This is a genomic window from Klebsiella planticola ATCC 33531 (genome assembly GCF_000735435.1).
GTDB lineage: Bacteria > Pseudomonadota > Gammaproteobacteria > Enterobacterales > Enterobacteriaceae > Klebsiella > Klebsiella planticola.
This window is the reverse complement of the sequence record NZ_JMPP01000024.1, coordinates 173,014-230,684: the sequence shown is the minus strand read 5'-3', so window position 1 is coordinate 230,684 and position 57,671 is coordinate 173,014. Positions and strand designations below refer to the sequence as shown.

General features: G+C 55.3%; 47 protein-coding genes and 1 pseudogene (2 of these 48 only partly in view). 21 read left to right on the top strand and 27 right to left on the bottom strand.

Annotated features, from left to right (window positions below):
• Positions 1-584, bottom strand: the 5' portion of a protein-coding gene (locus GRPL_RS13640; protein WP_032686721.1) for a Yip1 family protein. Its footprint begins 4 nt before the window's first position; 584 of the gene's 588 nt are visible here — the first part of the coding sequence; the start codon lies at positions 582-584; its stop codon lies off the left edge, out of view.
• A 390-nt stretch (positions 585-974) separates the two neighbouring features.
• Here GRPL_RS13640 and GRPL_RS13645 point away from each other — a divergent pair, with 390 nt between their 5' ends.
• On the top strand, positions 975-1,544 hold the full coding sequence (locus tag GRPL_RS13645; protein ID WP_032686719.1) for a DedA family protein: 570 nt from the start codon (positions 975-977) through the stop codon (positions 1,542-1,544).
• A gap of 65 nt (positions 1,545-1,609) precedes the next feature.
• Here the strand turns inward: GRPL_RS13645 and mdtQ are convergent, their stop codons facing one another.
• The gene (gene mdtQ / locus GRPL_RS0125655; RefSeq protein ID WP_032695430.1) at positions 1,610-3,049 is read right to left on the bottom strand and encodes a multidrug resistance outer membrane protein MdtQ; all 1,440 of its coding nucleotides are present in this window, start codon (positions 3,047-3,049) and stop codon (positions 1,610-1,612) included.
• 123 nt (positions 3,050-3,172) lie between these two features.
• On the opposite strand from mdtQ, the gene GRPL_RS13650 reads away from it, so the two are divergent.
• A complete protein-coding gene (locus GRPL_RS13650; RefSeq protein WP_032699122.1) occupies positions 3,173-3,907 on the top strand; it encodes a class I SAM-dependent methyltransferase in 735 nt (244 codons plus the stop codon).
• Between the two features lie 123 nt (positions 3,908-4,030).
• On the opposite strand, the gene GRPL_RS13655 is transcribed toward GRPL_RS13650, so the two are convergent.
• From GRPL_RS13655 to GRPL_RS13675, 5 genes and pseudogenes are all read right to left on the bottom strand, one after another.
• A complete protein-coding gene (locus tag GRPL_RS13655; RefSeq protein ID WP_032699120.1) occupies positions 4,031-5,425 on the bottom strand; it encodes a glycoside hydrolase family 1 protein in 1,395 nt (464 codons plus the stop codon).
• A 15-nt stretch (positions 5,426-5,440) separates the two neighbouring features.
• A pseudogene (bglF, locus tag GRPL_RS13660) lies at positions 5,441-7,412 on the bottom strand (PTS beta-glucoside transporter subunit IIABC).
• Between the two features lie 32 nt (positions 7,413-7,444).
• On the bottom strand, positions 7,445-8,278 hold the full coding sequence (gene bglG / locus GRPL_RS13665; RefSeq protein WP_004864750.1) for a transcriptional antiterminator BglG: 834 nt from the start codon (positions 8,276-8,278) through the stop codon (positions 7,445-7,447).
• 164 nt (positions 8,279-8,442) lie between these two features.
• Positions 8,443-10,122 carry a glycoside hydrolase family 43 protein gene (locus GRPL_RS13670; protein ID WP_032699117.1) on the bottom strand — a complete coding sequence of 560 codons (1,680 nt, stop codon included), beginning with the start codon at positions 10,120-10,122 and terminating at the stop codon, positions 8,443-8,445.
• Positions 10,123-10,141: 19 nt separating this feature from the next.
• Entirely contained in the window at positions 10,142-11,470 is a 1,329-nt protein-coding gene (locus tag GRPL_RS13675) for a glycoside-pentoside-hexuronide (GPH):cation symporter (protein WP_228134576.1), read from the bottom strand.
• Between the two features lie 210 nt (positions 11,471-11,680).
• Here GRPL_RS13675 and GRPL_RS13680 point away from each other — a divergent pair, with 210 nt between their 5' ends.
• The gene (locus tag GRPL_RS13680; protein WP_046852040.1) at positions 11,681-12,541 is read left to right on the top strand and encodes a helix-turn-helix transcriptional regulator; all 861 of its coding nucleotides are present in this window, start codon (positions 11,681-11,683) and stop codon (positions 12,539-12,541) included.
• Between the two features lie 42 nt (positions 12,542-12,583).
• Here GRPL_RS13680 and GRPL_RS13685 read toward each other — a convergent pair whose 3' ends face one another.
• Positions 12,584-13,948: a carbohydrate porin gene (locus GRPL_RS13685; RefSeq protein ID WP_032686711.1), complete on the bottom strand. Its 1,365-nt coding sequence runs from the start codon at positions 13,946-13,948 to the stop codon at positions 12,584-12,586.
• Positions 13,949-14,301: 353 nt separating this feature from the next.
• The gene (gene dusC, locus GRPL_RS13690; RefSeq protein WP_032686710.1) at positions 14,302-15,234 is read right to left on the bottom strand and encodes a tRNA dihydrouridine(16) synthase DusC; all 933 of its coding nucleotides are present in this window, start codon (positions 15,232-15,234) and stop codon (positions 14,302-14,304) included.
• Positions 15,235-15,604: 370 nt separating this feature from the next.
• On the opposite strand from dusC, the gene GRPL_RS13695 reads away from it, so the two are divergent.
• From GRPL_RS13695 to sanA, 4 genes are all read left to right on the top strand, one after another.
• Positions 15,605-16,012, top strand: coding sequence for a CidA/LrgA family protein (locus tag GRPL_RS13695; protein WP_004864758.1), 408 nt, complete (start codon positions 15,605-15,607; stop codon positions 16,010-16,012).
• Complete coding sequence (locus GRPL_RS13700) at positions 16,002-16,697, top strand: CidB/LrgB family autolysis modulator (protein ID WP_004864760.1); 696 nt, start codon at positions 16,002-16,004, stop codon at positions 16,695-16,697. Before GRPL_RS13695 ends, GRPL_RS13700 begins: the two co-directional genes overlap by 11 nt.
• A gap of 127 nt (positions 16,698-16,824) precedes the next feature.
• Positions 16,825-17,709, top strand: a complete 885-nt coding sequence (gene cdd / locus GRPL_RS13705; protein ID WP_032686709.1) for a cytidine deaminase — start codon at positions 16,825-16,827, stop codon at positions 17,707-17,709.
• Between the two features lie 126 nt (positions 17,710-17,835).
• Positions 17,836-18,549 (top strand): outer membrane permeability protein SanA, encoded by a 714-nt coding sequence (sanA, locus tag GRPL_RS13710; RefSeq protein WP_004864763.1) that lies wholly within the window; start codon positions 17,836-17,838, stop codon positions 18,547-18,549.
• A gap of 251 nt (positions 18,550-18,800) precedes the next feature.
• On the opposite strand, the gene mglC is transcribed toward sanA, so the two are convergent.
• The 6 genes from mglC to folE form a co-directional block, all read right to left on the bottom strand.
• A complete protein-coding gene (mglC, locus tag GRPL_RS13715; RefSeq protein ID WP_004864765.1) occupies positions 18,801-19,811 on the bottom strand; it encodes a galactose/methyl galactoside ABC transporter permease MglC in 1,011 nt (336 codons plus the stop codon).
• A gap of 15 nt (positions 19,812-19,826) precedes the next feature.
• Positions 19,827-21,347, bottom strand: coding sequence for a galactose/methyl galactoside ABC transporter ATP-binding protein MglA (gene mglA / locus GRPL_RS13720; protein ID WP_004864767.1), 1,521 nt, complete (start codon positions 21,345-21,347; stop codon positions 19,827-19,829).
• A 177-nt stretch (positions 21,348-21,524) separates the two neighbouring features.
• Entirely contained in the window at positions 21,525-22,523 is a 999-nt protein-coding gene (gene mglB, locus GRPL_RS13725; RefSeq protein ID WP_004864769.1) for a galactose/glucose ABC transporter substrate-binding protein MglB, read from the bottom strand.
• A 293-nt stretch (positions 22,524-22,816) separates the two neighbouring features.
• A complete protein-coding gene (galS, locus tag GRPL_RS13730; protein ID WP_032686708.1) occupies positions 22,817-23,839 on the bottom strand; it encodes an HTH-type transcriptional regulator GalS in 1,023 nt (340 codons plus the stop codon).
• 155 nt (positions 23,840-23,994) lie between these two features.
• Positions 23,995-25,152, bottom strand: a complete 1,158-nt coding sequence (yeiB, locus tag GRPL_RS13735; RefSeq protein ID WP_032686707.1) for a DUF418 domain-containing protein YeiB — start codon at positions 25,150-25,152, stop codon at positions 23,995-23,997.
• Between the two features lie 18 nt (positions 25,153-25,170).
• A complete protein-coding gene (folE, locus tag GRPL_RS13740; protein WP_004864775.1) occupies positions 25,171-25,839 on the bottom strand; it encodes a GTP cyclohydrolase I FolE in 669 nt (222 codons plus the stop codon).
• 360 nt (positions 25,840-26,199) lie between these two features.
• Between folE and fghA the strand changes: the two genes are divergently transcribed.
• Positions 26,200-27,036, top strand: a complete 837-nt coding sequence (gene fghA / locus GRPL_RS13745; protein ID WP_032699115.1) for an S-formylglutathione hydrolase — start codon at positions 26,200-26,202, stop codon at positions 27,034-27,036.
• Between the two features lie 76 nt (positions 27,037-27,112).
• Here the strand turns inward: fghA and GRPL_RS13750 are convergent, their stop codons facing one another.
• From GRPL_RS13750 to yieE, 4 genes are all read right to left on the bottom strand, one after another.
• Positions 27,113-28,636 carry an EAL domain-containing protein gene (locus GRPL_RS13750; RefSeq protein WP_032699113.1) on the bottom strand — a complete coding sequence of 508 codons (1,524 nt, stop codon included), beginning with the start codon at positions 28,634-28,636 and terminating at the stop codon, positions 27,113-27,115.
• 425 nt (positions 28,637-29,061) lie between these two features.
• Positions 29,062-31,035: a catecholate siderophore receptor CirA gene (gene cirA / locus GRPL_RS13755; RefSeq protein ID WP_032699112.1), complete on the bottom strand. Its 1,974-nt coding sequence runs from the start codon at positions 31,033-31,035 to the stop codon at positions 29,062-29,064.
• 304 nt (positions 31,036-31,339) lie between these two features.
• Entirely contained in the window at positions 31,340-32,809 is a 1,470-nt protein-coding gene (locus GRPL_RS13760; RefSeq protein WP_032686702.1) for an amino acid permease, read from the bottom strand.
• A gap of 191 nt (positions 32,810-33,000) precedes the next feature.
• Complete coding sequence (yieE, locus tag GRPL_RS13765) at positions 33,001-33,867, bottom strand: DNA-binding transcriptional regulator YeiE (RefSeq protein ID WP_032686701.1); 867 nt, start codon at positions 33,865-33,867, stop codon at positions 33,001-33,003.
• A 343-nt stretch (positions 33,868-34,210) separates the two neighbouring features.
• Between yieE and GRPL_RS13770 the strand changes: the two genes are divergently transcribed.
• Complete coding sequence (locus GRPL_RS13770) at positions 34,211-35,260, top strand: YeiH family protein (RefSeq protein ID WP_032695440.1); 1,050 nt, start codon at positions 34,211-34,213, stop codon at positions 35,258-35,260.
• A gap of 93 nt (positions 35,261-35,353) precedes the next feature.
• Complete coding sequence (gene nfo / locus GRPL_RS13775) at positions 35,354-36,211, top strand: deoxyribonuclease IV (protein ID WP_004864792.1); 858 nt, start codon at positions 35,354-35,356, stop codon at positions 36,209-36,211.
• A 107-nt stretch (positions 36,212-36,318) separates the two neighbouring features.
• Here the strand turns inward: nfo and fruA are convergent, their stop codons facing one another.
• The 3 genes from fruA to fruB are packed head-to-tail and all read right to left on the bottom strand — an operon-like array spanning position 36,319 to position 40,096.
• The gene (gene fruA / locus GRPL_RS13780; protein ID WP_032699110.1) at positions 36,319-38,010 is read right to left on the bottom strand and encodes a PTS fructose transporter subunit IIBC; all 1,692 of its coding nucleotides are present in this window, start codon (positions 38,008-38,010) and stop codon (positions 36,319-36,321) included.
• Positions 38,011-38,026: 16 nt separating this feature from the next.
• Positions 38,027-38,965 carry a 1-phosphofructokinase gene (gene fruK / locus GRPL_RS13785; protein WP_004864796.1) on the bottom strand — a complete coding sequence of 313 codons (939 nt, stop codon included), beginning with the start codon at positions 38,963-38,965 and terminating at the stop codon, positions 38,027-38,029.
• Positions 38,966-40,096, bottom strand: a complete 1,131-nt coding sequence (gene fruB, locus GRPL_RS13790; RefSeq protein ID WP_015583837.1) for a fused PTS fructose transporter subunit IIA/HPr protein — start codon at positions 40,094-40,096, stop codon at positions 38,966-38,968.
• Between the two features lie 331 nt (positions 40,097-40,427).
• Between fruB and setB the strand changes: the two genes are divergently transcribed.
• Positions 40,428-41,609, top strand: coding sequence for a sugar efflux transporter SetB (gene setB / locus GRPL_RS13795; RefSeq protein WP_032686698.1), 1,182 nt, complete (start codon positions 40,428-40,430; stop codon positions 41,607-41,609).
• Here setB and GRPL_RS13800 read toward each other — a convergent pair.
• Entirely contained in the window at positions 41,606-41,860 is a 255-nt protein-coding gene (locus GRPL_RS13800) for a YkgJ family cysteine cluster protein (protein ID WP_032699108.1), read from the bottom strand. The genes setB and GRPL_RS13800 overlap by 4 nt on opposite strands.
• Positions 41,861-42,009: 149 nt before the next feature.
• Between GRPL_RS13800 and yeiP the strand changes: the two genes are divergently transcribed.
• Positions 42,010-42,582 (top strand): elongation factor P-like protein YeiP, encoded by a 573-nt coding sequence (yeiP, locus tag GRPL_RS13805; protein WP_004864815.1) that lies wholly within the window; start codon positions 42,010-42,012, stop codon positions 42,580-42,582.
• Between the two features lie 120 nt (positions 42,583-42,702).
• Here yeiP and uxuA read toward each other — a convergent pair whose 3' ends face one another.
• On the bottom strand, positions 42,703-43,893 hold the full coding sequence (gene uxuA, locus GRPL_RS13810; RefSeq protein ID WP_032686695.1) for a mannonate dehydratase: 1,191 nt from the start codon (positions 43,891-43,893) through the stop codon (positions 42,703-42,705).
• 206 nt (positions 43,894-44,099) lie between these two features.
• Here uxuA and GRPL_RS13815 point away from each other — a divergent pair, with 206 nt between their 5' ends.
• The 9 genes from GRPL_RS13815 to yejF all read left to right on the top strand — a co-directional run bounded on the left by GRPL_RS13815 (position 44,100) and on the right by yejF (position 55,731).
• The gene (locus GRPL_RS13815) at positions 44,100-45,566 is read left to right on the top strand and encodes a mannitol dehydrogenase family protein (RefSeq protein ID WP_032695445.1); all 1,467 of its coding nucleotides are present in this window, start codon (positions 44,100-44,102) and stop codon (positions 45,564-45,566) included.
• A gap of 121 nt (positions 45,567-45,687) precedes the next feature.
• Complete coding sequence (locus tag GRPL_RS13820; RefSeq protein WP_032699106.1) at positions 45,688-46,665, top strand: CobW family GTP-binding protein; 978 nt, start codon at positions 45,688-45,690, stop codon at positions 46,663-46,665.
• A 42-nt stretch (positions 46,666-46,707) separates the two neighbouring features.
• On the top strand, positions 46,708-47,415 hold the full coding sequence (locus GRPL_RS13825; protein ID WP_032699104.1) for a phosphatase PAP2 family protein: 708 nt from the start codon (positions 46,708-46,710) through the stop codon (positions 47,413-47,415).
• Positions 47,416-47,840: 425 nt separating this feature from the next.
• Positions 47,841-48,413 (top strand): bifunctional murein DD-endopeptidase/murein LD-carboxypeptidase, encoded by a 573-nt coding sequence (gene mepS / locus GRPL_RS13830; RefSeq protein WP_032686691.1) that lies wholly within the window; start codon positions 47,841-47,843, stop codon positions 48,411-48,413.
• A 181-nt stretch (positions 48,414-48,594) separates the two neighbouring features.
• The gene (locus GRPL_RS13835; RefSeq protein WP_032699103.1) at positions 48,595-50,169 is read left to right on the top strand and encodes a cyclic di-GMP phosphodiesterase; all 1,575 of its coding nucleotides are present in this window, start codon (positions 48,595-48,597) and stop codon (positions 50,167-50,169) included.
• Positions 50,170-50,199: 30 nt separating this feature from the next.
• Positions 50,200-52,011 (top strand): extracellular solute-binding protein, encoded by a 1,812-nt coding sequence (locus tag GRPL_RS13840; RefSeq protein ID WP_032699101.1) that lies wholly within the window; start codon positions 50,200-50,202, stop codon positions 52,009-52,011.
• Between the two features lie 9 nt (positions 52,012-52,020).
• Positions 52,021-53,115, top strand: coding sequence for a microcin C ABC transporter permease YejB (locus GRPL_RS13845; RefSeq protein WP_032686688.1), 1,095 nt, complete (start codon positions 52,021-52,023; stop codon positions 53,113-53,115).
• Complete coding sequence (locus tag GRPL_RS13850; RefSeq protein WP_032695449.1) at positions 53,115-54,140, top strand: microcin C ABC transporter permease; 1,026 nt, start codon at positions 53,115-53,117, stop codon at positions 54,138-54,140. Before GRPL_RS13845 ends, GRPL_RS13850 begins: the two co-directional genes overlap by 1 nt.
• A 1-nt stretch (position 54,141) precedes the next feature.
• Positions 54,142-55,731, top strand: a complete 1,590-nt coding sequence (yejF, locus tag GRPL_RS13855) for a microcin C ABC transporter ATP-binding protein YejF (RefSeq protein ID WP_032699100.1) — start codon at positions 54,142-54,144, stop codon at positions 55,729-55,731.
• A gap of 3 nt (positions 55,732-55,734) precedes the next feature.
• On the opposite strand, the gene GRPL_RS13860 is transcribed toward yejF, so the two are convergent.
• The 3 genes from GRPL_RS13860 to rsuA all read right to left on the bottom strand — a co-directional run.
• Positions 55,735-56,079, bottom strand: coding sequence for a YejG family protein (locus GRPL_RS13860; RefSeq protein WP_004864837.1), 345 nt, complete (start codon positions 56,077-56,079; stop codon positions 55,735-55,737).
• A 333-nt stretch (positions 56,080-56,412) separates the two neighbouring features.
• Positions 56,413-57,609, bottom strand: a complete 1,197-nt coding sequence (locus tag GRPL_RS13865) for a Bcr/CflA family multidrug efflux MFS transporter (RefSeq protein WP_032686684.1) — start codon at positions 57,607-57,609, stop codon at positions 56,413-56,415.
• Positions 57,606-57,671: the end of a 16S rRNA pseudouridine(516) synthase RsuA gene (gene rsuA / locus GRPL_RS13870; RefSeq protein ID WP_004864842.1), read on the bottom strand. 654 nt of this gene lie beyond the right edge of the window; only the last 66 of its 720 coding nucleotides appear in the window; its start codon lies beyond the right edge, outside the window — the gene reads right to left on this strand; its stop codon occupies positions 57,606-57,608. Before rsuA ends, GRPL_RS13865 begins: the two co-directional genes overlap by 4 nt.

Genomic DNA, 57,671 nt, shown 5'->3' with positions numbered 1-57,671 from the left:
AACAGTCGGTAGCCGTATCCCCAGAGAATAACGGTTATCGCCAGCAGGACTTCAAGCACCAGCACCCCAATGGCCAGGGTAGAACTGGCAAAGCTGAGCCCCTCCTCTTTATTAATGCTCAGGAAGGTCGGGATGCCGAGATACAGCAGGTAGCCGGTGTAACACAGCGCGATCGTCCCCACCAGCGCACACAGCCAGACCAGCGGATAAAGCGCTACCAGCCCGCTGAGAAACAGCGGCGTGGCGACATACCCGGCAAACACCATGCAGCGTTTAAGCGATGGCCGCTGCGGATAGTTTCTGGCCATCCACCAGATAATCCTCCCCATCACCGCGACCCCGCCCAGCATCACGGCATAGAACACCACCGCCAGCGCCAGACCGGTCATCAGCGAAAGTTTTACCACGGTGCCATCGCCAAAGTTCCAGCCAAGCTGCGTGGTGCCGATAAAGGCGCAGATAACCGGAACCGCTGCCATGACCAGCACATGGTGCGTATAGTGGTGCGAAATCGTCTCGTTTTCGCTCTTGATAACGCTCATCTCTTGATTCGGATGAGAGAATAATCCCCAGACATGGTTCATAGCATCCCCCTTGTCACGGCCTCGTACAGCACTGATCCAAGTATAATTCACCCTGAGCGATTAGTTTATGTACAGCAATAAAAATGCGCTATTCGCGCAGGCAGTTTGCAGGCGACAGTGCGGAGAAAGCGCAGCGTAGGCGTAGTACGTGGAGATTTGATGCGGCTGGCTCCCCTTTCGGGCCGCCATCGCTCGTTGTGAGCCCTGCCCTGCTGCAAAATGACGAGCAAAACCGACCTGATGAGAGAGACGCTTAACCTCGTTTTAAGCCCCAGGGTGTATGATTAACCCATTGATGATTGATCCCGTTGATTCTTCACGCTGCACAACCGGCACGATTGGTCGCCAGACATGCGCGGAAGCATAAGGGGTAAGGGAGTTTATTTTTGTATGGATATCAATAACCTGATTTCCCATTATGGCTACGCTGCGCTGGTCATTGGCAGCATGGCGGAAGGTGAAACCATCACCCTGCTGGGCGGCGTGGCCGCGCATCAGGGTTTATTAAAATTTCCCCTGGTCGTTATCTCCGTTGCCCTGGGCGGGATGATTGGCGATCAGCTGCTGTATCTGCTGGGCCGACGTTTTGGCGGCAAGCTGCTAAAGCGCTTTTCCCACCATCAGGCGCGGATACGCAAAGCGCAGCGCATGATTCAGCGCCGCCCCTATCTGTTTGTGATTGGGACCCGTTTTATGTACGGTTTCCGGGTCATCGGGCCGTTATTGATCGGCGCCAGCCGCCTGCCGCCCAAAGTGTTCCTGCCGCTGAATGTTCTCGGCGCGCTGGTGTGGGCGCTGATATTCACCACGCTGGGCTATCTGGGTGGGGAGGCCATTGGACCGTGGCTGCATCATCTTGATGCACATCTGAAACACTGGATTTGGCTGATTCTGGTGGTCGCGCTGGTGGTGGCCGCGCACTGGTGGTTCAGACGCCGCGAGGCGAAAAAGAAAGAGTAGCGGCAGCGGACAAAGCGCACCGGGGTATCCCCGATGCGCGGGTGAAGCCGGTCTGCGCCGGCAGTTTATTTTGTGGTCTGGTGGTAGCCGCCGCCCAACGCTGAGGTCAGCTGAATGCTGGCATCCAGCCACTGGCCGCGCAGGCGCAGCGCGGTAATACGCTCCTGCAGCGCAGGCAGTCTGGCCATACTGACACGTGACCCGGGAAGAATCCCGGCGCTCATGCGGGCCTCCGCCAGATTCACCGTCCGCTGCGCATCTTTTTCAACCTGCTGCTGCTGCTGGTTCTTCTCCATCAGAGTCTCAACCTGGCTGGCGGTCTTCGCCACCTGGTTCACCGCGTCAACAACCGCTTTGTTATATTTTGCCACCGACAGATTATTCTGCGCGCTGGCAATATCGAGGTTGGCATTCAGTCTGCCGCTATCAAAGACAGGCAGCGTCAAGCCAGCGGACAGCCCCATCTGCTGGGCGGAATGGCGGAACAGATCGCTGAGGTGCAGCGCATCCTGCTGCAGGAAGGCCATCAGGTTGATGTCCGGATAGAACGCCGCTTTCGCCGCATCAACCTCACTCAGCGAGGCCTCGATATACCAGTGGGCCACCTGCAGATCCGGGCGGCGCGCCAGCAGCTCATACCCCAACTCCGTCGGCATCTGCGCGCTCACCTGCGGCAGATTAACCGGATGCAGATTCAGCGCCTGACTCTGGCTGTTGGTCAGCGCCATCAGACGCGCTTCGATCTCTTTCATGTTGCCCGCAACGTCCGCCAGCTGCTGGTCGGTTTTACTGACATTGATATCGTTTTCAGCCCCTTCGGCCGAGTTGGTGATCCCGCGCTGATACAGCGCCTGGTCTACGCTGACAATATTATTCTGTTCGCTTTTCACCTGCTGGAGCACGGTTTTCACCGCGGCTTCGGTCTGCCACTGCCAGTAGAGTCGCGCCACGCTGCTGGCCAGCAGCTCGCGGGTTTGCGCCTCTTCCGCCACCTGCGCTTTGAGTTCACCGATGCGGGCTTTCACCAGCGCCCGGTTTTTCCCCCACAGATCGAGATCCCAGCCCGCCGTCAGGCCAAAGGTGCCGTTGGTGTACCAGGGCCCGGTATTGCCGTCGGTATCCGTTGCAAACGGCCCCATCAGCCCCTCCGCCGACATTTTCTGCCGTTCAACATTGGCAGAGAAATCCATCTCCGGCCCAAGACTGGCTTGCGACATACGTGCCTGGGCTTCCGCCAGCTTGATACGCTGATTGGCAATCTGCATATCCGGGGCATTCGCCAGGGCGCGCTGGATCAGATTATTCAGCTGCGGGTCGTGGTAATCCTGCCACCAGTTGCTTTGCGGCCAGCCGTTTTTAACCGCTGCGGGCAGATCCATTGACACATGAGAGGCAGGTGTCTGCTGCTGCGGCGGAGCGCCAATATCATGGGACGGCGCGCAGCCAGCCAGAGCGATGACCAGGGGGAACCCAGCCAATACGCTTTTTCTCAGAGTAAGATTCATTAGACAGGTCAGGTAACTAAACAAGGTTGGTTATACTAAGTTAAATGAAATTAAGCCGTTTAGTAAAGTGTGTGACTAAACACCTGGATAATTAAAAATAATCAAATAATTCATGGAGTGATAATGAGCCAGAATATCTACGATGATCCTGATTTTTTTGCAGGATATGCCACTCTCGACCGGTCGGTAAAAGGGCTTGACGGCGCGCCGGAGTGGCCGGCCATTCAACGTATGCTGCCACCTTTACGCGGCCTGCGCGTCGTCGATCTCGGCTGCGGCTACGGCTGGTTTTGCCGCTGGGCGCGTGAACAAGGTGCCGCGCAGGTGACCGGCGTTGATCTTTCCAGCCGGATGCTCGACCGCGCGCGCGAAATGGGCCGGGGAGACCATATTGACTACCGCTGTGAAGATTTGCAGAGGCTGACCCTGCCGGCCGACTCATGCGAGCTGGTCTACAGTTCGCTGGCTCTGCACTATCTCCCCGATGTCGCCCCGCTGTTCGCCGTGATTTACCAGGCGCTGACCCCCGGCGGCACGCTGCTCTTTTCCGCTGAACACCCTGTCTACACCGCCCCGCTACGCCAGGGCTGGCAGAAAGATGACGCCGGGCAGAAAATCTGGCCGGTGAGTCACTATCAGCAAGAGGGAGAGCGAATCAGCAACTGGTTTGCCGACGGGGTGAAAAAACAGCACCGGAAGCTGGCCAGCTGGATAAACCTGCTGATTGCCGCCGGTTTTGTGATTGAGCATCTCGATGAATGGGGGCCAACGGCGGAGCAAATCGCCGCCCAGCCGGGGCTGGATGAGGAAAAAGAGCGGCCGATGATCTTTCTGCTGCGCGCCCGCAAGCCGGCATAATAAGCACAAGGCCCGGAGAATATCCGCGCCTTGTGCGGGGTGAGGAGGCGATTTTAGCGACGGTGCTCGCCTCTCTGTCGGAGGGCGCTAACGCCTTGCCTGGCCACCAAAGCCGTCAGGCAATCACTCTTTTAAGCTGCCGCCATGGCTGGCAATCACCTCTTTGTACCAGTAGAAGCTTTTCTTCTTGCTGCGCGCCAGGGTTCCGTTGCCGTTATCATCGCGATCGACGTAGATAAAGCCGTAACGTTTGGACATCTCCGCTTTCGAAGCGCTGACAAGGTCGATGGGCCCCCAGCTGGTAAAGCCCAGCAGCTCCACGCCGTCTTCAATGGCTTCTCGCGCCTGCACCAGATGGTCGTTCAGGTAGCTGATACGGTAGTCATCGTTAATGCTGCCGTCAGTTTCAACGGTATCTTTCGCCCCCAGCCCGTTTTCAACGATAAACAGCGGCTTCTGATAGCGATCCCACAGCACGTTAAGCAGCGTCCGCAGACCCAGCGGATCGATCTGCCAGCCCCACTCGGAGCTTGCCAGATGCGGGTTCGGCACCATGCTGAGAATATTGCCACGCGCCTTTTTGTTCAGCTCCTCGTCGGCGGTGACACAGCCGGTCATGTAATAGCTGAAGGAGATAAAATCGACGGTCTCTTTCAGCGCCGCGCGGTCGGCATCGGTGATGGTAATATTCATTCCCTGGTCGCGGAAGTAGCGCAGCATGTAGCCTGGATACTCGCCCCGGCACTGCACGTCGCCAAAGAACTGCCAGCTGCGATTCTGTTGCAGGGTTTCAAAGATGTCTTCCGGTTTACAGCTGAGCGGGTACATTAAACCACCCAGCAGCATATTGCCGATTTTGCCCTCGGGCACTATCTCATGACAGGCTTTTACCGCCAGGGCGCTCGCCACCAGCTGATGGTGAATGGCCTGATAGACCGCCTCTTTACTGCTCCCTTCCGGCAGGCCGACGCCGGTCATCGGGGCATGCAAGGACATATTGATTTCGTTAAAAGTCAGCCACAGCTTGACCTTGTCTTTATAGCGGGCAAACACCGTTCTGGCGTAGCGTTCGAAGAAACCAATCACCTCGCGGCTACCCCAGCCGCCGTAGTTTTTCACCAGCGCCCACGGCATTTCATAGTGCGATAGCGTCACCAGCGGCGTGATATTGTGCTGAGCCATTTCAGCAAACAGCCGGTCGTAAAAGGCCAGCCCGGCCTCATTTGGCTCGGCATTGTCGCCGTCGGGGAAAATCCGCGTCCAGGCAATCGACACCCGCAGGCAGTTGAAGCCCATCTCCGCAAACAGACGGATATCTTGCGGGTAGCGATGGTAAAAATCGATCGCGATATCTTTGATACCGCTATCGCCCGGCACGCGTTCAACGACGTCGCCAAAGACGCCATGCGGCTGTACATCTGAGGTTGATAATCCTTTGCCATCTTCCAGATACGCGCCTTCCACCTGGTTTGCCGCGGTTGCGCCGCCCCATAAAAACGTCTGCGGGAATCTCTTCATCTTTCTCTCCTCTGATTAATGGCTGACGGACAACAGCGGCTGGCCGGCATCAACCACGCTGGTGGATTCGATGTCTACGGAACGATAATCGTCGCTGTTGCTGATAATAATCGGGGTCGCCAGGTCATAACCGGCGTCCAGAATGGCCTGGCGATCAAATTCGAGCAGCAAATCACCGGCTTTGACCTTATCGCCTTCTTTAACATGGGCGGTAAACGGCGCGCCATCGAGTTTCACGGTGTCAATACCGACATGGATTAACAGCTCAATGCCGCTATCGCTGAGCAGGCCAATCGCGTGCCTGGTCTGAAATAATGACGCCACCTCTCCGGAGAACGGCGCAATCACTTTGCCGACGGCGGGAATGATCGCCACGCCTTTTCCCAGCAGACCGCTGGCGAAGGTGCTATCGGGGACCTGATCCAGCGCCAGTACGGTACCGGACATCGGGGCAAGAATATCGTTTTCCGATACCGGGGCAAGCGGAACGTCCGCTGCTTCCGTCCGGCTCACCGGCAGTCCGGCGATAAAGGTCAGCGCGCAGGAGATAACCAGTGCAGCCACGATACCAATCGCTCCGCCCCATACGGTGTCGTCGATCCCGTGCGGCGGAATCATCTGCGCGAGGGTGAAAATATTGGCAAAGCCAAAGGAGTAGACGTGGCTGTCGCTCAGCCCAACGATGGCTCCACCGATGGCACCGGCCACACAGCCAAAGATAAACGGGCGACGCAGCGGCAGAGTCAGGCCATAAATCGCCGGTTCGGTGATGCCAAAGATCCCGGCGGATACCGCAGAGCCGGCCAGCACTTTTTGCCGCGCATCGCGGGTGCGCAGGAATATTCCCAGCGCCGCCCCGACCTGCCCCATCACCGCCGGCAGCAGCATCGGCAGCATCGAGTCCTGTCCCAGCACCGTCAGATTATTAATCATCAAGGGGATCAACCCCCAGTGCAGGCCAAAAATAACGCATACCTGCCACAGCGCCCCCATCGCCGCGCCCGCCAGCCACGGCGCGACCGTGTAGATAATCTGGTAGCCGTGGGCCAGCAGTTGACTTAGCCAGGTGGCCACCGGACCGATAGCGAGGAAGGTCAGCGGAACCACTACGGCGATGCAAAACAGCGGCGTAAAGAAGTTTTTCATTGCTGAAGGGAGCAGCGCATTGCTTTTGCGCTCCAGCCAGCAGCTCACCCACGATGCGAGGATAATCGGGATCACCGAGGAGCTGTAGTTGATAAAGGTCACCGGAATGCCGAGAAAGTACGCCGCCTCCGAGCCGGGCTGCTGGGCCGCATCAAAAGCCTGAATCATCATCGGATGGGTCAACGCCCCGCCGATCACCATGGTAATAAACGGATTACCGCCGAATTTTTTCCCGGCGGTATAGCCCAGAAACAGCGGGAAGAAAAAGAACAGCGCGTCGCTGGCGGCAAACCAGATTTTATAGGTCCCCTGCTGCGGAGCCAGCCAGCCGCAAACCACCGCCAGCGCCAGCAGCCCTTTCAGGATCCCCGAGGCCGCCAGTACGCCGATAAACGGCGTGAAAATGCCGGAAACCACATCAATCACCTGGCCAAGCACCGAGGTTTTGTCCCCGGAACTGGCCACCGGTTCGCTGTCGTCCGTCAGACCCGCTTCATTGCGTACCGCCTGCCAGACATCGTGGACGTGGTTACCGATCACCACCTGAAACTGGCCGCCGCTTTCCACCACCATGATGACGCCAGGGTTTGTCTTCAGTCCTTCCGCGTCCGCCTTCTTGTTCTCTTTGAGCTTAAAGCGCAGCCGTGTGGCGCAGTGAACCAGACTCACGATATTCTCTTTGCCACCAACCCGGCTAAGAATATCCTGCGCGAGTGCTTTATATTCCATGCTGTTTTCCTTACTTCCGCTGCCCGCAGGCAACCGTGACTGAGTATAAAAATAAAAAAAACCCGAGAACCACGCCGGATATGGCGTCGCGCTCAGGTTTTGCCTGCGTTATGCAGTAACAATCCAGTTTTCAGATAAAGGGAGTTAACGCCCTTCTTTTCTCACCCGCTCGATATGGATGGCGAGAAACATAATTTCTTCCGTCGTCAGCGACCGCTGATAGCTTTTCTGTAGATGAATCGCGACGGTTTCTGCACATTTCCACGCTTTGGCGTAGTTATCTTTCACCGCACTGTGCAAGGTGACATCATCATCTGCGACCACCGTGCGCGTCAGCATCCGCTGGGCGAAAAACTTCAGGTGAGTGACAAAGCGCTGGTAGCTCAGCGACTCTTCGTCATAGTTCAACTGCAGTTGATACTTCACCAGCTGCAGGATTTCCTGCATTACCCGGGTGACATGCATCACTTCCGGCATTTCGCTGTTGAGCTGCGCGGTGACCAGGTGCAGCGCAATAAACCCGGCCTCATCTTCGGCGAGCTCAACGCCGAGCCGCCTGGCGATAATCGCCCGCGCCTCCTGCCCGAGCTCAAATTCCTTCGGATAAAGCCGCTTAATTTCCCACAGCAGTACGTTGCGGATCGTCACCCCATTCTTTTGCCGTTCAATGGCAAAATGGCAGTGATCGGTCAGGGTGATATACAGGCTCTCCTGCAACTTACCTAACCGCCCGCGCGCCAGTTCAATAATCCGATCGCAGGTGGTCATCACTTCTAACGGTATCTGACTGAGTAATTCACCTAAACGGCCAACCAGTTCATCGCTCTGTAGCGCGAAGATCTTTTCAATTTTACTTTCGTCCAGTGAGTCGCCGACGCGTTTCTGAAAGGCTAGCCCTCGCCCCATCACCACCTGTTCGCGTCGCTGCTCATCTAAAACAACCACCACATTATTATTAAGAACTTTGGCGATTTGCATATGAACCCCAGAAACAAAAAAACCTGACCCCCGACAAATGCCGGGAAATCAGGTTTTGCCTGCCGAAGCAGTAGCAATCCAACACCCGCACTGTAGCAATTTCTTCCGCCGTCTCAACCCGCGAAGCAGAAAAACGTGATACGGATCGCGACTAATCCACTTATCTACTCCGGTTGTGGTAACGAGCGCTGCTCAAAGGCGCGGTATTCCAGCGAATAAAACGACGCCTGTCGCCGATGGTAGGCGGAATCCACGCAGCCAATACCGACAAACGCGCCGGTAAATTCGCCATAGCGGCTGTATTCATCAGAAAACAAGGCGGTGCTGTAGGTCTGGCCTATGGCGTGGAAGGTCTGATTGTCTGGCGACCAGAAAAACCGCGTCGACTTTCCGTCAATCGCCAGCCGCAGATAAACCGGGCCATCCACGCCGGACACCGTTGCCAGATGATCTTCCCGCTTCAGACCGTTATCGACATGAATAATATAAAAACGTGAGCAGCGCTGCCGATCGTCAAAGGTTTTCTGCAGGAACAGATAGTTCATGTTGTCGTAGTACAGCACCAGTCCGGCGCTGTGCTGGAACACCTCGGGTTGAAAATCCATGCATGCCGTCAGCGTGGCGTACACCGAGGTCAGTTTCCGCGCCAGCAGACTGACGCGGTTCTCAGAACACAGCGACTCCTGACCGCGTAGCGACAGATACCCTTCTTCGGGCGCATAGCGCGTGAAGTCCGCAGCCGGAATGCGCGGCGCGTACCACTCCAGCGACAATCCCTGCGCAGAAAAATCAACCCGCTCAACCCGTTCAGCCTGCTCATCAACCGCGGTCGATGGCCCTATTTCGACATATTCCTGCGCCAGGTTGCCGCCCGCACTCAGGCGCAGCCACCCCTCCGGAGTCCAGCGCATTTTTTGAAGTGCGGTCTCTCGTCCCAGCGTACAAGCCAGTTCCGGAAGCAGCGGTCGGGCGCACAGGTGGGCTACGATGACATTCCCATGATCATCTTCGACATAGCTGGCGTGACCGGATTTTTGCAGCGCCGATGCCGGATTAAAACACTCCCGCCGCAGATAGTCTTTATCAAACGCCGATGCGGAGGTTTTCTCGATATGCACCGGCTTTTGCAAATCCTCCGCTCGCGCCGAGGTTAGCAGCGGGCTTTGCGGATCTTTTTCATAAGGGCCCAGAATATGCCGCGCCCGTCCGAGGGTTACGCAGTGGCCGTAGCCAGTGCCGCCCTCGGCGCACATGATGTAATAATAGCCATTGCGCCGGGTGATATGCGCCCCTTCCGCCATGCCATACACCCCTTGCCAGATCCGCTGCGGATAGCCAACCGGCGCTTTCGCCAGCGGATCGTACTCCACGATCGAGATCGCCCCGCTATAGTCATCCCGGGTCTCCCAATCGACGGCGACGATCCATTTTCTACCGTCATCGTCGTGGAAAACAGAGGCGTCATAGCCCACGGAGTGGATATAGACCGGCTCGCTCCATGGACCGCTAATCTCCGCGGCGGTGACCAGATAGTTATCGACATCAAAATAGCGGCCATTCATGGCGTTCATGATGCCGTAAACCACGTAAAAGAGCTGGTCGGCTTCACACCAGGTGAGACACGGCGCCCAGATACCTTTGGCGGAGCGCAGCTTGCGCAGATCCAACGTTTGCGGATCGTTGAGCACATGGGTACGTAACGTCCAGTTCTCTAAATCGGTGGAATGATAGACCGGAATACCAGGAAACCATTCGAATGACGAAACGGCAATATAATAGTCAGCGCCCCGCCGACAGATTGCCGGATCAGGATTAAAACCACCTAATACTGGATTTTTAATCATTAACCACGTCCTTTTTAAATTATAACGTACTGGTTTTTTCCACCATCGCCAGCGAGCGATCGGATAAAGAATAACGGCGCATAATGAGCACCAACGCCAGCACCAGAACCGCCGGTAATATGGTAAAAATTAATTTAATTGTCAGAATTGCCGCCTGCGGTTGCTGCGCCGCGCCACCGATATAACCACTCCATGACAATAGCCAGCCCATCAGCGCACCGCCGATTGCAATACCTAATTTGATGGCAAAAAGATTGGTTGAAAAAACGATACCACTCATTTTCTTACCGGTATCTCTTTCAATCGCATCAACGACATCCGAAAGCATCGCCCACTGCAATGGCGTGGCCGCCAGTTGAATAAAATTAATCGCAAAAATAAAAGCAAAAATAATAATTAGCGACGACTGGGAAAAGAAATAGAGCAGCGCCAGTAATATCGCCTCGAACAACATCGCCAGCTTAAATCCCCGAACCTTATCCATACCACGAAAAATATAGACCGATAAAATGGTCCCGGCCAACCCGGAAACAATTGATATGGTGATCATCATGCTGCTCAGGTCGCTGCGTCGCAAAACGTAATTACAGAAGTAAATAATGATCCCCATTTTAAAGATAACCGCGACCAGATTGACGACGTTAAGCGTAAAGAGGATGCGCCAGTCCCGGTTTTTCAATAATATACGCAGATCCTGCAACAGACTCCCGCGATTGGCATCGATTGTCGCGATCGAGGTCTCTTTGGTCAGGAAGAAACAGAGGTAAAACAAAATAATACCCAGGCTGCTAATCAGCACCATGGCATAAAAATAGCCATTCTGGATATTTCCTTTCCCCAGCCATGCCACCGCGGGAAGCGCGGCCACTGAGACTAATAGCCCACCTGCGGAGCTCATGGCGAAGCGCCAGGATTGCAACGATACCCGTTCGACGGAGCTCTGGCTGATATTGTTAATCATCGCGCAATAGGGAACATTAATGGCGCTATATAACAGCGATAGCAGGGTATAAGAACAATAGGCGTAAATCAGCTTGCCGGTATAGGAAAAATCAGGCGTGTAAAAGGTCAGCATGCACATTACGCCAAACGGAATCGCAAACCACAGCAAATAAGGACGAAACTGGCCATATTTAGTGCGCGTGCGGTCAGTCACCGCGCCGATCCCCACATCAAAAAAAGCATCAATTACCCGAACGGCTAAAAACATCGTCCCCATATGCGCCGGTGACAAACCAAATATATCCGTATAAAAATAGGCCATAAATAACATGATGGATGACCATACCAAATTACAGGCGGTGTCTCCAAGTCCATAGCCCATTTTCTGATACCAGTTTAATGGCATTATTCTGTTCATTGATGATAGCCCCATACAAAGAAAGGTTGTTGCTGCTGACAAGGCCATTGTAGTCCCGTCTCCTCCCTCAATATGTATAAATAGAGGATAGCTATATAATAAAAGTGAACCTGCCCTGTGATGGCTATCGCATTTACATTAAGAACGCTTTTTGTTTTATTTGCCGATCGGCATATAGTATAAAAAAGGAGGCGTTTTATGCATGATGACCCGGTAACATATGAAAATATCATTACGCTGACCCAAGAACTCTACTACCTGCAGCAATATCAGCTCCCCGAGTATTCTGGCGATGATGTAAAGACACATTTTCACTTTATGTATGAATTAATGTGGTTCGATCGTTCCTGTGGTTATTTTGGCATCAACGATCGGCAGATCCCGATAAAAAACGGCACGCTGATTTTCGTACCGGCGCTGATCCCCCATGCGATGTACCTGACTCCCGAGTACAATCACAACCGCTATCTGTTCCAGTTTGAATTTGATTTTCTCAATCCGCTGGCGGTGAGCCATTTTTCCCGACAAAAGGATCGCATCCGGGTTCTGTATCCGGATCCCGCGACCGGCGGGCAGTTGACGGCACTGTTTGACTGGGCCGTGAGTCTGGGAAAGAAAGCGGATAACCAGGCGGTATTTTTGAAAAGCATCGCTCTGCTGATGGAGTTCGTGTTCTCCCTGGACCACGATGATGAGACGTTCCCCCATGCTCCCGGCAGTGACTTTGTGAGCAGAGTGCGGCAATTAGTGTATGAGATTGAAGAGCATAAAGCCTGGGAGACCACCACGCTGGAGGCGGCGCAGCGGTGCCAGGTATCGAAGTCCTACTTTTCGCGCATGTTTAAGCAGCTGTTTAACATGACGTTCAAAGAGTATATTTTTCTGCGTAAGCTCAAGGTGGCGGTACAACTGCTGACCTCCAGCCAGCTAAAAATCGTTGATGTAGCCCAAACCGCGGGCTTTACCGATAGCGCCTATTTCTGTTTACGCTTCCGCCAGCACCTCGGCTGCACGCCGCTGGAATTTCGCGACCGTCTGGATAACCGACGCGTCGGATAACACCCGCCCGCACGGCGGGCAGATGTCCGTCGGCCTGTCGATTCAGAAAGTCACCACGGTTTTCCACTCGATTACCCAGGCATCCTGAGTCTGAGCGACGCCGCCCGGGCGATGCCAGTACTGCAGGCCTGGCTGCAGCTCAAGCCACGAAACCGGACGCAGGCGGTAGTACAGTTCAGCATTCACCGAATGCCCGGCCACCGGCTGATAGTTCGCCGCGTAGTAGTCCGTAGCTCCGCTGACCTCATTCATATACTGCTGGTTGCGCGCATAATGGTTGCTCATATCCATCCAGGTCAGGCCAAAGCCCAGCCAGTCTTGCGGGCGGGCGTCAAAGAGGCCGCGATAGCGCATTGATGCGGCCACGGAGGTATGGATGTAGTTGCTGCGCTGATCGCTATAGCTGCCGCTCAGCGAGACGCTCATCCCGCGGTCAGGGTCGTCGACATGGCGGGTTATCTGCTGGTTCATCCCGGCATACAGAAACCAGGTGCTATCGTGTTGCGCATATCCTTGTGGGTCAGTGGCTCCGGGGCCGCCGGATTTTCCGGTATACAGATCGCTCTGCGGCGCGTTGGTGTAGAGCACACCGAGGTTATACGCGCCGGAGAGGCCGTTGATTACCGGCCGCGCTTCAATCTCTACCGGCAGCAGAATGCCTTTACTGCCTTTTGTCGACCAGCTCCACGCGTGGCTGCGAGAGGAGGCCTCCGGGTTTTGCTCCATGACACCGCCCTTCAGCGTCAGCGTCGGGGTCAGCTTATATTCCACGGTCGTTCCCCAGGTATGGACATTCCAGTTGTTCCAGGTCATCGAGTTGGCGGACTTACCGCCGCACTGTGAAAGCAGCTGGAAATCGCAGGGGATAATCTGATCGAAGGTCTGCACCTTATTCATCATGCCGATACGCCACGTCAGACGGCGGTCATCAAAGCTACGGGCAAAGGTCAGCCAGCCAAGACGAGTAATCGACTGACCTCCCCAGCTCTCCTGCGCCAGATCGTTAAAATTAACCCGCGGATCCTGTAACCGCTGGGTGGTCAGGTTGTCATCGTGGTTACGGTTAACGATATTTCCCTCGATGCGTGCATCCGGGATCCCGGTCCAGCGCTCCAGGTCCTGCGTAAAGGTCAGAGCGACCTGATCGATATAAGCCAGCTGTTTGTCATGATTATATCCGCCACCGGCGTTGTAACCCATTTCATTGAGGTAACCGAGATTATAATTAAATCCGTTATCTTCAAGGATTGGACGAATCCCTGACATCTCTCCGAGCAGACCTTTTTGCGGGTTCTCAAAACCTAATACCGTACCGTTCCATTTTTCCGTTTCCGCGGCAAAAGCGCCGGGAGTTAACAGAGAAAATGTCACTATCAACAGGAGGTGATTTATTTTTTTGTTGTGCATAATGATATCCGTTGTGACTGAATAAGGGTAATAGCTGGCCCCAGGCAATAAACCCGCCCGTTTTTGGTCTTTATATTTATTTTTTCAATACCTGGCCTGCCAGCCATTCAACTGCTTTGTTGAAGCAACCGACCAGGTAATAACTTATTGTTTTAAATAACCATTTTATTCCTCAAAAATAAAAGGCAAAAAAAAACCTAAGCACTCCAGCCACGAATGGCGGAAGTGCTTAGGTTTTGCCTGTATCAGTAGCAACCCTGAATATATGACTAGCACAATATCACTCAGCGACGGAAATTCCCATCAGCAGATGGTCCCGAAGTAATAAAGTGTGAGCGATTTAACAATCTTTCCTAATAACGGGCAATGGCTACCGCAATGTCCGCCGAGGTTTTCAGCGTGCGTATTTCATTAAACACGACCAGCGCCTCATCATATTCTTTGCGCAAATAACTGAGCCACTGTTTAATTCGCGCAACATGATACAGCCCGGTATCGCCCTGTTTTTCCAGACGCGTATATTTTTTCAGTAGCTCCACGACCTGCGGCCACGGCATGCGCGGTTCATTATATTTGATGACCCGGCTTAAATTTGGCACGTTCAGCGCGCCGCGACCAATCATCAGCGAGTCGCAGCCGGTGACCGCCAGACACTCCTGTGCGCTTTGCCAGTCCCAGATTTCGCCGTTAGCGACAACCGGAATTGACAGCCGCTGGCGGATTTCGCCAATCGCCGCCCAGTTGATCCGCTCCGCTTTATAAGCGTCTTCTTTCGTGCGTCCGTGAACCACGAGCTCCGTCGCGCCGGCCTGCTCTACCGCATCGGCAATTTCGAACTGGCGTGCGCCGCTGTCCCAGCCCAGGCGAATTTTGACCGTCACCGGCAGATGATCCGGTACCGCTTCGCGCATCGCTTTTGCGCCACGATAGATAAGCTCCGGATCTTTAAGCAGCGTCGCCCCGCCGCCGCTGCCGTTCACCAGCTTTGACGGACAGCCGCAGTTCAAGTCGACGCCCCAGGAGCCCAGCTCCACCGCCCGCGCGGCATTTTCCGCCAGCCATTGCGGATATTGCCCCAGCAGCTGCACCCGGACGCGGGTGCCGGAAGGCGTGCGGCTTTGATGATGGAGTTCCGGGCACAGTTTATAGAACGATTTTACCGGCAGCAGCTGATCCACCACCCGCAGAAACTCGGTGATGCAGAGATCGTAATCGTTAACCTCGGTCAGCAGCTCGCGCACCAGCGAATCGAGCACGCCTTCCATCGGCGCCAGTAATACACGCATATTGTTACCCGGAAAAAAAAGAGGCGCTATGGTAGCGCCTCTGTGCGTCGGTTGAAAGATCTCAATGTGGCTCGGCTGCGCTTACCGGTCGAAACGTGTGATAAGGCAGGGATAGCGCCATGCGTATCAGGCTTAATTTGCCGCGCAGCGAACAGCAGGGTTGTGCCGGAGCGGCGGGGCTAAAGCGCGGTCCCCCCGCTCTCCCTGAGCCGTTTTCACTATTATTTATCGCAGGATTTATCAACATGCATTCCGCATGCCCGAAGGTTCCATTACTCTATTCAATCTATGCCTGGAATTCATGATGTGATCGGTAGCACATTTCAAGGTTTAATTGTATGATGAATACGGTTCATCAAGGGTTATTACCATGAGTAAATCGCTGAATATTATCTGGCAGTACCTGCGGGCTTTTGTCCTGATCTATGCTTGTTTATACGCCGGGATTTTTATTGCTTCCCTGCTGCCCATTACCATTCCCGGCAGCATCATCGGCATGCTGATTTTGTTCGTTCTTCTGGCGCTACAGATTATGCCGCCGAAATGGGTCAACCCCGGCTGCAACATCTTGATTCGCTATATGGCGCTGCTGTTTGTGCCCATCGGCGTTGGCGTCATGCAATACTGGGATCTGCTGCGTGCGCAGCTTGGCCCGGTGGCAATCTCCTGCACGATCAGTACATTAGTGGTCTTCCTGGTGGTGAGCTGGAGCTCACATCTGGTTCACGGCGAGCGTAAAGTGGTCGGTCAAACAGAGGACGTCAAAGATGATGCATGAAATCTGGTGGTCCTTGCCGCTGACGCTGATCGTTTTTTTCCTCGCCCGCAAGCTGGCCGCGCGGTTTAAATTTCCGCTGCTAAATCCTCTGCTGGTGGCGATGGTCGTGATCATCCCCTTTTTGTTACTCAGCGGTATCTCCTACGATCGCTATTTTCAGGGCAGTAAAATTCTCAACGATTTACTTCAGCCTGCGGTTGTGGCGCTGGCCTTCCCGTTGTATGAGCAGCTGCACCAGATCCGCGCCCGCTGGAAATCGATCATTACGATCTGTTTTATCGGTAGCGTCGTCGCGATGGTGACCGGCACCACCGTTGCGCTGCTGCTCGGGGCGACACCGCAAATCGCCGCGTCTATTATGCCGAAATCGGTCACCACGCCGATTGCTATGGCGGTCAGCGGGAGCATTGGCGGTATTCCGGCCATCAGCGCGGTGTGCGTTATTTTCGTGGGGATTCTCGGCGCGGTTTTTGGCCACAGCCTGCTTAACCTGATGCGCATTCGCACCAAAGCCTCGCGCGGCCTGTCAATGGGGACCGCATCGCATGCCCTGGGAACCGCCCGCTGCGCGGAGCTGGATTATCAGGAAGGGGCGTTCAGCTCCCTGGCACTGGTGCTGTGCGGGATTATCACGTCGCTGGTGGCCCCCTTTTTGTTCCCGCTGATTCTGGCTATCGTGGGATAAATGTGATTTACATCACATTTATTGGTGCAACATAAACATGTTGCATAAACAATGAGATATTAATCACATATACGGGCTACCCCCGCCCGTACACTAGATTCCCATTACATTGTTATGAGGCAACGCCATGCACCCACGTTTTCAAGCTGCTCTTCCCCTTCTGGCGGCAGACCTGCAAGCGGCCATCGCACCGATGCTGATCGACCCGCACTTCCCGGCTTTGCTGGATGCCGGCCAGGTCGCGACGCTGCGGAACGCAACGGGCCTTGATGAAGACGCGCTGGCCTTTGCGCTGCTGCCGCTCGCGGCGGCCTGTGCGCGCGCCGACCTCTCCCATTTTAACGTTGGCGCCATCGCTCGCGGCATTAGCGGTAGCTGGTATTTTGGCGGCAACATGGAGTTCCTCGGCGCCACGATGCAGCAAACCGTGCACGCCGAGCAAAGCGCCATTAGCCACGCGTGGCTGCGCGGCGAACAGTCGCTGAATGCCATTACCGTCAACTACACCCCCTGCGGTCACTGTCGTCAGTTTATGAATGAGCTGAACAGCAGCCAGGTCCTGCGTATTCATCTGCCGGGTCGCGAAGCGCATTCGCTGCAGCACTATCTGCCGGATGCCTTCGGTCCGAAGGACCTCGAGATTAAAACGCTGCTGATGGATGAACAGGATCATGGTTTCCCGCTGACCGGCGACACTCTGGCGCAGGCGGCTATTCAGGCAGCCAACCGCTGCCATATGCCCTACAGCCACTCACCTTCCGGCGTGGCGCTGGAGTTGAAAGACGGCACCATTTTCGCCGGTAGCTATGCGGAAAACGCGGCGTTTAACCCGACGCTGCCGCCGCTGCAGGGAGCGCTCAACCTGCTGAGCCTCAACGGATATGACTATCCGGATATTCAGCGCGCCATTCTGGCTGAGAAAGCCGATGCGGCGCTGATTCAGTGGGATGCAACCGTCGCAACGCTGAAAGCGTTGGGTTGTCACAATATTGATCGCGTCCTGCTCGGCTAAATGACCCGCCATGCGGGCCCCATCGGCCCGCATTGTTGAAAATCCCCGCAATTAAACGATGGTTTCTTGCTCTTGCCCGGCGGGTAAAGTAGCCTGATAGCTCCATTGTCCACATGAGTCAGGTGAATGTTAAAGCGTGTGTTATACAGCCTGTTAGTCCTGTTCGGCCTGCTGCTGTTGACCGTGCTGGGTCTTGACCGTTGGATGAGCTGGAAAACCGCTCCCTATATCTATGATGAACTCCAGGATCTGCCCTACCGCCAGGTGGGGGTGGTGCTCGGTACCGCCAAGTACTATCGCACCGGAGTGATTAATCAGTATTATCGCTATCGTATTCAGGGGGCGCTGAACGCTTACAATAGCGGCAAGGTGAACTACCTGCTGCTCAGCGGCGATAATGCGCTGCAAAGCTACAACGAACCGATGACCATGCGCCGCGATTTAATCAAAGGCGGCGTCGACCCCGCCGATATCGTGCTCGATTACGCCGGGTTCCGTACCCTCGACTCTATCGTGCGCACCCGCAAGGTTTTCGATACTAACGACTTTATTATCATTACCCAGCGCTTCCACTGCGAACGAGCGCTGTTTATCGCCCTGCATATGGGGATCCAGGCGCAGTGTTACGCCGTACCTTCACCGAAAGATATGTGGAACGTGCGTTTACGCGAGTTTGGCGCCCGGTTTGGCGCGCTGGCAGATTTGTACGTGTTCAAACGCGAACCCCGCTTTTTAGGGCCGCTGATACCGATACCAACTTTGCAGGAAGTGCCTGAGGGAGCGCAGTCCTATCCTGCCGTCACGCCAGAACAGCTGCTGGAACTGCAAAAGAGTAAGTGACGGTCGTTGATGACGGCATGCTTTCCCCCGGCCCGTTCGCCATCCCCTTCTGCAGAATGCCGCCTTGCGCGGTAAGCCGTTTATCGTAGCCTGGTTCAGGTAAACGGTAGTTTGGGCTAAGCGCACTCTACGACATGTCCCCCAACAACCGGACTGAGGCCGCGGCAACAATCTCCCACTTTCGCCCAGGCCGTGATCAAAAGACGAAAAAAAGCCCGCGCCAATGGCGCGGGCAGGATAACAACGGACGATTATTTTTTGCGCGCGTATTTCAACGAATCCAGCGCCACGGCGAAGATAATGATCGCCCCTTTGATGATGTACTGCCAGTAGGGGTTTACGCCGATATAGGTCAGGCCGTAGTTAATAACGGTGAAGATGATCACCCCGGTCACCACACCAAGCACCGTACCCACACCGCCGCTGAACGACACGCCGCCAACGACGCAGGCCGCAATCGCATCCAGCTCATACATAAAGCCGAGGTTGTTGGTGGCCGAACCGATACGCCCGGCCTCCAGCAGACCGCCAAAAGCATAGAACACACCGGACAGGGCATAAATCATCAGCAGGTTCAGCGCCACGTTCACGCCAGAAACCTTCGCTGCTTCCGGGTTACCGCCGATGGCAAAAATATTTTTACCAAAACGGGTTTTATTCCACAGGATCCACACGAAGAACACCGCAATCGCCGCGTAGAACGTAATGTACGACAGGCGGAACGATCCCAGCGCGATAAACCCTTGCGCAAAGTGCGAGAAGTGGCTGTCAAAGCCGGAAATAGGCGATGCGCCGACAAAATCGTAGTACAGGGAGTTGATGCCGTAGACAATGATCATCGTACCGAGGGTGGTGATAAACGGCGTCACGTTCAGATACGCGATAATGATCCCGTTAATCAGCCCGATAACCGCACCGATCGCGCAGACCAGCAGGATCACCAGCGGAATCGGCATGGTCGCCATCTCCGGGAACACCTTGTTGGCATTATCGACCGCCTGGAGCATGGTTGCGGCGATAACCGCCGCCAGCCCGACCTGGCGACCGGCAGAGAGGTCGGTACCCTGGGTCACAATCAGCCCGGCAACGCCGAGCGCGATAATAATACGCACCGAAGACTGAGTCAGGATGTTACTCAAGTTCAGCAAACTTAAGAACGTCGGGTCCTGGAAAATAATAATCGCCAGCAAAACCAAAAGAACAACGTAAATCCCACCGTCTTTCAGGTACGTGAGAAAACTTTTTTTATTTAACGCACTCATGAGAAGCCCCTGCTCTTAAAGATGCAACGACGCAAGACGTAAAATTTCGTTCTGCGTAGTAGTTTTTGTCTCAACAATTCCGGCAACAAGACCGTTGCTCATAACCAGAATACGGTCGGTAATACCCAGCAGCTCCGGCATCTCGGAGGAAATAATGATGATCCCTTTATTTTTCTTCGCCAGCTCAGCAATCAGCTGATAAATTTCGAACTTCGCGCCAACATCAATCCCGCGCGTAGGTTCATCAAGCATCAGAATTTCCGGCTGGGTTAAAAGCCAGCGACCAATAATAACCTTTTGCTGGTTACCACCGGACAACGAACCAATTTGCGTATGCTGGCCGGGGGTTTTCACGCGCATCGAATCAATCACCCACTGGGTATCGCTTTTCATGCGGGAATTGTCCAGCAGACCCACCTTGTTTTTATATTTCTTAATATTGGAGATCAGCGAGTTAAAGCCGATATCCAGATAAGCATATATACCGGTGGAACGGCGTTCTTCGGTGACTAACGCAAAACCATGATTAATTGCTTCATTCGCGCTATGGTTATTGATCTTCTTGCCGTGCAGCGTAATCGTGCCGCCTGATTTTTCGCGGATCCCGAAAAGTGTTTCGACAATATCGGTACGCTTCGCTCCCACCAGCCCGGCGATACCGAGGATCTCTCCTTTTCGCAGATCGAAGGAGACATCGCGAATCGATGGCTGACGCAGCGAGGTCAGGTTGCGCACTTCCAGAATGGTTTCACCCGGCGTATTGTGCTTCTCCGGGAAGCGCTGGGTTAACGAGCGCCCCACCATCATGGCGATGATCTTATCCATATCCAGGCCTTCCAGCGGCTGGGTGGCAATCCACTGACCATCACGCAAAATCGTTATTTCATCGCACAGCTGAAAGATCTCTTCCATCTTGTGAGAAATATAGACAATACCGCAGCCGCGTTCTTTCAGCTTACGGATAATCTTAAACAGGTGATTAACTTCTTTCTCCGTCAGTGATGACGTAGGCTCATCCATAATGACAATTTTCGCGTCATAAGAAAATGCCTTGGCGATTTCAATCATCTGCATCTGCGATACTGATAACGTGCCGACGCGGGCGCGCGGATCGATATCAATATCCAGTTCATCAAATATCCCCTTGGTATCACGATACATTTTTTCCTGATCGACAAACACGCCTTTAGTGGGATAACGCCCCAGCCACATGTTGTCCATCACCGAACGTTGCAATACCAGGTTTAACTCCTGGTGAACCATAGAAATACCGTTTTCCAACGCTTCTTTCGCTGAATGGAAATCGATCTCTTTTCCCTGAAAAAGAATACTACCGGAATCTTTTTGATAGATTCCAAAAAGGCATTTTAATAATGTCGACTTACCCGCACCGTTCTCTCCCATTAATGCATGAATAGAATGAGGACGGACTTTCAGATTGACATTATCGAGTGCCTTGACGCCAGGAAACGATTTGTTGATATTGCTCATTTCCAACAAGAATTCGCCTGACCGTTCGCTATTATTGCTGACCATAGTTATACCTGGCTGCGTTCATGCACACCCCTACCGACGCATACGCGTCGCCATCGGGGTCGGGTTCTGTATCAGGAATAATCGGGCGCGAATATCCGGAGTATTTCAGGTTGCCGCCGCCTTCGCTTTTCGGCAACCCGACCTGTTCCGGGAGAGCTCACGCCCGTAACTCAATAATTATTTACCGATAAACTGGCTCAGATTGTCTTTATCTACGCCAACATAAGGTACGCGGACGATCTTATTCTCAATCTTCCAGTTAGTACCCGCTGCCGCTTCTTTACCATCGGCCAGGTTTTTCGCCAGATCGAAGGTAGCCTTCGCCTGGTTGTTAGCATCGTTCAGCACCGTACCGGCCATCGCGCCAGATTTTACCAGCGCCAGCGCTTCAGGCAGGGCATCGACGCCGAATACCGGAATGCTGCTCTTATTGTGGGCCTTCAGCGCTTCAACCGCGCCCATTGCCATCGCATCGTTGTTGGCGATAACCACTTCAATTTTGTTAGCGTTCGGACCAGACAGCCAGGCATCCATCTTATCTTTCGCCTGAGCGGTATCCCACATCGCGGTGTCCATCTGCAGCTGCTGAGTCTTCAGACCTTTGTCATTCAGCTCTTTCACCACGTAGGTGGTACGCGCTTCAGCATCCGGGTGGCCCGGCTCGCCTTTCAGCAGGACATACTGAATCTGACCGTCTTTGTTCAGATCCCAGTTCGGATTAGCTTTCCAGTGCTTGGCAATCAGGTCGCCCTGAATAATCCCGGACTCTTTGGAGTCAGTACCGACGTAGAAGGCTTTGTCATAGCTGTCCAGCGCTTTGCGGGACGGCTCTTTGTTAAAGAACACCACCGGTACGTTCTGGCCGCGCGCTTTTTCGATAACGGTGCCAGCCGCTGCCGGGTCCACCAGGTTAATCGCCAGCGCCTTCACCCCTTTTGCCAGCAGGACGTCAATCTGATCGTTCTGTTTGGACTGGTCATTCTGCGAGTCATTCATCAGCAGCTGAACGTCCGGCGCTGATTTGCCGTCTTTCTCAATCGCCTTGCGCACGACCGACATAAAGTTGTCGTCATATTTATAAATGGTTACGCCGATGCGGGTATCCGCTGCGTGTGCCGCGGCGCCAAATAACATGCTAGCCATAACAGCAGACAGGGTTAACACCTTCTTATTCATGGAATCTCCGGTTTTATTATGCAGGGTCGTTGGTGTGAAAATAGCTGGCGGGGACTTGTTACATTAGTGTTACCGCACAACAACATTCACGACTGTAAATTCTGTCTTCCGTGTAGGGTAACGCTCCAGAAATACGACTTAATTAAGCGTTTAGCGCCTTATTCCTACGGTAAAAGTGATTAATCACCGTGACATAGTGGTTCAGACTGGTAAACGAGGCCATCATAATCAGTTGAATGTTAATATACTGTGAATTTACTCACAGATTGAAAGCGGTTACATAAGGCACATCATCAGTTAGTGATCGGCCCCGCAATTTGCCGCGGCATCACCGAATGACGGCGCACCAGCGTTGGCATAAAGCAATGACGCGCTTCATGATCCAGTTTGCCTGCCGCCCCCAGCAGCGCCAGCTCCGTTGCCAGCTTCGCCATTGACATAACAGGATAGCGCACGGTCGTCAGCTGTGGGTCGGTGTAACGAGAAATTGGGATGTCGTCAAAACCGATCAGCGACAAATGCTGCGGTACCGCAATGCCGTTATCTTTGAGCGTCGTCAGCGCCCCGGCCGCCATGCTGTCATTGTAGGCAAAGACCGCGGTCAGGCCTAAATTGCGCCCCAGCAGCTCAACCATAGCCGCTTCTCCGCCCTGCATATCCGGCGTGCCCGAGCCGATCCAGCTGTCTGGCGCGATAATGTTTTGTTCCTGTAACGCCTTAATCCACCCTTCCCGGCGCATATCGTCATCTTCAATGCCATGGTTTGAGGAGAGGTAGCCGATTCGCTGGTGGCCGTGGTTCAGCAGCATCCGTGTGGCCATCAGCGCCCCGCTGACGTTATCCAGCCCCACGCAGCGGTGCGCGTAGCCGGGCACAATGCGGTTAATCAGCACCATCCCCGGGATATGCTCCATGAAGTCGCCAAGCTCTTCATCGCTGAGGGCTTTGGAATGTACGATAAGCGCGGAACAGCGCTGGCGAATCAGTACCTCGATGGCATGACGCTCTTTTTCCGCCTCATGGTAGCTATTGCCGATCAACACATATTTCTGGTGCTGCTGAGCGACCGTATCCACCGCTTTGACCAGCGCGCCGAAAAAGGCATCCGACACATCCATCACCACCACGCCAATGGTGTCGCTGACCTGTGTCGCCAGCGCCTGCGCGTTGGCGTTCGGCCGGTAGCCCAGCTGCGTTACCGCTTTCATTACATTTTCCCGCGTATCCGGGCTCACCAGCGCGCTGTTGTTCAGCACGCGCGAGACGGTCGCCACGGAAACGCCCGCCTGACGGGCGACATCACGAATGGTGATCATGCTTACCGCCCTTAAGAGAATTGCAATACGTCACACCCACCTCCTGTGTTCAGCAAGGTGGCTATTCTGGCAGCGACGTGCTGCACGCTACGTGAGTGATGTCACAAGCCTGGAAACGGTTACATCCGTTTTGTTAATGATTGTGATCGAGATCGTTATCTGGATGTGTTTTTTAGTGATGTCCCCGACGCACGCAGGGTCAACTGACGCCACAGCCATTCCACCGGCCCCTGACGGAAATGGCGTAGCCAAAAGAGAGAGAAGGTCATATTTACCGCCCAGACCGGGACAACGAAAGCCAGCAGCTGCAGGCGGTCAAACTTCATAAACAGGCCAAAACGGTAAAAAATAGTGGTACAGATCAGCGTTTGCAGCAGATAGTTGGTAAGCGCCATCCGCCCGACGCAGGCGATAGCCCCCACCAGCCGCAGCCTGCACAGCTGCGGCCAGAAGCCCCATGCCAGCGAGGCATAGCCTATTGTCTGCAGCGGCGCCCCCAGCTCGCGAGGAGCCTGTAACAGGAACGCACACCAGCGAGGATTCCACCCCAGATGCCACTGGGCAAAAATAGCCGGCAGATTGACGACCATGCCGGCGACAATCAGCAGTGCGCCGGTGCGGCGATAGTGGCTGAGGCTAAACTGCCCTTTTAACCAGCCGCTGCGCATCAGCGCCGCGCCCATCAGCATCATCCCCGCCAGCTGCCAGCCGTACTGCGCCCCCAGCGCCAGCAGGTTATCAGAGAGCATATCGGCACGGTTGCTGACCGCCTCCAGCCCACCGTTCAGCTTCCAGTATTGCTCATACTGTAAATTCGCCGCATCGGGCACCCATGAACGGTTTGGCGCATCGCCAGAAATCACACCGAGCAGCACGAGTACCGCAACACCGATGACGTAGAGCACGACGCCGGTGTTAAACAGCGATTTGATGTGATGCGCATCGCGCACCATGCGCCACGCCACCAGCCCCACTAGCGCATAGGCCAGCAGGATATCGCCATCCCAGAAAAACAGACCGTGGATAAAACCCAGCAGCGCCAGGAGCGTGAGGCGCGACTGGATCCAGCGCTTGCCGCGAGGCAGCAGCATCTGTAATCCGGCGCCAAACAGCAAGGCAAACAGCGTCAGGAATTTGACCTGCGCAAACAGATCGAGAATCGCCCAGGTCCAGGCGTCACTGAGGGAAAGGCTCCCGGACCACGCCGGGTTAAGGTAGGCGGCCTTCGGCAAGCCGAAGGCGCTGATATTGAGAAGCAGGATCCCGAGGATGGCGACGCCGCGCACAAAGTCCAGCGTGACATTTCGCTCCATCTGCCCTGCTCCGTATTTTTAGTTGTGGTGACGTACGGCGCGCAGGAACTCCTGGCGAGTATTCTGACTGGATTTAAACAGGCCGCCCAGTGAGGTCGTCGTCGTGGCGCTGGTGGCATCACGGATACCGCGCGCTTTGACGCAGTAATGCACCGCATCAATGGATACCGCAACGTTGCTGGTGCCCAGCAGCGTCTGCAGCGCCGTTAAAATCTGCTGAGTCAGTCGCTCCTGCACCTGCGGGCGCTGAGAGAAGAACTGCACGATACGGTTGATTTTCGACAGGCCGATGACCGAATCTTTCGGGATATAGGCTACCGTCGCTTTCCCATCAATAGTGACAAAGTGGTGTTCACAGGTGCTGGTCAAGGTAATATCGCGCACGGTTACCATTTCATCGACCTGCATCTTGTTTTCGATAACGGTGATTTTTGGGAACCTGGCATAATCCAGCCCGGAAAAAATCTCATCGACGTACATTTTCGCGATGCGTCGTGGCGTTTCCATCAGGCTGTCATCAGTTAGATCAAGATTCAGCAGTTGCATAATCTCGGTCATGTGTCCGGCAATCAAGCTCTTGCGAGTTTCATTATCAATTTCTTGTACTGGCGGACGCAGCGGCGTCTCCAGCCCACGAGCGACCAGCGCTTCATGAACGAGTATGGCTTCTTTACTCAGTGCTGACATTTAGGTTCTCCTGCAGGTGTGGCGCTCTTTGCTCTTCTGCGGGCAAAGTTTGCATTCATTGTGCGTGAGGTGGCGCACATAATCTAGTAGCCGAAACGATAATTATTGAAATTTGCGTGAGCTATTGATCCCTCGCGACGGGCCCCGCCTGCCGCTGATTAAACTCGCCCTGTCCGCCTTTCACTCAGCCGCTTACCGCTACGCGGTATTGCGCCATTTCCGGCGGGCGGGCATGTTGGCTAAAAGTTGCATTAATGATGCAATATGTTCCTCAAGGGAGGAAGTGAAAGTTGCTCACAGGTAGATGAAATATCTGTATTATGACCTGACACCCGCATTTACCTTCCTGAGGAGCCCTGCATGGAATTGCTTGAAGAGCATCGCTGTTATGAAGGTCGGCAGCAACGCTGGCGGCACGACTCCAGTACCCTGAACTGTGCAATGACGTTCAGTATTTTTTTACCTCCCCTGCGCGATGAGACGCCGCCGCCGGTGCTCTACTGGCTGTCAGGCCTGACCTGCAATGATGAAAACTTCACCACCAAAGCGGGCGCCCAGCGTGTCGCCGCCGAACTCGGCCTTGTGCTGGTGATGCCGGATACCAGCCCTCGCGGCGATGATGTCGCCGACGATACCGGCTGGGATCTGGGCAAAGGCGCAGGTTTTTACCTGAATGCCAGCGAAGCACCGTGGTCTGCGCATTTCCATATGTACGACTACCTGCGTGACGAACTGCCGCAGCTCATCCGTTCGCAGTTTAACGTCAGCGAGCGCTGCGCAATCAGCGGTCACTCGATGGGCGGACACGGCGCGCTGATCATGGTGCTGAAAAACCCGGGCCGTTTTACCAGCGTTTCCGCTTTCGCGCCTATCGTTAACCCTGCGCAGGTTCCCTGGGGGCAAAAAGCCTTCACCGCCTATCTGGGTGCCGATGAGTCGACCTGGCAGGCATGGGACAGCTGCGCATTAATGCAGGCCAGCCAGCCCGATGACGCCATTCCGACGCTGATAGACCAGGGCGATAGCGACACATTCCTCGCGCTGCAGCTGCAGCCGGCGGTGCTGGCGGAGTGCGCGCGGCAGAAAGCGTGGCCGTTAACCCTGCGAATTCAGCCCGGCTACGATCACAGCTACTATTTCATTGCTTCATTTATCGAAGATCATCTGCGTTTTCATGCCCGCTATCTGCAGGCCTGATTTCCTGCCGGTATGCCGCCGCCTCGGTCGCGGCACACCGTTTCCCGCTCGCCCGGCCGCCGTTGCAAGACATGAGTTATTCAACAATCACCGTTTCTTTATTTTTCGACAGCAGTATTTTTATCAGCTCAATATAGGGAACCGGTTTAAAAAAATAATAGCCCTGTAACAGGGTGATATTTTTCCGGTTGAGATAATTCAGCTGTTCTACCGTTTCAACGCCTTCAGCCACAATACGTAATGAGAGCTTGCGCGCCATTTCAAGCACGCAGTCCAGCAACTTCGTCGATTCATCGAGGCCGTTCACCCGACCGACAAAGCTTTTATCGATCTTTATGTAGTCAATTTTCAAATCATGAAGATAAGACAGCCCTGAATACCCGGTACCAAAATCATCCAGCGCAATCGTAAACCCGCGGGCGTGCAGGGTGTTCAAATTAGCGATCAGCTGCTCATCAACGTGTAGCGGTTCACGTTCGGTGACTTCCAGCACCAGCGTTAAATTTGGCTTGTGGAAACCGTCGCGGTATTTCAGACAGTCATCCATAAACTGAGGCGAGCTGATATGTGAAGCGCTGAAGTTGATACCAATATGAAAACCATCGGGCAGTTTGCTGGCGATGTTGTTCATCTGCGCCACCACCTGCGCCATAAGGCTTTGGGTTAAGGGAATAATCAGTCCCGTTCGTTCCGCGAGGGGGATAAATGTTACCGGTGAAATAAGGCCAAGTTGCGGGTGCTTCCATCTGGCCAACACCTCGACGCCATAGATGGCCCCACTGCGACCATTTACCACCGGCTGGTAAAAAGGCACGATCTCCCCGTTCGCAATGGCTTTACGTAAGTTATCCTCGGGGGTCGTGTATTTGTTCGCATACTTCAGCAGGATCCAGGCCAGGATGCATGCCACGAACAGAATAAAGATCAACAAACCAGCCCCTTGATTAATCATTCGTTTAACACTAAAAACCGCCGGCAGATTGTATTCAATATCAAACATAAATTCGGCCGATCGGAAACGGGCGCTGGAACTGCTGGTTAAGTCGGTGTTTCTGACATCACCTGAAGTTCCGATAGCCCGCTCACCCACCACTAAGGCAAATTGCGTATTCTGTATGTTACTGCTTAACGCATCACGAATATGCACATCGCTAATGCTGATGACGGTTTTTCCGAGCGGAAAACGCGTTTGCCAGGCAAGGATCGGCCGATTGTTCACGGTGTTTCTTGCCGGAACCAGCATTAACCGGGAGTCCGACATATCGTTGAAATTCAACAGCAGGACCCGATTTCCCGGCAGTGAAGAACACCAGATTTTATTGTCTTTAATAATCAAAATTGTTCTGAGGTGCGGTTTGAGCGCCGCCTCCGTCCCAAGCTGAAACTGACCTTCCGGCGTGCAGCCCTTGCTCGCCACATCCAGCGCGGTCGTTGTCGCCTGGCGCGCCTCCTCAAGAATGGCGTCGATTCTTTTCGCGGCATGACGTGCGGCATTGGCACTATTGATTCTTGCGGAGTACCACAGCTGCATATTCAAAATAGACACGCCGACGAGGATAAAAAACAGAGCAACGAAAACAGGGAGGATGACATTGCGCATTATTGTTCTCTGCCAATGGAGATGCGATTAATGAATAACCTCGACGTGCTCCCCATCGAGCGCCATGACGCCAGTCATGTTCTCAATCTTTACCCTGCCCTCTGAATGTGTCCCGGACACCCGCGGAAATAAGCGGTGAATTTTACCACTCACCGTCGAATTTCAGTTCTGAACAAACCTGAGGAAGTCATCCATCCTGATAGAGAATGGGAGCGTCTCTCCCTATAGTGTATACGCCATTTCGCGCCGCGCCTGTTTGGGCGATAGCGGCGCCAGTGTATTGAAAAACATCCGCAAAAACAGATAACCGTCGGCATTCAGGTAACACCGACGGCGGCATAAGGTCTGGCCATCATGATGCAAAGTCGGCCAGACGTTTATCCAGGGGCAGACAGACGTTGCCATCTGCCCTCTTTCTGCGTCGATCAGAAGCGGTAGTCCACGGCCATAAAGTAGCGACGGCCTTCTTCGGTATAGCTATAGTCGTCGCGGCTCAGATCTTTATCCCCCACGTTCAGCACGCCTGAACGCAGCTTCACGCTCTTCGTCACCTGCCAGGCCGCACCGATATCAAACATGGTGTAGCCGCCCGGGGTTTTCGAGGTTGCGCTGACAGCGCGCTGCTCGCCGGTATAATTCGCGGTGACGTAGAAGGACCAGTCATCCAGCGGCTTCCAGTCCAGCGTCCCGTTGGCGGTGTGGAACGGCAGCGATTGCAGCGGTTTATCGCCACCGTTGCTGAGATCGCGGCCATCGTTATAGGTGTAGTTCACCGTCAGCTTCCACTCATCGCCGAACGGCACTTTGACTTCGGTTTCCACCCCTTTGATGCGCGCTTTATTGACGTTGAAGTAGCGGAAGACCGGTACGCGTTTACCGTTTACCGTTTTCCAGCCAACAAAGTTCGGGTAGCCCGGCGCTTCGCTGGCGCTGGAGGTTCGCAGGATATCGATCATATCGTCGACGTTATTCTGGAAGGTGGTCACGCTACCTTCTACGCCATCCAGCAGCCCCTCTTCACCGCGGTAGTAGAGGCCAAGTTCGAAGCTTTCGCTGGTTTCCGGCTTCAGGTCCGGGTTACCAATGATGCTGCACGAGCCACGGCAGGAGTTGGTGGTCCAGTCTGGGTTCAGCTGCAACAACGACGGCGCTTTAAAGGCCGTCGCCCAGCCGCCTTTTACGGTGACCGTATCGGTTGCGTTATAGACGAGGTAAGCACGCGGACTCCAGTGATCGCCGTAGGTTTGATGGTCGTCCATACGAATACCGGTGGTCAGGGCCAGCGGTTCGAAAATCCGCCACTCATCCTCAACAAACAGCGCGTACTGGCTGGCAGAGGTGGATTTCCCGCCGCTACTCAGATTGACCGGATCTTTCAGTTTATCGTGGCGCCATTCCCCACCGAAGGTCAGCAGCTGATTAATCATCCCCAGCGGCAGCACGTACTTGCCGTCAACGGCATTGCTTTCAGAGGTGATCGTGCCGTCCTGGCCCGGGTTTTTGTTATCGACTTTTTCGCCATAAAACTTCAGTTCGCTATTACCCACGTCCCAACGGCCGTTATGACTCAGGGAGTAGTTCTGGCGTTCCAGACGGTTGCGGTCGAGGGAGTCGGAATCGCGATCCTGACGATCGAAGCCATAGCCGGCGGTGATGTCCTGGTTATCGGTCGGCGTCCAGGCAAACTCAACGTTGCCATCGCGGCTGGTAAAGCCTTCAATTCGCGGCGTTTCGCCGGCGGCATTGCTGGAGGACTGCGGGTCGTCTTTCGCGCGTTTTGCGAGGTTGCCGTAGGCTTTCATCCCCAGCACGCCGTCAATCAGCGGGCCGCTGGTAAAGAACTGACCGTTGTAAGTATCACCGCGATCGCGATGTTCCTGAACCGTGGTATCGGCGCTCAGGGTCCCGGTCCACTTCTGGCCGACTTTTTTGGTGATGATGTTCACCACGCCGCCGAGGGCATCGGAACCATAGAGGGAGGACATCGGGCCGCGGACTACTTCAATGCGTTCAATGGCATCGACCGGGATCCAGTTTAAATCGAAATCGTTATGGCGGAAGACCGCGTTGCGCGAGTTGACGCGTTTGCCGTCGACCAGAATCAGCGTATAGCTGCTGTCGAGGCCGCGAATGCTGACGCCCTTGCGGTTATCGCCTTCGTTGGTGAGCTGCACGCCAGGCACGTCGCGCAGGACGTCTTTCAGGTTCTGAACCGGGCGGCGCTGCAGATCTTGCTGAGTAATCACGCTGATACTGGCAGGAGCGTCTTTTACGCTCTGTTCAGTCGCCGCGGCGGTGACAACCAGCGTTTCTTCATTCACTTCGGCTACGGCCGGAAACGCCAGCGATACGACGGATGCGCACAATCCCGCCCGGACAAAAGGGTTTAACCTGAACATTCCATATCTCCATGAGGTCTATAACGAATCAAACAAAAGGTGCAATTAACACGTACTGTCGGCGCACCGCTCATTGGCGGTACGCGCGGTCTTTTTTACAGTTGACGTGGCTGGTCGCCCCTTGCTGGTTGTTCACGACCGGCAAGACAGGGAGATTGGCTTCATCCTGATTTTGATGAGGATGATAAAGATAATGATTTTGATTATCAATAAAATTATGAAGAACTGTATCAATTTGTAAGAGATACAGATATAAAAAAACCCTCTTTAAAAGAGGGTTTTACGGGAACGATTAAAACAAGCGTCAGCCTTTAAATCGCTGCGGGAACTTCATTTCGCTATAGCGGACGAAACGGGTACCTTTTGCCAGCTTATAACCAAACCAGATCACCAGGAACAGCGGGATACCGATATAGGTTGCGGCCACGCCCCCCCAGTCGATGGTGTCTTTCAGGAACGCTTCATAGTTCTGGCCGAGCGTGATAATCAGGCACAGTACGAAGGCAAAAATTGGCCCCAGCGGGAAGAACCCTGAACGGTACGGCAGATTGTTCAGATCGTTGCCCTGCAGCACGTAGCCGCGACGGAAACGATAGTGGCTGATGGCGATCCCCAGCCAGGCGATGAAACCGGTCATCCCGGAGGTGTTCAGTAACCACAGGTAAACGGTCTGGTTACCAAACATTGAGCTCAGGAAGCACAGCGCGGCAATCACCGTCGTGGCATACAGCGCATTACGCGGCACGCCGCCACGGGACAGCTTCGAGAAGATGCGCGGGGCTTTGCCATCGCAGGCCAGGGTATAGAGCATACGCGTTGACGCATACATTCCCGAGTTACCCGCCGACAGCACCGCCGTCAGGATAACCGCGTTCATGATTGCCGCCGCAGACAGCAGACCCGCATGCTGGAACACCAGGGTGAACGGGCTGACGGAAATGTCTTTGACGTCATTACGCAGCAGGCTGGGGTCGGTATACGGAATGATCAGACTGATAATCAAAATCGCGAACACATAGAACAGCAGGATACGCCAGAACACCTGCCGTACCGCGCGCGGAATATTCTTTTCCGGATTTTCGGATTCGCCCGCGGCAATCCCAATAAGCTCGGTGCCCTGGAATGAGAAACCAACGATCATTGCGACGCCTATCATCGCGGAGAAACCACCGGCAAACGGCGCGTCATCGATGGCCCAGTTGCTCCAGCCCGCAGGCTGCGCGCCTTTAAAGATACCGACGATCATCATCACGCCGACAACAATAAAGATGATAACGGTGGCCACTTTGATCAGCGAGAACCAGTATTCCGCTTCGCCAAAGCCTTTAACCGAGATCCAGTTCAGCAGGAACATAATACCGAGGAACAGGGCGCTCCAGATCCAACCCGGCGTATCCGGGAACCAGTAACTCATTACCAGCTGAGACGCCACGAGGTCAACGGCGATGGTCACCGCCCAGTTATACCAGTAGTTCCAGCCCAGCGCGAAGCCAAAGCCCTCTTCGACATAATTCTGACCATAGGTCGCAAAGGAACCAGATACCGGCATATACGCCGCCAGTTCGCCCAGGCTGGTCATCAGGAAATAGACCATCAGACCGATCAGAATATAGGAAAGCAGTGCGCCGCCGGGGCCTGCCTGAGAAATAGTTGCACCAGATGCAACGAAAAGACCTGTACCGATGGAACCGCCAATAGCGATCATGGTCAAGTGGCGCGCCTTCAGTTCACGGCGTAGGCCGGGCGCTTCTGTGGTTTTAGTATCCGAAACCATGTGAAAATGCTATCCATCCAAAAAACGAGGCGCGATTGTAGCAGACGATCCGGGTTCTATCCGGTACAAATGCGAAGTTATAAGAGAGCTTCATGATCGACAATGGATTATTAGTAAAGCACTAATCCCCGGAAATGCCAGTCATAATATGCTGATCTCTCACGATAATACCCTTGCTAACCGCCGATAATTTACACCTGACAGTAGTGCAGAAAACGTTGTAATGCCTTGGAAATATGCTTTTGCCGATGGTGAATCCGCCACAGGGTGCGGGTCAGATTAGGCAGCGGGACCGGCAGTTCAACCAGCGATCCCACCTCCAGCTGTTCGGCGATAACCCGCCGGGAGAGACAGCTGATGCCCAGACCGTGACGCACGGCGTGTTTGATGGCTTCCGAATTGCCGAGCTCCATGCCCAGATGAAACGCCGGCAGGTGCGACAGCAGCAGGTAGTCAACGATTTCGCGGGTGCCGGAGCCATGTTCACGCAGGATCCATGGCGCTTCCGCCAGCCGTTGCAGCGTCACCTCCCCTTCGAGCAGCGGCGAATCCGGCGCGGCGAACACCACGAGTTCATCTTCCAGCCATGGCTCGGCGATAATGTCTGCCGCATGACACGGCCCTTCGATAAGCCCGATATCCACCCGCAGATCGGCTACCGCATTAATCACGTCCTGGCTATTACCCACGCTCAGCTCCAGCGGCAGGTCGGGAAAATCACGGCGATAGTGGGCGATAATTTCCGGCAGGATATAGTTGCCGATAGTGCTGCTGGCATACACCCGGATCGCGCCATTATCGCCGCGAAACAGCTGTTCAATCTCCAGCGCGCGCTCCAGTAATGCCAGCGCCCGCGGGTAGAGAAGCCGGCCATGTTCGTTCACTACCAGCCGCTTGCCGACGCGGTCAAACAGCTGCACGCCCAGCTGCCCTTCCAGATCGGTCAGCGCCGCGCTGACCGCTGATTGTGAAAGCGCCAGCATCTGCGACGCCTGGGTCGTTGACCCGCTCTTAAGCACCTCAGCAAACACTTCCAGCTGCCGTAGCGTGATATGCATAACTCATCCTGCCTTCATTTGTATGCAGCGTGATTCTCCGACAACCCGCCGATCGTGGGAATGCCACCCAAAACGCGAAAATCTTCGCATATCCCCTGAATAATTCGAGTTGCAGGACAAAACGGTTAACCGTTTTGTCCTGCGCTGGCGCTGGCCCCAAAGCAGCGTCATACGGCCAGAGAGCGAGTCCCAGGCGCTTACTGGGGCAAGTGCGCGCAGCCAAGGCTGCATGCAGCTTGAAGTATGCCGGGTATACCACTTATTTCGATTGATTATAAATATATAATCAATTTTATATTTAAACCAGCACGTCGTAATCTTTACACAGACAAAGGAGAAGGTTATGACAGCACTCACTTTACCGACTAAACATCGCACCCTATGGCATTTTATCCCGGGACTTGCGCTGACCGCCGTTCTGACCGGCGCTGCGCTTTGGGCTGGTAGCTTTTCCGCTATCGCCGGCGCCGGCTTCAGCGCACTGACGCTGGCCATCTTATTCGGTATGGTCATCGGTAACACGCTTTACCCTAAGCTCTGGCAATCCTGCGATGGCGGCGTGATCTTTGCCAAACAGCATCTGTTACGACTCGGCATTATTTTATACGGGTTTCGCCTGACGTTCGCCCAAATCGCCGATGTCGGCGTCAGCGGTATCGCTATTGACGTGCTGACGCTGACCAGCACCTTTTTTATCGCCTGTTACCTCGGGCAGAAGGTCTTCGGCCTCGACAAACATACCAGCTGGCTGATTGGCGCCGGTAGCAGCATCTGCGGCGCCGCCGCGATTCTGGCTACCGAACCGGTCGTCAAGGCGGAAGCCAGTAAAGTGACCGTCGCGGTGGCTACGGTGGTGATTTTTGGTACCCTGGCTATCTTCCTCTATCCGGCGATGTACCCGATGCTGGCGCACTGGTTCACCCCGGAAGCCTATGGCATCTATATGGGCTCCACGATGCATGAGGTGGCGCAGGTGGTGGCCGCAGGACATGCTATCAGCCCGGATGCAGAAAACGCCGCGGTGATTGCGAAAATGCTGCGCGTGATGATGCTGGCTCCGTTCCTGCTGTTTATGGCCGCTCGCGTCAAACAGCTGGCGCCAGAAGGCCAGGGAGAAAAAAGCAAAATCACCATTCCGTGGTTTGCCATCCTGTTCATTCTGGTGGCGGTGTTTAACTCTTTCCACCTGCTGCCAAAACCGGTCGTCGACATGCTGGTGACGCTCGATACCGTCCTGCTGGCGATGGCGATGGCCGCGCTGGGGCTGACCACTCACGTCAGCGCGCTGAAAAAAGCCGGTGCTAAACCGCTGCTGATGGCCCTGGTCCTGTTCGTCTGGCTGATCGTCGGCGGCGGCGCCATCAACCTGGTGATTCACAGCCTGATGGCCTAACCCGCTCGTGTGAACGCCCGCATTCGTTGATGTAACTCTGCAGTTAAGCCGCTATCATTACTCTCCACCCAGCGGCTTAACTGGAGCTTTTTTATGAAATACATTGGAGCGCACGTCAGCGCCTCCGGCGGACTGGCCAATGCAGCCATTCGCGCCGCGGAAATCGACGCCACCGCCTTCGCGCTGTTTACCAAGAACCAGCGGCAATGGCGAGCTGCCCCACTCAGCGACGAAACGATTGCTGAATTCAAAGCCGCCTGCGAAAAATACCGCTTTGGTCCTGGACAAATCCTGCCGCACGACAGCTACCTGATTAACCTCGGCCACCCGGTTGAGGAGGCGCTGGAAAAATCGCGCGATGCCTTTATTGATGAACTGAGCCGCTGCCAGCAGCTCGGACTGACGCTGCTCAATTTCCATCCCGGCAGCCACCTGCAGCAAATACCGGAAGACGAGTGCCTGGCGCGTATTGCCGAGTCCATTAATATTGCGCTGGCTAAAACCGAAGGCGTGACCGCAGTCATTGAAAATACCGCCGGCCAGGGCAGCAACCTCGGCTTTCAGTTTGAACACCTGGCCGCCATTATTGACGGCGTGGAGGACAAATCCCGCGTCGGCGTTTGTATTGATACCTGCCACGCCTTTGCCGCCGGTTATGACCTGCGTAGCGCAGAAGCGTGTGAGAAAACCTTCGCCGACTTCGAACGCATTGTCGGTTTCCGCTATCTGCGCGGCATGCACCTCAACGATGCCAAAAGCGCCTTCGGCAGCCGCGTTGACCGCCACCACAGCCTGGGCGAAGGCAATATCGGCCACGACGCTTTCCGCTGGATCATGCAGGACAGCCGCTTCGATGGTATCCCGCTGATTCTGGAAACCATTAACCCGGATATCTGGGCCGAAGAGATTGCCTGGCTGCGGGCGCAGCAAACGGAAGAGGCCTCGGCCTGACGCCGGCCGGCCGGGTGAAACGTACTGAGATGTAGATACGTAGAATAGAAAAGGGCCGAATATTCGGCCCTTTTGTTGCGTTAAGACGCTCTATTGCGGAGGATAATTCAGGCCGCTTTTTCTGCGATCTGTCCTTCCGGACGTTTCAGCACCGCGTAGGAGAGACCGGCCACCAGGGTACCGGCAACAATCGCCAGCAGATAACCTACCACCGGTGTAATCGCGCCAGGAATCAGCAGCACGAACAGACCGCCGTGCGGCGCCATCAGTTTCGCTCCGATAGCCATAGAGATAGCACCGGTCACCGCGCCGCCTACGATACAGCATGGCAGGACGCGCATCGGGTCACGGGCAGCAAACGGAATCGCCCCTTCGGAGATAAAGCACAGACCCAGAACCAGCGCCGCTTTCCCCCCTTCCCGTTGGCCTTTATCAAACTTATGGCGGGCAACCAGCGTGGCGATACCCATTGCCAGCGGTGGCACCATACCGGCCGCCATAATCGCCGCCATCGGTGCGTAGGTTTGGGTACTCAGCAGACCGACGCCGAAGGCATAAGCTGCTTTGTTCACCGGGCCCCCCATGTCGGTACACATCATCGCGCCGAGAATTGCGCCCAACAGTACGGCGTTCGCCGTTCCCATCGTTTGCAGCCAGTGGGTCAGCCCTGCCAGAATACCGGCAACAGGTTTACCAATCAGATAGATCATGGCCAGGCCGACGATCAGGCTGGAGACCAGCGGAATGATCAGAATCGGTTTCAGCGCTTCCATGCTCGGCGGCAGCTTCAATTTGGTGCTGATCAGTTTAGCAACGTAACCGGCAAGGAAACCGGCGATAATCCCGCCGATAAAGCCGGAACCGCCGCTGACGGCCAGCATCCCGCCGATAAGACCCGGCGTCAGGCCCGGACGGTCGGCAATGGAGAAGGCGATAAAGCCTGCCAGTACCGGAACCATCAACGCAAAGGCTGAACCACCGCCAATCTGCATCAGCGCGGCGGCCAGGGTATCTTTCACTTCAAAGGCTTTGATACCAAAGGCAAAGGAGAGCGCGATACACAGACCGCCGGCAACGACCATCGGCAGCATATAAGAGACGCCGGTCAACAGGTGACGATAGGCACCGCCGCCCTCTTTCTTCGCCGCATCAGCCTGCTGGCCGCTCTGACCGGATGGCTGGTACGGTTTCGCTTCAACCACGGCTTTATCCAGCTCCTGGGCGGTTTTCTTCAGCGCCAGACCGGTGGTAGTGCGATACATCGGTTTACCGGCAAATTTTGCCAGGTCGACTTCAATATCGGCAGCCACAATCACCAAATCCGCCTGCGCGACCTCTTCCGGCGTGATGGCGTTACCTGCGCCGACCGAGCCGCGAGTTTCCACCTTCACCCACCAGCCGCGTTTTTTGGCTTCGGTTTCAATGGCTTCTGCCGCCATAAAGGTATGAGCAACGCCGGTAGGGCAAGCGGTGATCGCCACGATGCGTTTTGCACCACCGGTCGAGGCCGGCAGTGCCGCAGCGGCCGGAGCAGCGTACGGCGTGGCATGGCTTTTCGCTTCGCTCAGGAACAGCTCCGGATGCGCCACGGCGCGATTAATATCGCCGAGGAACACCTGTTTACCGCTCAGCGCGCTATCCGCCGGCAGAGCGGCGCCAAGAACGATCGCCAGTTCAGCGTCGTTCGGATTATCTGTCAGTTCAAGATGCGCTTTATGCGCTGCGGTACCCAGCAGGGTTTTCGCCATATAGGCGCGCGCCTGTCCAAGTCCGGCATCAATAATCAGCAGCGTTTTCATTATGCCTCTCCTGCTGTCAATTAAAGGGTTTTAAGTCGACACGCGCCATCATGGCGGCCAACTGGGTACGATCGGTAATACCTACATTGCTCTGGCTAACCGCCAGCGCGGCGACGGCAGTGGCCAGACGCAGCGTATGCTCGCTGGATTCACGCATCAGCAGGCCGTAGATCAGGCCGCCAACCATCGAATCCCCGGCACCGACGGTGCTGACCACTTCTACTGAAGGCGGTTTCGCAATCCATTCGCCCGAGGCGTTAACCCACAGCGCACCTTCTTCGCCCAGCGAGATAACCACGTGGGCAATTCCCTGCTCGCGCAGCGCATGCGCCGCATCAATCACGTCTTTCATTTCCGGCAGTTTACGGCCCGCCCAAATCTCCAGCTCGCGCCGGTTTGGCTTCACCAGCCACGGAGCGGCTTTCAGACCGGCGACCAGCGCTTCACGGCTGCTATCAAAGATAATGCACGGACACTGGCTACGCAGGCGAACCATCCAGTCAGTGAAGGCTTCCGGGCTAACGCCGGACGGCAGGCTGCCGCTGACGCACACCATGTCGAACTGGCCCAGCCAGCTCAGGGAGTCATTCACAAAGCGTTCCCAGTCGGCCGGGGTCACTTCAAAACCGGAGAAGTTAAAATCGGTCACTTCACCATCTTTTTCCGTCAGCTTGACGTTGATACGCGTCCGCCCCTGCACCACCTGGAAGCGGTTGGCAATCCCCAGCTCGCTGAACAGCTGCTGAAAACCATCCTGGTTATCTTTCCCCAGGAAACCGCCAACGGTGACGTCAATGCCGAGATCTTTCAGCACCTTCGCCACGTTGATACCTTTCCCGGCGGCATGCAGACCGGTGGTCCGCACAAGGTTGACCTCCCCGCGTTCAATTTCCGGTGTGAAACCCACCAGGTCATACGCCGGGTTTAATGTAATCGTTGCTACACGTCTGCTCATTTATGCGCCCTCCCCAAGGCCTGCGGCGATCGCTTCGCCAATCGCATCCAGCGCTTGTTGCGCATCTTCACCCTGCGCGGTAAAGCGCAGACGGTGACCTTTCTTCACGCCCAGCGCCACGACTTTCATCAGGCTGCGGCCATTTGCCGGCTTGCCGGATCCGTCCAGGTTGGTGACGGTAATGTCGCTGGAAAATTGTTTAATGGTGTTCACCAGCATCGTGCCCGGACGGGCATGCAGCCCGTGCTCATTGCGCACCACATACTCGGCGCTCAGCACGTCGTCGGCGATAGCCTCGTCGCTGGTCAGCAGCGCCAGCAACGTCGCGCCATCAGACTTCAGCAGACGGTCAGCTTTTTTATCAATGAGCAGATTGCTCAGGCGATTCAGTACCGCGGTAGGCTGTTCATCTGCCATCGCGACGGTAATCAGCAGCGAGACCGGCTGCTCATCGGCGGTAAATGTACTGGCGGCACGGCTGACCGCAATCGCGCTGCGCAGGTTGCCTTCCGCGCTGTCGTTCAGCCAGATGCCCTGCCCAAGGTTCAGCGGCTTATCATTGATGGTGCGGCTGACGAAGGAGGCGTCAACGGCGCCAGCCTCTTTCAGACGTGCAGCGTTCAGCGCCTGTAAGGTCATCAGGTCGCTGGCAGCGATATCCAGGCTCAGCGTGTCATTATCCAGTTTCAGCGCTTCGCTCTGCTTTTCACCCATCAACAGGGCCCGCAGCTCTTCCGCCGTGGTTGCTGATTTAAGTTGTTCAGCGACTGAATCATCGCTCAGGACGTGGGTCAGCTGACGCAGAAGCCCCAGATGTTCATCCGAGCTGGCGGCGATGCCGATGGCCACGTACGCGGTCTGCCCTTCTCCCCAGGTCACGCCCTGCGGAAACTGATAGACCTGAACGCCGGTTTTCAGCACCTGGTCACGCGTGTCGGTAGTCCCGTGCGGGATGGCAATGCCGTTGCCAAGGAATGTGGAGGTTTGCTGCTCGCGAGCCAGCATCCCGTTAACGTAGCCTTCCGCCACGTTGCCCGCGCTAACCAGCGCGGCGGCAACCTGACGAATCGCCTCTTCTTTATTACCGGCCTGCTGGCCGGGATGAATATCCTGCACAGATAACTGGAACATGGTTCTCCTCTCCTGCTGTATTGAATCGTTTCAGCTATTTTGCGAAAAAAGGCGTCATCTTCCTGATGGAGAAACTCCCGATGACGCTGAAACGTTTCAATGAGTCTGTACCTTTCTTATCCACTGCGCAAGATCTGTTATCAACCTGATAACGGAAATTAGAGGTGCAGCACATTTTTGCTGAAGTCCGACGTTCGCATTCAGCCCGGCTTCAGCTTTTTGCTGAAACCACTAATTTGAAACTGCTTTTTAATTTTCCATACCATACTACTGTTCATTTTCTGAGTGACGGCGTAAACTCCGCTGCTCAGACAATTACAGATAGCCACCCATGCAAAACAGTAGCGCCGCCCTCCCCCGACGCGGGTTCGATTTAACCTCTTCTGCTTTCCTGATCGTTGCCTTCCTGACGGGCATTGCCGGCGCGTTGCAAACGCCGACCCTGAGCCTGTTTTTAACCAATGAAGTGCATGTGCGCCCGGCGATGGTCGGCTTCTTTTTTACCGGTAGCGCGGTGATCGGTATTCTGGTCAGTCAGTTTCTCGCCGGGCGCTCGGACCGCCAGGGCGATCGCAAGCAGCTGATTGTCTTTTGCTGCCTGCTTGGGGTTCTGGCCTGCCTGCTGTTCGCCTGGAACCGCAACTACTTTATTCTGCTCTTCGTCGGGGTCTTCCTCAGCAGCTTCGGCTCCACCGCCAACCCGCAGATGTTCGCCCTGGCGCGCGAGCATGCCGATAAAACCGGCCGCGAAGCGGTGATGTTCAGTTCCATTCTGCGTGCCCAGGTCTCGCTGGCGTGGGTGATCGGCCCGCCGCTGGCCTACGCGCTGGCAATGGGGTTCGGCTTTACCGTGATGTATCTCTGCGCCGCGGTCGCCTTTGTGGTCTGCGGGGCGATGGTGTGGTTCTTTCTGCCCAGTATGCGCAAAGAGAAGCTGGCGGCGGCAGGTCATCTGGAAGCGCCGCGCACTAACCGCCGCGATGCGCTGCTGCTGTTCAGCGTCTGTACATTAATGTGGGGCATCAACAGTCTGTACATCATTAACATGCCGCTCTATATCATTAATGAGCTGCATTTATCAGAGAAGCTGGCCGGGCTGATGATGGGGACCGCCGCCGGGCTGGAAATCCCGACGATGCTGATTGCCGGCTATTATGCCCGACGCTTTGGTAAGCGCTTTTTGATGCGCCTCGCTGCGGCGGCAGGAATACTGTTTTACGTGGGGATGCTGCTGGTGCATACGCCCGCTTTACTGCTGGCTCTGCAGGCGCTGAACGCGATATTCATCGGTATTCTGGCAGGTATTGGCATGCTCTATTTCCAGGATCTGATGCCCGGCCAGGCCGGCGCTGCCACCACGCTGTATACCAATACCACCCGCGTCGGCTGGATTATCGCCGGCTCGCTGGCGGGCGTGGTGGCAGAAATCTGGAGCTATCACGCTGTTTTCTGGATTGCCCTCGGCATGGGCGCGGTGTCATTGCTTTGCCTGTGGCGCATTAAAGACGTTTAAGGCGCGGTGCTCGCTTCCAGCTGGATAAGATAGGTCATGGCCGCTTCGCGATTTGTCGAACACATCTCCAGGACGGGCTGCAGGCTGGCGCAGACTTTTGGTCTGAGCGGCGACGTGAAGATGTTGCACAGATTCTGTTCCGAAAGCTGGACGCAGCGCGTGTTAGCAGGCTTGCCGTCAGGCATTCCGGGGATTGGGCTTGAGATAGAAGGAGCGATACAGCAGGCACCGCAATCGATACGACATTCCATAAATGACTCTCTTGATGTTGCGGTTCACGGCCCAGCCTAAACGTTTTGTCCGGAGATAGCAAAACTCGCGAATTCCGCTTGCCTGAAAGCCCCGGCACGAGTAGTTTTACGCGATATTTTTTGAACCGTTAAGTGACAGGATTACTGCAATGCCAAGAGCGAATGAAATTAAAAAAGGTATGGTGCTGAATTACAACGGCAAGCTGCTGATTGTAAAAAATATTGATATTCAGTCGCCGAGCGCCCGTGGCGCAGCAACGCTGTACAAAATGCGTTTCTCTGATGTACGTACCGGCCTGAAAGTGGAAGAGCGCTTTAAAGGCGACGATATCGTTGATACCGTTACCCTGACCCGCCGTTTCGTTGACTTCTCCTATGTTGACGGCAACGAGTATGTGTTTATGGATAAAGAAGATTACACGCCATACACCTTCACCAAAGAGCAGATTGAAGAAGAGCTGCTGTTCATTCCGGAAGGCGGCATGCCTGACATGCAGGTTCTGACCTGGGATGGCCAGCTGCTGGCGCTGGAGCTGCCGCAGACCGTGGATCTGGAAATCGTGGAAACCGCACCGGGCATTAAAGGCGCCTCGGCAAGCTCGCGCACCAAACCGGCGACCCTGAGCACCGGCCTGGTGATTCAGGTTCCGGAATACCTGACCACCGGCGAGAAAATTCGTATCCATATCGAAGAAAGCCGCTATATGGGTCGCGCGGACTAAGATCGCGTCATGTCGGATAAGGGTGGAAACGCCCTGTCCAGCCCCCCCGTCGCATCGGCCGGGCAGTAAGACCAAAAAGGACAGCCAGAGGCTGTCCTTTGTATTTTTCCGCGGCCAGAATTACAGCAGTTCCGGATACTTCGTCATCTTCAGCGCCAGCTCAACGCCGCGTACTTCCGCCATCCCCTTCAGGCGACCAATCGCCGAATAGCCCGGGTTGGTTTTCTTACGCAGATCGTCCAGCATCTGATGGCCATGGTCCGGACGGAACGGAATCGGACGCAGATCGCCCGCATGCTTGCGGCGCAGCTCTTCGCTCAGAATCGCATCCACCACCGCCACCATATTAACGTCACCGGTTAAATGCGCCGCTTCGTGGAACGTTTTTGGGTTCTCTTCACGGCAGGTCGAACGCAGATGGGTAAAGTGGATCCTGTCGCCGAAGGTTTCGACCATTTTCACCAGATCGTTATCGGCACGCACGCCGTAAGAACCGGTGCACATCGTAAAGCCGTTGTTGATGCTGTCCACGGTCTCTTTCAGCCACTGCATATCTTCGATGGTCGAAACGATACGCGGCAGGCCAAGGATCGGGCGCGGCGGATCGTCCGGGTGAACGGCCAGCCGCACGCCCACCTCTTCACAAACCGGCACGATAGCGCGCAGGAAGACGGCCATATTTTCACGCAGCTGCGCTTTATCAATATGATCGTATTCCGCCAGGCGTGCGCGGAACTGTTCGAGGGTATAGCCTTCTTCCGCTCCCGGCAGGCCGGCAATAATATTGCGGGTCAGCTTTTCAATATCCGCTGCGCTCATCGCCGCAAAACGAGCCTGCGCCTGGCGCTGCTCCTCTTCACTGTAATCTGCCTCGGCGCCAGGGCGCTTCAGGATATGTAACTCAAAAGCGGCAAACGCGATTTGGTCAAAACGCAATGCTTTCGAACCGTCCGGCAGTTGGTACTCAAGGTCAGTGCGCGTCCAGTCGAGAATTGGCATGAAGTTATAGCACACGGTATCAATCCCGCAGGCCGCCAGGTTGCGAATGCTCTGCTGGTAGTTGGCTATCCAGGTCGCACACTGCCCGCTTTGGGTTTTGATCTCTTCGTGTACCGGGATACTTTCCACGACCGACCACGTCAGCCCTTTTTCCGCCAGCAGCGCCTGACGCTGTTTAATTTCGTCAACCGGCCAGACTTGACCATTAGGAATATGGTGCAGCGCAGTGACCACACCCGTCGCGCCAGCCTGCCGTACATCATCAAGCGACACCGGATCGTTCGGTCCATACCAACGCCAGGTTTGTTCCATCGCTATGCCCTCTCAAAGTTGTTATACCAATAACGCAAACATCAATGATGACTACCATACAGGCTTCTCGACAGGGATCAATTTATCCCGCTAAATTGATTGATCCAGCTCACACTAAGCGTATAAATACGGCTCACCAATTTAATTTGTTGTCATATAACTTTACACTGGCATTGTTAATCATTGGTTAATCAGGTGTGTAAAGAATGACAACTATTGCTACCGCTACGCTGCCAGAAGGCGTGCAGCTTCCTCAGTACGATCGCAGCCAGCTGCGCTCGCGCATTGTGCACTTCGGCTTCGGGGCGTTTCATCGCGCTCATCAGGCCCTGCTTACCGATCGGGTGCTGAACGCCAGCGGCGGAGACTGGGGGATCTGCGAAATTAGCCTGTTCAGCGGCGACCGACTGATGAGCCAGCTCCGTCAGCAGGACCACCTGTTCACCGTGCTGGAAAAAGGCGCGCACGGCAACCAGCCGATTGTCGTGGGCGCCGTTCATGAATGTCTGAATGCAAAGCTGGACTCTCTGCCCGCGATCATTGAAAAATTCTGCGAACCGCAGGTGGCCATTGTCTCACTCACCATTACGGAGAAAGGCTACTGCATCGATCCCGCCAGCGGCACGCTGGACCTGACGCAGCCGCGCATTATTCACGATCTGGAACATCCCGCGCTGCCGCAGTCGGTGCCGGGAATACTGGTTGAAGCCCTGTCTCGCCGCCGCGAACGCGGCCTGCCGCCGTTTACGGTACTCTCCTGCGATAATATTCCTGATAACGGTCACGTGGTGAAAAATGCGGTTCTGGGCATGGCGGAAAAGCGCGCCCCCGAACTGGCGCAGTGGATTGCTGAACACGTCAGTTTTCCCGGCACCATGGTTGACCGTATCGTGCCTGCCGCTACCGATGAATCGCTGGCTGAAATCAGCGCCACGCTCGGCGTAGAAGACCCTTGCGCCATCAGCTGTGAGCCATTTATTCAATGGGTCATTGAGGATAACTTCGTGGCGGGCCGCCCGGCGTGGGAAATCGCCGGCGCCCAGATGACCGATAATGTGCTGCCGTGGGAACAGATGAAGCTGCGGATGCTCAACGGCAGCCACTCCTTCCTTGCCTGGCTCGGCTACCTTGCCGGCAATGCGCATATCAGTGACTGCATGCAGGACGAGGTGCTGCGCAGCGCCGCTCGCCGGCTGATGCTTGACGAACAGGCCCCGACTCTTGCTATCGAAGGCGTCAATCTGACGCACTATGCCGACAGCCTGATCGCACGCTTTAGTAATCCAGCGCTTAAACATCGCACCTGGCAGATAGCGATGGACGGTAGTCAGAAGCTTCCGCAACGTATGCTTGACGGTATTCGCGTTCACCTCCAGCGCGGTAGCCGCTGGCCGTTGCTGGCGCTCGGGGTGGCAGGCTGGATGCGCTACGTCAGCGGTATAGATGATGCTGGTCAGGCTATTGATGTTCGCGACCCGCTGAGCGAGAAGATTCAGGCTCTGGTTGCCGGCAGCCGCGACGAGGAACGCGTCAGCGCCCTGCTCTCACTGGAAGAAATCTTTGGTCGCGATCTGCCGCGCAATACGCTGTTTGTGGATCACATCACCGCCGCCTGGCGTCAGCTTTCTGCCGTCGGTGCCCGCCAGGCCATCGCCAACGTGCCCGGGATTTAACAATTGCTGCTCTTTAGCGGACAGAATTCTTTTCTGTCCGCCGTAGCCCTTCTCTTTTCCCCTTTTTTTCGTCAGGATAGTCCCAACTGTTACAACATTACATTTGTATCCTGGAGAAAATGTGACCAAAACCAACTTGATCACGGGGTTTCTCGGCAGCGGTAAAACGACCTCGATTCTTCATCTGCTGGCCCACAAGCCTGCAGATGAAAAATGGGCCGTGCTGGTTAATGAGTTTGGCGAAGTGGGTATCGATGGCGCTTTGCTCGCCGATAGCGGCGCGCTACTCAAAGAAATTCCCGGCGGCTGTATGTGCTGCGTCAACGGCCTGCCGATGCAGGTTGGGTTGAATACCCTGCTGCGCCAGGGGAAACCGGATCGTCTGCTGATTGAGCCTACCGGGCTCGGCCATCCCAAACAAATTCTCGATATTCTGACCGCCGCCGTCTACGAGCCGTGGATCGATCTTCGCGCCACCCTGTGCGTGCTCGATCCCCGCCAGCTGCTGGACAGTAAAGTGATGGCGAACGCCAACTTCCGCGATCAGCTGGCGGCGGCCGATGTCATTATCAGCAATAAAACGGACCGGATGACGGCAGAAAGCGAACGGGCCTTTGACGCCTGGTGGCAGGAGCACGCGGGCGAGCGTCTGCATATTGGCGCCACCCACGGCAATATCGACCCGCAGCTGCTGGATTTACCGCGCCTGAATCTCACACCGCTGCCGGAAAGTGCCGAACATACGCACAGCCACGGGCAGAAAAAAGGTCTGGCCGCGCTCAGCCTGCCGGCCCACCAGCGCTGGCGCCGGAGCCTCAACAGCGGTCAGGGTTACCAGGCCTGCGGCTGGATTTTTGATGCCGATACAATCTTTGATACGATTGGCCTGCTTGAGTGGGCTCGTCTGGCGCCGGTTGCCCGCGTCAAGGGCGTGATGCGTATTGCGGAAGGTCTGGTACGCATCAACCGTCAGGGACTTGATCTGCATATCGAAACCCAAAACGTTGCGCCGCCGGACAGCCGTATTGAACTGATTACCGAATCCGAGGCCGACTGGAATGCGTTACAAGCCTCTTTGTTGAAACTTCGTTTAAGTTAAGGCGGGTATGTTTCCCGCCGTCTTACACAACTCGCAACTGTTATGATTAAAAACCGAATTCCCCTGATCCTGCTGCTTAACGCCGCGGGCTTTGCCCTCTTTTTTTCGTGGTATTTGCCCGTTAATCATGGTTTCTGGTTACCGCTGGATTCCGCCATTTTCCACTTCTTTAACCAGGGTGTGGGAAAGAGTCAGGCTTATGCCTGGCTGCTGGCTATCATCAATAACCGGGCTTTTGACGCCTGCTCTTTGCTGGCGATGGGCGGCCTGATGCTGAGCTTCTGGTTGAAGGAGCAAAGCGCCGGTCGCCGACGGATCGTCATTATCGGTCTGGTCATGCTGCTGTTCGCGGTAGTCATTAACCAGCTGGCGCAGCATCTGATGCCGGTTAAACGCGCCAGCCCCTCGCTCACGTTCAGCGAGATTGTAAAAGTAAGCGATGTGGTCGCCTTCCCGACCAAAGATGCGTCGAAAGACAGTTTTCCCGGCGATCACGGCATGATGCTGCTGATTTTCGCCACCTTCATGTGGCGCTATTTTGGCCGTCGGGCATTGGCTATTGCTTTGACTATTTTTGTCGTTTTCGCTTTTCCGCGGGTCATGATCGGCGCCCACTGGTTTACCGATATTGCCGTTGGTTCATTGACCGCCGTCCTCATTGGCATCCCCTGGGTGCTGATGACACCATTAAGCGACACATTGATCGCCTGGTTTAACCGTTCGCTTCCGGGCGGAGTGGGTAAAAATTAATCTCTTCCTTACATATTATTAACTATATCCATAAGGGATCGTTCTCGGTCCCTTTTTTATTTGTCCATCTTTTTATCGCCCGCGTCATCTTCCTGTCACATTAATCATCTTACAAATGAAGTAATTGCATATTTTTTACCCACAGCTGCCGCTATTTTGTGCTTTCCCGATGATTCACTTTTAGATGCACAAATTCTTATAAGAAATCGCGCGAAACCGCTCGCCATCCCACGTTTGATAGGGTAATCTCAATCTCGTTTTGCCTTTCCAGTAACGTCAATCCGGCTCAAAAATAAATTTGTGCGGTATCCCACAAATTTAGGTTTAAGGAATTGTCTCATTGCTGGCAGGTATTTAGGCTCTAACACGTTTGGCATTTTTTATAACGACATTGTCGTTAAGGACAACAAGGGAAAACAAACAGCATGGTCAAATCTCAGCCGATTTTGAGATATATGTTGCGGGTAGTGCCCGCGATAGCAGTGGCAGTTTTGCTCTCTGCCTGTAGTTCGACAAGTAGTACCGCAAAGAATATGCATTCTGAGACGCATGCTGTGGGTAGTGGCGATTTATCATCACTGCAAGCCTCTCAGGATGAATTTGAAAAGATGGTCAGCAATCTGGACGTTAAGTCCCGTTTGATGGACCAGTATGCCAGCTGGAAAGGCGTGCGTTACCGCCTCGGCGGCAGCACCCGGAAAGGCATTGATTGCTCTGCCTTCGTGCAGCGTACTTTCCGTGAACAATTTGGTCTGGAACTGCCCCGCTCCACTTCTGAGCAGCAGGATTCCGGCAAGTCCATTTCACGCTCTCAACTGCGTACCGGCGATTTAGTTCTGTTCCGGGCGGGCTCCACCGGTCGCCACGTCGGTATCTATATCGGCAACGATCAGTTCGTCCATGCTTCCACCAGCAGTGGTGTGACCATCTCCAGCATGAACGAGCCGTACTGGAAGAAGCGCTATAATGAAGCGCGACGAGTTCTGAGCCGCTCGTAATCCTTTCTGTCGTGAGTTATCCCTTGGCTGACCTCAGAACAAAAAACACTGCTGCGGCGGTGTTTTTTTTTGCCTGTTTACCTGTGAATGCCGCAATATAAGCTATCCCTTTAAGTGGCGATAGAGAAAACGTTTTCTACCCATTGGCGCAACTCATTAACATGGACCGACTATAGAGCCTATGCTTACCCGTTACCTGTCACCCCGGCGTAATATCTGGCTGACCAGCATACTCATCGGAGTGATCGTCGCCCTGCTGGCCGGTAGCATTCAGGTTATGGTGATTTACCATAGCCGGTCTGAACGTTTTGACAGTATCATCGACAACGTCAACGTCTACCTGACTGAATACTTTAGCCAGCTCGAGAAGACGATGGTCGGCCTGCAGCCGCTGGTCAATCAAAAATGTGAAAATATTGTGTCAGACCTGACCGCACGGGCAGCCTTTAGCCCAAACGTACGCGCGTTTTTGCTGGTAAAAGAGGGCGTCGCCTTTTGCTCCTCCGCCACTGGCCCCATGAATACTCCGCTGGTGCAGCTCATCCCCCATCTCGATACCCGTAAAGCGGTCGACATGCGGCTCCTGCCGGGAACACCGATGATGCCTGATAATGCCGCCCTGGCGATGTGGGTACGCAATCCACACGACGATAACGATGGCATTTTCGTCTCAATCAATACCAACCTGACACCCTATATTCTTTATTCCGCCCGCCAGAACGATTTCAGCAGCATCGCGCTGGTTGTCAACGATACCGCCCTCTCCACCCTGACCAACCGCCTTATTGACCCGCAGAATCTGCGCGCAGAGCCGATTCGTCAGGTACAAATCAAAGGGCTGCCGCTGAAAGTCTATCTCTATGCCAACAGCTGGCTATCGGAAAATACGCTATTCTCGCTGCTGCTCGGCGTCGTGTGCGGTCTGCTGGCTGGCCTGGTGAGTTACTACGTGCTGACGCTGAAATCCGATCCGCGTAAAGCCATTCTGCTGGGGATAAAAAATAATCAGTTCTATGTTGTCTATCAGCCGGTAGTCAAAGCCGATACCCTGCGCATCAGCGGTATTGAAGTACTGATGCGCTGGCGCCATCCGGTAGCCGGGGAAATCCCGCCCGACGTGTTTATTAACCTGGCGGAAACGCAGCAAGTGATTGTGCCGCTCACTCATCATTTATTAGCACTGATCGCCCGCGACGCCCCGACCCTGCAAAAAATTCTGCCCGCCGGTAGCAAGCTGGGGCTGAATATCTCACCGGCCCATCTGCACGCCGACGAATTTCAGGATGACCTGCAGCAGTTCGCTGCATCCATGCCAGCCAACCACTTCAATGTGGTTCTCGAAATTACTGAACGCGCGATGATCGATAAAAACAGGTCGTTGGCCATCTTTGACTGGCTGCATGAGCAGGGGTTTGAGATTGCGATTGACGATTTTGGTACCGGACATAGTGCGCTTATCTACCTTGAGCGTTATAAATTTGACTATCTGAAAATCGATCGCGGCTTCGTGCAGGCCATCGGAACCGAGACCGTCACCTCCCCGGTGCTGGATGCGGTACTGACGCTAAGCCGCCGCCTGCAGCTCATGACCGTTGCAGAAGGGGTCGAAACACCGGAGCAAGCGGAGTGGTTACGCAAACATGGCGTAAACTTCCTGCAGGGCTATTGGCTGAGCCGCCCGCTGCCGCTGGAAGCGCTGATCGCGGCACATGATGAACCGGCTAACTATTTTTCCGCCGGTAATGGCTCTTTATGATGTCTGCCCACAGAGGATATTAATCTGGCTATGTTTGCGCGTGTCTGCCTGATATTACTGACCCTGTTCAGCCTGAATAGTCAGGCGCAAACCATAACCATAAAAGAGGGCAGCACTTTTGCCATCATTGGCGAACCGAAATACGCCGTCGGCTTTGACCATTTTGATTATGCCAATCCCAGTGCCCCGAAAGGGGGAACAATAGTCAACGCCAGCATTGGCACCTTCGATAACTTCAACCGCTATGCGCTGCGCGGCAACCCGGGAGTACGTACCGACGCTCTGTACGACACGCTGTTCACCACCTCCGATGATGAACCGGGCAGCTATTATCCGCTCATTGCCGCACACACGCGCTACGCCGATGATTTCTCGTGGATGGAGATAACCCTCAATCCGCACGCCCGTTTTCATGATGGCAGCCCGATTACCGCCGGCGATGTCGCCTTCACGTTCCACAAATTTATGACCGAAGGGGTACCGCAGTTCCGCTTGTTCTACAAGGGGACCCGCGTCGAGGCCATTGCGCCGCGCACCGTGCGCATTACGCTGGCGCAGCCTGGCAAGGAGAACATGCTGAGTCTGCTCTCCCTGCCGGTGATGCCTGAGGCATTCTGGCGCAACCATAAGCTCAGCGACCCGCTTTCCACCCCGCCGCTGGCCAGCGGCCCCTATCGAATTACCGACTGGCGGATGGGTCAGTACATCATCTACTCGCGGGTGAAGGACTACTGGGCGGCCGACCTGCCGGTGAACCGCGGGCGCTGGAATTTCGACACGCTGCGCTACGACTACTACCTTGACGATAATGTCGCCTTTGAAGCCTTTAAGGCCGGCGCCGTCGACCGACGCGCAGAGACGATGGCCAAAAACTGGTCGACCCGCTATGTCGGACGCAATTTTACCCACGGCTATATTGTCAAAGATGAGTACCCGAACACCTCGGCGCAGGATACCCAATGGCTGGCGTTTAATATCCAGCGCCCGGTGTTTAACGACCGCCAGGTCCGGGAAGCCATCACCCTCGCCTTTGATTTCGAGTGGATGAACAAGGCGCTGTTTTATGGCGCCTACAGCCGGGCCAGCAGCTACTTTCAGAATACCGAATATGCGGCGCGTCACGCGCCCGATGCCGAAGAGCTCGCCCTGCTGACGCCAATGAAGGCCGATCTGCCGCCGGAGGTTTTCACCTCCGTCTATCAGCCGCCGCGATCCCGCGGCGATGGGTTCGATCGCACAAATTTGCTGCAGGCGGATGCGTTGCTTAAGCAGGCGGGCTGGGTGCTGAAAAACCAACGTCGAATCAACACCGTCACCAGCAAGCCGCTGCGCTTTGAACTGCTGCTGCCTTCCGGGGGCAACGATCGCTGGGTGCTGCCGTTCCAGCATAATCTCCAGCGCCTCGGTATTACGATGGATATTCGCCAGGTCGATAATTCACAGTACAGTAACCGCCGACGCAGTCGTGACTACGATATGATGCCCATCGTCTGGCGCGCGACGCCCTGGCCCGGAACCGACCTGCAAATCTCCTGGGATTCGTCATATATTCACTCCAGCTACAATGCGCCCGGGGTTCAGAGTCCGGTGGTGGACAAACTGATTGCGCAGATCATCCGCTGGCAGGGGAATAAGCAAAAGCTCCTGCCTCTGGGGCGCGCGCTGGACCGGGTGCTGACCTGGAACTATTACATGCTGCCGATGTGGTATATGGCGCAGGACAGGACGGCGTACTGGGATAAATTCTCCTTCCCGCAGACCCGTCCCGTCTACTCATCCGGGTTCGATACCTGGTGGTATGACGTGAACAAAGCGGCAAAACTACCCGCGGACAAACGGTAAGGAATAACGATGGGCGCATACCTGATCCGCCGGCTGTTGCTGATAATCCCCACGCTGTGGGCGATCATTACGATCAACTTTTTCATTGTCCAGATAGCCCCGGGCGGCCCGGTCGATCAGGCCATCGCCGCCATTGAGTTCGGCAACCGTGGCGGCTTACCGGGCGCCGGAGAAAGCGGTATGGCTGCCAGCCATGCCCGGACCGGCGTCGGCAACATCAGCGAAGGCCATTATCGCGGCGGGCGCGGTCTCGATCCGGAAGTGATTGCCGAAATCACCCACCGCTACGGCTTTGATAAACCGCTCCACGAACGCTACCTGAAAATGCTCGGCGACTATCTGCGCTTCGATTTTGGCGACAGCCTGTTTCGCAGCGCGTCAGTCTTGCAGCTGATCAAAAACAGCATGCCGGTCTCCATCACCCTGGGGCTGTGGAGCACGCTGATTATCTATCTGGTCTCGATTCCGCTCGGCATCCGCAAAGCCGTCCATAACGGCAGCCAGTTTGATATCTGGAGCAGTACGCTGATCATTATTGGCTACGCCATCCCGGCCTTTCTGTTCGCCATTATTCTGATCGTGCTCTTCGCGGGGGGCAGCTATCTGGACCTGTTTCCGCTGCGCGGGCTGGTGTCAGCTAATTTCGATAGCCTGACGTGGTATCAGAAGGTTCTCGACTATCTCTGGCACATTACGCTGCCGGTGCTGGCGACGGTCATCGGCGGCTTTGCGGCGCTCACCATGCTGACCAAGAACAGCTTTCTTGACGAGATCCGCAAGCAGTATGTCGTGACCGCACGCGCCAAAGGGGTGGGCGAAAAGCATATTTTATGGGGCCATGTTTTTCGCAATGCCATGCTGCTGGTGATCGCCGGTTTCCCGGCGATGTTTATCAGTATGTTTTTCACCGGTTCCTTGCTGATTGAAGTGATGTTTTCCCTCAACGGCCTGGGACTGCTGGGCTATGAGGCGACCGTTTCCCGTGATTACCCGGTGATGTTCGGCACGCTGTATATTTTTACCCTGATCGGCCTGCTGCTGAATATTGTCAGCGATATCTGCTACACGCTGGTCGATCCGCGTATTGATTTTGAGGGCCGCTGATGTCTTTTCTGAGTCCCGTTAATCAGGCCCGCTGGGCGCGTTTTCGTCACAACCGCCGCGGCTATCTGTCGCTGTGGCTGTTTATGATTCTTTTCGTGTTCAGCCTGTGCGCCGAACTGATTGCCAACGACCGCCCGCTGCTGGTGCAGTATCGCGGCAGCCTGTACGTTCCGGCATTGAAAAATTATAGCGAGACGACCTTTGGCGGCCCGTTTGCTACCGCCGCCGACTACCAGGATCCGTGGCTGCAAAAGCAGCTGGATGATAACGGCTGGATACTGTGGGCGCCGATCCGATTTGGCGCCACCACCATCGACTTCGCCACCCAAACGCCCTTCCCTTCTCCCCCCTCGACGAGAAACTGGCTGGGTACCGATGCCAACGGCGGCGACGTGCTGGCCCGTATTTTATACGGCACGCGAATATCGATTCTGTTCGGCCTGCTGCTGACCTTTTTCTCCAGCGTACTGGGGGTACTGGCGGGTGCCATTCAGGGGTACTACGGCGGCAAGATTGACCTGTGGGGTCAGCGATTTATTGAGGTGTGGTCAGGCATGCCAACCCTGTTCCTGATTATTTTACTCTCCAGTGTCGTCCAGCCGGGCTTCTGGTGGCTGCTGGCCATTACGGTACTGTTCGGCTGGATGGCGCTGGTCGGCGTCGTGCGGGCGGAATTCCTGCGCACCCGTAACTATGACTATATTCGCGCGGCGCAGGCGCTGGGGGTCAGCGATCGGCATATTATCCTGCGCCATATGCTGCCCAACGCCATGGTCGCCACTCTGACCTTCCTGCCGTTTATTCTGTGCAGCTCCATCACTACCCTGACTTCCCTCGATTTTCTCGGCTTCGGCCTGCCGCTCGGTTCGCCATCGCTTGGCGAACTGCTGCTGCAGGGGAAAAACAATCTGCAGGCGCCGTGGCTGGGCATCGCCGCCTTTCTGTCGGTCGCGGTGCTGTTATCGTTGTTAATTTTCATTGGTGAAGCCGTCCGCGACGCCTTCGACCCCGGTAAGGCGGTATAACATGACGCAGCCTTTGTTAGAGATAGACAACCTCTCCATCGCCTTCCGCCAGCAGGGGAAAACGCATACCGTCGTCAGCGAGCTCTCCCTGAATATTGGCGCCGGGGAAACCCTGGCGCTGGTGGGGGAATCCGGCTCCGGTAAAAGCGTCTCCGCGCTCTCGGTGCTGCGGCTGCTCCCCTCTCCGCCGGTCTGCTACCCCGGCGGAGACATTCGCTTTCACGGCCAGTCGCTGCTTCACGCCGATGAGCGCACGCTGAGTCAGGTGCGCGGTAATCGGATCGCGATGATTTTTCAGGAACCGATGGTGTCGCTCAATCCCCTGCATACGCTGGAAAAGCAGCTGTATGAAGTGCTGTCTTTGCATCGCGGTATGCGCAAAGAGGCCGCGCGAGGTGAGATCCTTAACTGCCTGGAGCGGGTCGGTATCCGTCATGCCGTACGCCGGCTGGCGGACTACCCGCATCAGTTTTCCGGCGGCGAACGCCAGCGGATCATGATTGCCATGGCGCTGCTCACCCGTCCAGAGCTGCTGATTGCCGACGAACCCACTACCGCCCTGGACGTGACCGTACAGGCGCAAATCCTGCAGCTGTTACGCGAGCTGAAAAATGAACTGAATATGGGGCTGCTGTTTATTACCCATAACTTAAGTATTGTCCGCCAGCTCGCTGACCGCGTGGCGGTGATGCAAAACGGTCGCTGCGTCGAACAAAACGCCTGTCGGGCGCTTTTTGCCGCCCCCGAACACCCTTATACCCGTCGTCTGCTGGACAGCGAACCCGCCGGCAGGCCGGTGCCGCTGGCCACCGATGCGCCGCTGCTGCTGAAGGCCGTCGATCTGAGCGTCGCCTTCCCGGTGCGTAAAGGGCTCCTCCGCCGGGTAGTGGATCATAACCGGGTGGTCAACGCGCTCAATTTCCAGCTGCGCGCGGGGGAAACCCTGGGCCTGGTGGGCGAGTCGGGATCGGGCAAAAGCACCACCGGGCTGGCCCTGCTGCGCCTGATTGCCTCGCAAGGGACGATCGCCTTTGAGGGGCAGGCGCTGCAGGGACGTAGCCGTCGGCAAATGCTGCCGCTGCGCCGCCAGATGCAGATAGTCTTCCAGGATCCCAACTCGTCGCTGAATCCCCGGTTGAACGTGCTACAGATTATTGAAGAGGGTCTGCGCGTCCACCAGCCAACGCTAACGTCGGCCGCGCGTGAACAAGCGGTGATACAGGCGATGCAGGAGGTGGGGCTCGATCCGCAAACGCGGCATCGCTATCCGGCTGAGTTTTCCGGTGGCCAGCGTCAGCGTATTGCGATTGCCCGGGCGCTGATCGTGAAACCTCAGCTCATCGTGCTGGATGAGCCCACGTCGTCGCTGGACAAGACTGTCCAGGCGCAAATACTGGCTTTGCTGAAAGCGTTACAGCAAAAATATCGGCTGGCCTATATTTTTATCAGCCATGATTTACGCGTAGTGCGGACGTTGTGTCATCAGGTGATGGTGTTACGGCAGGGAGAAGTCGTCGAGCAGGGGGAGTGCGAACGCGTTTTTACCGCTCCACAGCAGGAATATACCCGCCAGCTTCTGGCGCTGGGCTGACGGTCAGAATGGGTTGTGGCCAGAGAACGGTTCGGCAATCGCCACGCCGAAATTTTTCAGTCGACAGGTTGCCGCAAACTCGTCCTGTAAATTCACAAACAGGCACGGCTCCCCTTCACACTCAACGATGGAGCAATCGACTTCGATGTCGCTGAGGGCCTGGCTGAGCTTATGCATCACCGGCCACGCTTTCTCTCCGTCCGGGCTGAGTAGCTTCAGCGCAACGAGGCTGTTTTCACTCTCGGCGCCGTTTTGCGGAATCGGTTCAACTCTTGAACCCGCAAAACCGGCCAGCCAGCGATAGCTCTGCGGCAGACGGTGTACGATAGAGAGTTGCTGTGTATTCACTTAGTTTCCCCGGAAGCAAAATGCTTCACAATAAATTTACATCAATATTAACACATCGTTGACAAATAGTCCTGCATCAGCATAGAAAACGTTTACACCCGCGTCACGCCAGGGTTAACGACTTATAATCCAGAACCTTATAGTTTCGCTGCGGAAACAGATCGGGGCTATATGTACCCGTTTCTGTGATCCAAAACAACTTTTTTATCGCAACAATGCGACTTTTTACACTAATTGATTTTACATAAAAGAAACAAATTACAGAACCGGGAAGCCCATCGCGGTTGATGTGCATCAAAAAAGGGGCGGAAATCGCCCCTTGTGGCAGGTATTTTAGTGCGCGGTTTTACGTCGCCGACTGGCGTAGAGGTAAAAAAGGATGGAACTGCTGGCGCAAAATGCGATCGAAATCAGCATCGGCCAGGCGGTAGTAAAGGTGGCCATGGACAGCAGCGCGCCAATAATCGCCCCGATGCCAAAGCGGAAGGTCCCCGCCAGCGATGAGGCGGTGCCCGCCATATGCGGAAACTCGTCCAGAATGACCGCCATCGCGTTGGAGGAGACCATCGAAACGCAGCCGACAAACGCGGCAACGCCGACCACCAGCGCCCAGAATCCGACATCCAGCAGCGCGCAGACCACCATCCATACCGCCATCACAAACTGAATCCACAGCCCGGCGCGGAACATATTCAGCGCCCCGACCCGTCGGACAAAGCGGCTGTTAATGATGGTCATGATGAACAAGAAGACAATGTTCAGCGCAAAATAGTAACCAAAGTGCTGCGGCGAAACGTGGTTGATATTGATGTAGACAAACGGCCCGGCGCTCAGGAAGGAGAACATCCCGGCAAAGCTGAAGCCACTCGCCAGCATATAGCTCAGCACCCGCTTATGCCGGAACAAGGTCGCAAAGTTACCCAGCGTGGTGCGCAGACTAAATTTTTGTCGCCGTTCAACCGGCAGCGTTTCGCTGATGAAAAAAGCAATCATCGCCGAGGCCAGCAGCGCCGCCAGCGCGAGAATCCAGAAGATCGCATGCCAGCTGAACCACACCAGAACGGCGCCCCCTACCATCGGCGCAACCAGCGGCGCGATAGTGGTGACCAGCATGACGAACGACATCATCCGCGAAAACTCTTCTTTCGGATAGATATCGCGCATCAGGGCGTTGATGACCACGCTTGCCGCCGCAGCCGCCAGACCGTGGAAGAAACGCATGGTAATCAGCATGTCGATAGTCTGCGACAGCGCGCAGGCCACCGCAGCCGCGGCGAAAATCAGCGTTCCTCCGAGGATCACCGGCTTACGGCCGATGCTGTCGGCCATCGGGCCATACAGCAGCTGACCGAAAGCAAAGCCCAGAATATAAGTACTGAGCGTCATCTGCGCACTGCCGTCCGGCACATTAAACTGCGCCGAAATCACCGGCAGCGCCGGGAGGTACATATCAATCGACAGTGGCATCAACATGGCCAGCAGGCCAAGAATAAACACAATCCCCAGTGAAGAATTCTGCTTTGCCGTCACGTTTTACTCCGTGCATGCTGGAGGCCAACGCTGGCTATCTCGTCTTCCGTCAGCGGGCGGTA

Excerpts from the sequence above, each read along its gene's own strand:
- GRPL_RS13645 (WP_032686719.1), top strand. The coding sequence starts at position 975 with ATGGATATCAATAACCTGATTTCCCATTATGGCTACGCTGCGCTGGTC.
- mdtQ (WP_032695430.1), bottom strand. The coding sequence starts at position 3,049 with ATGAATCTTACTCTGAGAAAAAGCGTATTGGCTGGGTTCCCCCTGGTC.
- GRPL_RS13650 (WP_032699122.1), top strand. The coding sequence starts at position 3,173 with ATGAGCCAGAATATCTACGATGATCCTGATTTTTTTGCAGGATATGCC.
- GRPL_RS13655 (WP_032699120.1), bottom strand. The coding sequence starts at position 5,425 with ATGAAGAGATTCCCGCAGACGTTTTTATGGGGCGGCGCAACCGCGGCA.
- bglG (WP_004864750.1), bottom strand. The coding sequence starts at position 8,278 with ATGCAAATCGCCAAAGTTCTTAATAATAATGTGGTGGTTGTTTTAGAT.
- GRPL_RS13670 (WP_032699117.1), bottom strand. The coding sequence starts at position 10,122 with ATGATTAAAAATCCAGTATTAGGTGGTTTTAATCCTGATCCGGCAATC.
- GRPL_RS13675 (WP_228134576.1), bottom strand. The coding sequence starts at position 11,470 with ATGCCATTAAACTGGTATCAGAAAATGGGCTATGGACTTGGAGACACC.
- GRPL_RS13680 (WP_046852040.1), top strand. The coding sequence starts at position 11,681 with ATGCATGATGACCCGGTAACATATGAAAATATCATTACGCTGACCCAA.
- GRPL_RS13685 (WP_032686711.1), bottom strand. The coding sequence starts at position 13,948 with ATGCACAACAAAAAAATAAATCACCTCCTGTTGATAGTGACATTTTCT.
- dusC (WP_032686710.1), bottom strand. The coding sequence starts at position 15,234 with ATGCGTGTATTACTGGCGCCGATGGAAGGCGTGCTCGATTCGCTGGTG.
- GRPL_RS13695 (WP_004864758.1), top strand. The coding sequence starts at position 15,605 with ATGAGTAAATCGCTGAATATTATCTGGCAGTACCTGCGGGCTTTTGTC.
- GRPL_RS13700 (WP_004864760.1), top strand. The coding sequence starts at position 16,002 with ATGATGCATGAAATCTGGTGGTCCTTGCCGCTGACGCTGATCGTTTTT.
- cdd (WP_032686709.1), top strand. The coding sequence starts at position 16,825 with ATGCACCCACGTTTTCAAGCTGCTCTTCCCCTTCTGGCGGCAGACCTG.
- sanA (WP_004864763.1), top strand. The coding sequence starts at position 17,836 with ATGTTAAAGCGTGTGTTATACAGCCTGTTAGTCCTGTTCGGCCTGCTG.
- mglC (WP_004864765.1), bottom strand. The coding sequence starts at position 19,811 with ATGAGTGCGTTAAATAAAAAAAGTTTTCTCACGTACCTGAAAGACGGT.
- mglA (WP_004864767.1), bottom strand. The coding sequence starts at position 21,347 with ATGGTCAGCAATAATAGCGAACGGTCAGGCGAATTCTTGTTGGAAATG.
- mglB (WP_004864769.1), bottom strand. The coding sequence starts at position 22,523 with ATGAATAAGAAGGTGTTAACCCTGTCTGCTGTTATGGCTAGCATGTTA.
- galS (WP_032686708.1), bottom strand. The coding sequence starts at position 23,839 with ATGATCACCATTCGTGATGTCGCCCGTCAGGCGGGCGTTTCCGTGGCG.
- yeiB (WP_032686707.1), bottom strand. The coding sequence starts at position 25,152 with ATGGAGCGAAATGTCACGCTGGACTTTGTGCGCGGCGTCGCCATCCTC.
- folE (WP_004864775.1), bottom strand. The coding sequence starts at position 25,839 with ATGTCAGCACTGAGTAAAGAAGCCATACTCGTTCATGAAGCGCTGGTC.
- fghA (WP_032699115.1), top strand. The coding sequence starts at position 26,200 with ATGGAATTGCTTGAAGAGCATCGCTGTTATGAAGGTCGGCAGCAACGC.
- GRPL_RS13750 (WP_032699113.1), bottom strand. The coding sequence starts at position 28,636 with ATGCGCAATGTCATCCTCCCTGTTTTCGTTGCTCTGTTTTTTATCCTC.
- cirA (WP_032699112.1), bottom strand. The coding sequence starts at position 31,035 with ATGTTCAGGTTAAACCCTTTTGTCCGGGCGGGATTGTGCGCATCCGTC.
- GRPL_RS13760 (WP_032686702.1), bottom strand. The coding sequence starts at position 32,809 with ATGGTTTCGGATACTAAAACCACAGAAGCGCCCGGCCTACGCCGTGAA.
- yieE (WP_032686701.1), bottom strand. The coding sequence starts at position 33,867 with ATGCATATCACGCTACGGCAGCTGGAAGTGTTTGCTGAGGTGCTTAAG.
- GRPL_RS13770 (WP_032695440.1), top strand. The coding sequence starts at position 34,211 with ATGACAGCACTCACTTTACCGACTAAACATCGCACCCTATGGCATTTT.
- nfo (WP_004864792.1), top strand. The coding sequence starts at position 35,354 with ATGAAATACATTGGAGCGCACGTCAGCGCCTCCGGCGGACTGGCCAAT.
- fruA (WP_032699110.1), bottom strand. The coding sequence starts at position 38,010 with ATGAAAACGCTGCTGATTATTGATGCCGGACTTGGACAGGCGCGCGCC.
- fruK (WP_004864796.1), bottom strand. The coding sequence starts at position 38,965 with ATGAGCAGACGTGTAGCAACGATTACATTAAACCCGGCGTATGACCTG.
- fruB (WP_015583837.1), bottom strand. The coding sequence starts at position 40,096 with ATGTTCCAGTTATCTGTGCAGGATATTCATCCCGGCCAGCAGGCCGGT.
- setB (WP_032686698.1), top strand. The coding sequence starts at position 40,428 with ATGCAAAACAGTAGCGCCGCCCTCCCCCGACGCGGGTTCGATTTAACC.
- GRPL_RS13800 (WP_032699108.1), bottom strand. The coding sequence starts at position 41,860 with ATGGAATGTCGTATCGATTGCGGTGCCTGCTGTATCGCTCCTTCTATC.
- yeiP (WP_004864815.1), top strand. The coding sequence starts at position 42,010 with ATGCCAAGAGCGAATGAAATTAAAAAAGGTATGGTGCTGAATTACAAC.
- uxuA (WP_032686695.1), bottom strand. The coding sequence starts at position 43,893 with ATGGAACAAACCTGGCGTTGGTATGGACCGAACGATCCGGTGTCGCTT.
- GRPL_RS13815 (WP_032695445.1), top strand. The coding sequence starts at position 44,100 with ATGACAACTATTGCTACCGCTACGCTGCCAGAAGGCGTGCAGCTTCCT.
- GRPL_RS13825 (WP_032699104.1), top strand. The coding sequence starts at position 46,708 with ATGATTAAAAACCGAATTCCCCTGATCCTGCTGCTTAACGCCGCGGGC.
- mepS (WP_032686691.1), top strand. The coding sequence starts at position 47,841 with ATGGTCAAATCTCAGCCGATTTTGAGATATATGTTGCGGGTAGTGCCC.
- GRPL_RS13835 (WP_032699103.1), top strand. The coding sequence starts at position 48,595 with ATGCTTACCCGTTACCTGTCACCCCGGCGTAATATCTGGCTGACCAGC.
- GRPL_RS13840 (WP_032699101.1), top strand. The coding sequence starts at position 50,200 with ATGTTTGCGCGTGTCTGCCTGATATTACTGACCCTGTTCAGCCTGAAT.
- GRPL_RS13845 (WP_032686688.1), top strand. The coding sequence starts at position 52,021 with ATGGGCGCATACCTGATCCGCCGGCTGTTGCTGATAATCCCCACGCTG.
- GRPL_RS13850 (WP_032695449.1), top strand. The coding sequence starts at position 53,115 with ATGTCTTTTCTGAGTCCCGTTAATCAGGCCCGCTGGGCGCGTTTTCGT.
- yejF (WP_032699100.1), top strand. The coding sequence starts at position 54,142 with ATGACGCAGCCTTTGTTAGAGATAGACAACCTCTCCATCGCCTTCCGC.